42 protein-coding genes (1 of these 42 running past the window's edge) are annotated in these 51,232 nt (G+C 39.5%); 30 read left to right on the forward strand and 12 right to left on the reverse strand.

What is annotated here, in order from left to right; translation table 11 throughout:
• The 4 genes in view from AC1Z3K_RS14215 to AC1Z3K_RS14230 are tightly spaced (each overlapping or abutting the next) and all read left to right on the forward strand, a layout consistent with a single transcriptional unit that may run on beyond the window.
• A protein-coding gene (locus AC1Z3K_RS14215) for an HpcH/HpaI aldolase/citrate lyase family protein (RefSeq protein WP_426081913.1) crosses the window boundary here: on the forward strand, positions 1 to 461 show its 3' portion. Its footprint begins 775 nt before the window's first position; 461 of the gene's 1,236 nt are visible here — the last part of the coding sequence; the start codon falls outside the window, past its left edge; it ends in the stop codon at positions 459 to 461.
• The gene (locus AC1Z3K_RS14220; protein WP_426081912.1) at positions 458 to 1,840 is read left to right on the forward strand and encodes a phosphoribosyltransferase family protein; all 1,383 of its coding nucleotides are present in this window, start codon (positions 458 to 460) and stop codon (positions 1,838 to 1,840) included. Before AC1Z3K_RS14215 ends, AC1Z3K_RS14220 begins: the two co-directional genes overlap by 4 nt.
• Positions 1,837 to 2,994: a cysteine protease StiP family protein gene (locus AC1Z3K_RS14225; RefSeq protein ID WP_461733052.1), complete on the forward strand. Its 1,158-nt coding sequence runs from the start codon at positions 1,837 to 1,839 to the stop codon at positions 2,992 to 2,994. Before AC1Z3K_RS14220 ends, AC1Z3K_RS14225 begins: the two co-directional genes overlap by 4 nt.
• Positions 2,991 to 3,758, forward strand: a complete 768-nt coding sequence (locus AC1Z3K_RS14230; protein WP_461733053.1) for an HAD family hydrolase — start codon at positions 2,991 to 2,993, stop codon at positions 3,756 to 3,758. The genes AC1Z3K_RS14225 and AC1Z3K_RS14230 overlap by 4 nt, the downstream gene beginning before the upstream one ends.
• A 44-nt stretch (positions 3,759 to 3,802) precedes the next feature.
• On the opposite strand, the gene AC1Z3K_RS14235 is transcribed toward AC1Z3K_RS14230, so the two are convergent.
• From AC1Z3K_RS14235 to AC1Z3K_RS14280, 10 genes are all read right to left on the reverse strand, one after another.
• On the reverse strand, positions 3,803 to 4,480 hold the full coding sequence (locus AC1Z3K_RS14235; protein ID WP_461733054.1) for a hypothetical protein: 678 nt from the start codon (positions 4,478 to 4,480) through the stop codon (positions 3,803 to 3,805).
• A gap of 14 nt (positions 4,481 to 4,494) precedes the next feature.
• On the reverse strand, positions 4,495 to 5,157 hold the full coding sequence (locus AC1Z3K_RS14240; RefSeq protein WP_426081904.1) for a hypothetical protein: 663 nt from the start codon (positions 5,155 to 5,157) through the stop codon (positions 4,495 to 4,497).
• A 14-nt stretch (positions 5,158 to 5,171) separates the two neighbouring features.
• Positions 5,172 to 5,834: a hypothetical protein gene (locus tag AC1Z3K_RS14245; RefSeq protein WP_461733055.1), complete on the reverse strand. Its 663-nt coding sequence runs from the start codon at positions 5,832 to 5,834 to the stop codon at positions 5,172 to 5,174.
• A gap of 14 nt (positions 5,835 to 5,848) precedes the next feature.
• The gene (locus AC1Z3K_RS14250; protein ID WP_461733056.1) at positions 5,849 to 6,496 is read right to left on the reverse strand and encodes a hypothetical protein; all 648 of its coding nucleotides are present in this window, start codon (positions 6,494 to 6,496) and stop codon (positions 5,849 to 5,851) included.
• A 14-nt stretch (positions 6,497 to 6,510) separates the two neighbouring features.
• Complete coding sequence (locus tag AC1Z3K_RS14255) at positions 6,511 to 7,212, reverse strand: hypothetical protein (RefSeq protein WP_461733057.1); 702 nt, start codon at positions 7,210 to 7,212, stop codon at positions 6,511 to 6,513.
• Complete coding sequence (locus AC1Z3K_RS14260) at positions 7,202 to 7,849, reverse strand: hypothetical protein (protein ID WP_461733058.1); 648 nt, start codon at positions 7,847 to 7,849, stop codon at positions 7,202 to 7,204. Before AC1Z3K_RS14260 ends, AC1Z3K_RS14255 begins: the two co-directional genes overlap by 11 nt.
• Positions 7,850 to 7,859: 10 nt before the next feature.
• Entirely contained in the window at positions 7,860 to 9,401 is a 1,542-nt protein-coding gene (locus tag AC1Z3K_RS14265; RefSeq protein ID WP_461733059.1) for a hypothetical protein, read from the reverse strand.
• Complete coding sequence (locus tag AC1Z3K_RS14270; protein WP_426081900.1) at positions 9,398 to 9,754, reverse strand: DUF3958 family protein; 357 nt, start codon at positions 9,752 to 9,754, stop codon at positions 9,398 to 9,400. The genes AC1Z3K_RS14265 and AC1Z3K_RS14270 overlap by 4 nt, the downstream gene beginning before the upstream one ends.
• Entirely contained in the window at positions 9,744 to 10,070 is a 327-nt protein-coding gene (locus tag AC1Z3K_RS14275; RefSeq protein ID WP_426081898.1) for a TIGR04197 family type VII secretion effector, read from the reverse strand. The genes AC1Z3K_RS14270 and AC1Z3K_RS14275 overlap by 11 nt, the downstream gene beginning before the upstream one ends.
• 1,166 nt (positions 10,071 to 11,236) lie before the next feature.
• On the reverse strand, positions 11,237 to 12,388 hold the full coding sequence (locus tag AC1Z3K_RS14280; protein WP_461733060.1) for an ROK family protein: 1,152 nt from the start codon (positions 12,386 to 12,388) through the stop codon (positions 11,237 to 11,239).
• A 140-nt stretch (positions 12,389 to 12,528) separates the two neighbouring features.
• Between AC1Z3K_RS14280 and xylA the strand changes: the two genes are divergently transcribed.
• From xylA to AC1Z3K_RS14350, 14 genes are all read left to right on the forward strand, one after another.
• Complete coding sequence (xylA, locus tag AC1Z3K_RS14285) at positions 12,529 to 13,836, forward strand: xylose isomerase (protein WP_426081896.1); 1,308 nt, start codon at positions 12,529 to 12,531, stop codon at positions 13,834 to 13,836.
• 19 nt (positions 13,837 to 13,855) lie between these two features.
• The gene (locus AC1Z3K_RS14290) at positions 13,856 to 15,136 is read left to right on the forward strand and encodes an ABC transporter substrate-binding protein (RefSeq protein ID WP_426081895.1); all 1,281 of its coding nucleotides are present in this window, start codon (positions 13,856 to 13,858) and stop codon (positions 15,134 to 15,136) included.
• Between the two features lie 163 nt (positions 15,137 to 15,299).
• Positions 15,300 to 16,163 (forward strand): carbohydrate ABC transporter permease, encoded by an 864-nt coding sequence (locus AC1Z3K_RS14295; protein WP_426081894.1) that lies wholly within the window; start codon positions 15,300 to 15,302, stop codon positions 16,161 to 16,163.
• Positions 16,160 to 16,984 carry a carbohydrate ABC transporter permease gene (locus AC1Z3K_RS14300; protein WP_426081892.1) on the forward strand — a complete coding sequence of 275 codons (825 nt, stop codon included), beginning with the start codon at positions 16,160 to 16,162 and terminating at the stop codon, positions 16,982 to 16,984. Before AC1Z3K_RS14295 ends, AC1Z3K_RS14300 begins: the two co-directional genes overlap by 4 nt.
• Positions 16,985 to 16,994: 10 nt before the next feature.
• Complete coding sequence (gene yicI / locus AC1Z3K_RS14305; RefSeq protein WP_426081891.1) at positions 16,995 to 19,280, forward strand: alpha-xylosidase; 2,286 nt, start codon at positions 16,995 to 16,997, stop codon at positions 19,278 to 19,280.
• A 23-nt stretch (positions 19,281 to 19,303) separates the two neighbouring features.
• On the forward strand, positions 19,304 to 20,740 hold the full coding sequence (locus AC1Z3K_RS14310; protein ID WP_461733061.1) for a glycoside hydrolase family 1 protein: 1,437 nt from the start codon (positions 19,304 to 19,306) through the stop codon (positions 20,738 to 20,740).
• Between the two features lie 776 nt (positions 20,741 to 21,516).
• Entirely contained in the window at positions 21,517 to 22,107 is a 591-nt protein-coding gene (locus AC1Z3K_RS14315; RefSeq protein WP_461733062.1) for a CDP-archaeol synthase, read from the forward strand.
• A gap of 11 nt (positions 22,108 to 22,118) precedes the next feature.
• On the forward strand, positions 22,119 to 24,629 hold the full coding sequence (locus AC1Z3K_RS14320) for a PEP/pyruvate-binding domain-containing protein (protein ID WP_461733063.1): 2,511 nt from the start codon (positions 22,119 to 22,121) through the stop codon (positions 24,627 to 24,629).
• A 16-nt stretch (positions 24,630 to 24,645) separates the two neighbouring features.
• Positions 24,646 to 25,272 carry a CDP-alcohol phosphatidyltransferase family protein gene (locus AC1Z3K_RS14325; RefSeq protein WP_461733064.1) on the forward strand — a complete coding sequence of 209 codons (627 nt, stop codon included), beginning with the start codon at positions 24,646 to 24,648 and terminating at the stop codon, positions 25,270 to 25,272.
• Positions 25,269 to 26,162 carry a phosphatidylserine decarboxylase gene (locus AC1Z3K_RS14330; RefSeq protein WP_461733065.1) on the forward strand — a complete coding sequence of 298 codons (894 nt, stop codon included), beginning with the start codon at positions 25,269 to 25,271 and terminating at the stop codon, positions 26,160 to 26,162. Before AC1Z3K_RS14325 ends, AC1Z3K_RS14330 begins: the two co-directional genes overlap by 4 nt.
• A complete protein-coding gene (locus AC1Z3K_RS14335) occupies positions 26,152 to 27,057 on the forward strand; it encodes a UbiA prenyltransferase family protein (RefSeq protein WP_461733066.1) in 906 nt (301 codons plus the stop codon). The genes AC1Z3K_RS14330 and AC1Z3K_RS14335 overlap by 11 nt, the downstream gene beginning before the upstream one ends.
• Positions 27,054 to 29,636 carry a phosphoenolpyruvate synthase gene (locus AC1Z3K_RS14340; RefSeq protein WP_461733067.1) on the forward strand — a complete coding sequence of 861 codons (2,583 nt, stop codon included), beginning with the start codon at positions 27,054 to 27,056 and terminating at the stop codon, positions 29,634 to 29,636. The genes AC1Z3K_RS14335 and AC1Z3K_RS14340 overlap by 4 nt, the downstream gene beginning before the upstream one ends.
• On the forward strand, positions 29,620 to 30,693 hold the full coding sequence (locus AC1Z3K_RS14345; protein ID WP_461733068.1) for a hypothetical protein: 1,074 nt from the start codon (positions 29,620 to 29,622) through the stop codon (positions 30,691 to 30,693). Before AC1Z3K_RS14340 ends, AC1Z3K_RS14345 begins: the two co-directional genes overlap by 17 nt.
• Before the next feature lie 142 nt (positions 30,694 to 30,835).
• On the forward strand, positions 30,836 to 31,462 hold the full coding sequence (locus tag AC1Z3K_RS14350; RefSeq protein ID WP_461733069.1) for a hypothetical protein: 627 nt from the start codon (positions 30,836 to 30,838) through the stop codon (positions 31,460 to 31,462).
• A gap of 186 nt (positions 31,463 to 31,648) precedes the next feature.
• Here the strand turns inward: AC1Z3K_RS14350 and AC1Z3K_RS14355 are convergent, their stop codons facing one another.
• Both AC1Z3K_RS14355 and AC1Z3K_RS14360 read right to left on the reverse strand, forming a co-directional pair.
• On the reverse strand, positions 31,649 to 32,758 hold the full coding sequence (locus AC1Z3K_RS14355; protein WP_426081880.1) for an ABC transporter ATP-binding protein: 1,110 nt from the start codon (positions 32,756 to 32,758) through the stop codon (positions 31,649 to 31,651).
• A gap of 292 nt (positions 32,759 to 33,050) precedes the next feature.
• Positions 33,051 to 33,905 carry a helix-turn-helix domain-containing protein gene (locus AC1Z3K_RS14360; protein WP_461733070.1) on the reverse strand — a complete coding sequence of 285 codons (855 nt, stop codon included), beginning with the start codon at positions 33,903 to 33,905 and terminating at the stop codon, positions 33,051 to 33,053.
• 279 nt (positions 33,906 to 34,184) lie between these two features.
• On the opposite strand from AC1Z3K_RS14360, the gene AC1Z3K_RS14365 reads away from it, so the two are divergent.
• The 12 genes from AC1Z3K_RS14365 to AC1Z3K_RS14420 form a co-directional block, all read left to right on the forward strand.
• Positions 34,185 to 34,859: a response regulator transcription factor gene (locus AC1Z3K_RS14365; protein WP_461733071.1), complete on the forward strand. Its 675-nt coding sequence runs from the start codon at positions 34,185 to 34,187 to the stop codon at positions 34,857 to 34,859.
• Positions 34,847 to 36,007: a sensor histidine kinase gene (locus AC1Z3K_RS14370; protein WP_461733072.1), complete on the forward strand. Its 1,161-nt coding sequence runs from the start codon at positions 34,847 to 34,849 to the stop codon at positions 36,005 to 36,007. Before AC1Z3K_RS14365 ends, AC1Z3K_RS14370 begins: the two co-directional genes overlap by 13 nt.
• A 62-nt stretch (positions 36,008 to 36,069) precedes the next feature.
• Positions 36,070 to 36,957 carry an ABC transporter ATP-binding protein gene (locus AC1Z3K_RS14375; RefSeq protein WP_461733073.1) on the forward strand — a complete coding sequence of 296 codons (888 nt, stop codon included), beginning with the start codon at positions 36,070 to 36,072 and terminating at the stop codon, positions 36,955 to 36,957.
• A complete protein-coding gene (locus AC1Z3K_RS14380; RefSeq protein ID WP_461733074.1) occupies positions 36,954 to 38,186 on the forward strand; it encodes an ABC transporter permease in 1,233 nt (410 codons plus the stop codon). Before AC1Z3K_RS14375 ends, AC1Z3K_RS14380 begins: the two co-directional genes overlap by 4 nt.
• On the forward strand, positions 38,170 to 38,793 hold the full coding sequence (locus AC1Z3K_RS14385) for a hypothetical protein (RefSeq protein ID WP_461733075.1): 624 nt from the start codon (positions 38,170 to 38,172) through the stop codon (positions 38,791 to 38,793). Before AC1Z3K_RS14380 ends, AC1Z3K_RS14385 begins: the two co-directional genes overlap by 17 nt.
• A 396-nt stretch (positions 38,794 to 39,189) precedes the next feature.
• Positions 39,190 to 40,314: a tyrosine-type recombinase/integrase gene (locus tag AC1Z3K_RS14390; protein WP_461733076.1), complete on the forward strand. Its 1,125-nt coding sequence runs from the start codon at positions 39,190 to 39,192 to the stop codon at positions 40,312 to 40,314.
• A gap of 339 nt (positions 40,315 to 40,653) precedes the next feature.
• A complete protein-coding gene (locus AC1Z3K_RS14395; RefSeq protein WP_426081872.1) occupies positions 40,654 to 41,100 on the forward strand; it encodes a hypothetical protein in 447 nt (148 codons plus the stop codon).
• Between the two features lie 286 nt (positions 41,101 to 41,386).
• The gene (ahpC, locus tag AC1Z3K_RS14400) at positions 41,387 to 41,950 is read left to right on the forward strand and encodes an alkyl hydroperoxide reductase subunit C (protein ID WP_426081871.1); all 564 of its coding nucleotides are present in this window, start codon (positions 41,387 to 41,389) and stop codon (positions 41,948 to 41,950) included.
• A gap of 11 nt (positions 41,951 to 41,961) precedes the next feature.
• Positions 41,962 to 43,491, forward strand: coding sequence for an alkyl hydroperoxide reductase subunit F (ahpF, locus tag AC1Z3K_RS14405; RefSeq protein ID WP_461733077.1), 1,530 nt, complete (start codon positions 41,962 to 41,964; stop codon positions 43,489 to 43,491).
• A 1,454-nt stretch (positions 43,492 to 44,945) separates the two neighbouring features.
• Entirely contained in the window at positions 44,946 to 46,385 is a 1,440-nt protein-coding gene (locus tag AC1Z3K_RS14410) for a helix-turn-helix domain-containing protein (protein WP_461733078.1), read from the forward strand.
• Complete coding sequence (locus tag AC1Z3K_RS14415) at positions 46,378 to 46,869, forward strand: hypothetical protein (protein WP_426081866.1); 492 nt, start codon at positions 46,378 to 46,380, stop codon at positions 46,867 to 46,869. Before AC1Z3K_RS14410 ends, AC1Z3K_RS14415 begins: the two co-directional genes overlap by 8 nt.
• 13 nt (positions 46,870 to 46,882) lie before the next feature.
• On the forward strand, positions 46,883 to 51,232 hold a 4,350-nt coding region (locus AC1Z3K_RS14420; RefSeq protein WP_461733079.1), incomplete at its 3' end, for a Spy0128 family protein.

A 51,232-nucleotide genomic window follows, 5' to 3' on the forward strand; every position in this document is an offset into this window, starting at 1 on the left:
TCAGCGGCTGTGTTTGGGAGTTTTTTACTAAGCGACCACGGATGATGAAGCCGTTGCTTAGAGAAACACCCTTTAAGGTTAAGCTGGGGGAAGATGGGCAGCAAATCAGAAAAGAGCTAATTACAGATGCCAATGATGGGCTAATCAGAGAAGTGATGCTGGACAAGGTTAACGGTATTAACGGTAAGACCTGTATTCATCCAACCCATATTGTGCCAATTAATAGCCAGCTGGTTGTACCGAAGGAAGAGTATTTTGATGCCAAGCATATTTGTGAAAGCAAGAACGGTCAGGTTGGTGTATTTAAAAGTGATCAGGGAAACAAGATGAATGAGGTAAAACCACATTTGCTTTGGGCTAAACAGGTACTACTTCGTGCACAGATTTACGGTGTGTTTAACGATAAAAAAGAATTTGTCGATCTATTGATCGCTGAATATTTAAGCGAGGAATCTACATGATGGAAATAAGGGAGTATCCAGTAACTGAAGGTCTAAAAGTAAAAATTACAGTTGATAAAAACCCTTTTCAGCTAAAGCCGGAAGCATTGTTTCAAATGGCGGCACGGATTAATAAAAAACGAAGTTTTCTTTTTGTCAGTCCAGTTTTAGGGAAGCACCTGCCGGTTAATCCTTCTGTCTCACTACTGATTGGCCGAGCACTGGCTCTAGTTTACAGTAGTCAAATAGACAAGTATCAATCGCTGATTCAAGAAGTGCTGAACGACCGAGCAAGGCAATCTGAATTTTCCTTTGAAGCAGCGGCACTGCCTCAGATAAGTCTTAAGCGGCCAGTCACTATTATTGGTTTTTGTGAAACTGCGACAGCGTTAGGTCATGCGTTTTTCGACAGCTTTGCTTCTTCAGCTCGTTATATTCACACGACGAGAGAAGAAATAGCTGGAAAGCAGGTATTGCTGGCATTTGAAGAAGAGCACAGCCATGCAACGGCTCATCGGGTATATGGGGATGACTCCCAGTTTTTTGCTGATGATTCCGAGGTAATTCTAGTTGATGATGAAGTAACCACCGGGAAGACAAATTTAAATATTATTCGAGATATTCTACGGGCTTTTCCTCACAAAAAGCAATTCACAATTGTTTCAATTTTAGACTGGCGAAATGAAGCGAATCAGCAAGCTTTTAGGGATTTGGAACAGGAGCTGGGAATTGTGATTCGGGAAGTTTCTCTTTTAAAGGGACAAGTGGAAGAGCTTGGTCAACCAATCGGATTAACAGATGAATCCCTGCTTACGGAAAGTAATTCCAGTAGTCTATTGTTGCAGAAGCCATTGCAGAAGAAGCTGCCGAAATTTTCAATGGAGCAGGTGTTTGATTCGTCTAAGACTGAGCAGCCCCCCTATTTAAAAGCAACCGGTCGCTTTGGATTAACTAGTGAACAGAATCAAAACGAAGCATTGGCAGTGATTGGTCAGCAGCTGCAGGCTGTTCGTGCAGGCGCTGGAAAATGTCTGGTTTTAGGCACGGGTGAATTTATGTATTTGCCAATGAAAATTGCCAGTTATATGGGCAGCAATGTGGTATTTCATACCACCACCCGCAGTCCTATTTTAAGCCGGAATGAGCAAGGCTATCCTATTTCGCAGAAACGGCAGTTTCCAAGTCCTGAGCAGCCTGGAGCCACGAACTATGTCTATGGCGTTGCAGAGGAAAAGCAGTATCAGGACATCTTTGTGTTTTTTGAGCGGGTAGTTAGTCGAGAGCATTTGAATGAACTAAATCGTATATTAGGTACTGTGAGAGGCACGAAGCTTTATTTTGTGGACCTTGTTTCCCGCAGTCTCTATCAATCTGTTATAGGGAGCGTTTTAAAAAGATGAAACCATTTATAAAAGGAAGTTATTCAGACGATGATGTGATTTTTCTACTTCAGGATATTAGTCAGTATGTGGATGAGATTGCTACACCAGAAAGAGAAGTATTAATTCAGAGCGGTACTCATTATTCAGAGATGCTGCCGGTAGAATATCAGCCAACCGCAGAATACGTAGCTTTATTTAAAGAAACCTTGAAAGAATCAGCTAGTCGAATTGCTCTGTCAGTAGGAATTGTTGCTGAACAGATTGTCAGCGAAAAAAAGAAAAATCATCAGGGTGATTTACAAAGCACATTAGCTGATTTGGTGTTGGTGAGCTTGGCAAGAGCAGGTACGCCTATAGGGGTTTTAATTAAACGCTATTTAAAGCTAGTCTATCAGGTTGATGTTCCTCATTATTCTATTTCGATTATCCGCGGCCGGGGGATCGATGAAGTTGCGCTGGATTATATTTACCAGCAATCTGAAACAGCAGATATCCAGTTTATTGACGGCTGGACAGGTAAGGGAGCAATCACTAAGGAGCTGACGGAAGCCTGTGAGCAGTATAATGAAACGCATTCTCGGCAATTTCCTCTGTCTCCCAGCTTAGCCGTTTTAGCAGATACGGGCTACTGTACGACACTTTACGGAACACGAGAAGATTTTTTGATTCCAAGTGCTTGCCTGAACTCTACAGTATCCGGTCTAGTCAGCAGAACCGTGCTGAACGAGCGCTATATTAAACCGGGAGAAGTCCATGGGGCGAAATACTATCAAGAGTTTGAAGAACAGGATCTATCGAATGTGTATATTGAAACGATTATGACAGCTTACGTAGAGAACAGAGAGCAGCTTGATCAGGAAATAAAAGCAGCACTAGCTGCTTGGAATCCGGCAGAAGTACCAAGCTGGGCAGGGATGGCAGCGATTGAACAAATCAAAGCGGATTTCAACTATGACAGTATCCATTTCATCAAGCCGGGAGTTGGCGAAACGACTCGAGTTTTGCTGCGGCGTGTCCCTGAAAAGCTGTTGATTAATCCGGAAAAAACCAATGACTTGCGTCATATTCTGATGCTGGCAAAAGAGCTTCATGTACCGATTGAGGAGTATACCAACATGCCTTACTCCTGTTGTGGATTAATTCGCCAAAAGGTTGGAGAAAAGGAAATATGAGTATAGTAGTTTTCAGTGATTTAGACGGTACCCTTCTTTTTTCAAAAAATTCACTGCCGAAATCATTGACAGTAGACCAATGCTTGGAAGCTGAAACCTATGCAAACGGCGGTCATGGCTATATGGAGAGACAGCTAGTTGACTATCTGAAGCAATGGTCAGAAAAGCACTTGTTCATTCCTGTGACTACCCGTTCTACAGAGCAGTATGAGCGTTTGTCACCTCTGCTTAAGGAACTGGCACCCGCCTTTGCTTTAACCAGCAATGGCGGAAATCTTTATCGAAGCGGGCAGTTGGATTTAAATTGGAACCAACAGATTAAAGCTGAGCTTAAACCTGAGCTGGAGAGTAACGGGGAGATTTTAAGGATCATTGAACGGTATCTTCCCCAAGACAGTATTCGGAAGGTCAAGGAAATTGATAATCTCTACTATTGTGTTCTGGTTGTCGCAAGGACTTGGGAGCCAAATCTGATTCAGCAGGTAAATGAAGAGTTGTCCAGTTATGGCTGGACCAGCTACTTTCAGCATAAGAAGCTGTATTTCCTTCCTGCAAAGCTGTCAAAGGAAGGAGCCGCAGCCAAGCTAAAAGCAGAGCTGCCTGAAGGCTTATCCTTTAAAGCCCTAGGGGATACGGATATGGACCAGCCAATGTTGAAGGAGCAGAACCATCATTTGTACTTTGGAACAGACATCCAAAAACAAAGCGGTATACGGACAGCAGAGTATTCCTTTGAAGCAGTAAAGAAATTATTAGCAGAATAAAGAAGCTGTCCGATTCCCCAAATAGGAATCGGACAGCTTTTTGGTTAATCCAATGTTTTTCGCCATTCCTCACGCTTTTCTTCACGAAAGGCGAGGAGTTCTTCATAAAACTCATGAAAATTGTCAGGAACCATGGTTCTGGAACCCGTATGCTTTTCAATGGTATTGTCTTCAAAAACTAGTAAAACAGTCCAAGGAAAGGTTCCACCATCGGCAGTTGTTATGGAGTCGTTATTTGGCGAATTTTTTGCAGTTCCGATGTACTCTGTTTCCCAGTCTTGTATCTGATAGTTTTCAAGCAGCTGTAGAAGAGTTTTAACATCGGAGTCGGTAAGTTTCCAATCAGGTTCTGTTCGGTCAATTGCTCCGGGATATAGATACATCTCTTTATTTTTTAAATCAGCAACAAAATCCTCATTTTGTTCTCTAGTCCAAAGAGATAGCGTCTTTGTACAGATAATTTTTTTAACAGATTCTAAGCTTTGTTTGAATTCGGAAACTGGTAAATTACTCAATACTCTGATGCTATTTCCGTCACTTGCAGAACGAATCTGTTCTTCTGGTAGTTGCTCTTCCGTTGGAAAAGATGATGAAGTTTCGGTAGTAAGAATTTTTGCGCTGTTATTTGTCGTAGATTCTAATGATTTTAGTTCCGTTCCGTTGTTCTCACATCCTATGAGGAAGAATAAGGGAGCAATAATCAAGAAATTTTTCTTTTTCATACATCTCCTTGTATTTAATCGGATTCAGTAGATTTTCGCCATTCCTCACGCTTTTCTTCGCGAAAGGCGAGGAGTTCTTTTATAAAGTTTTCATACTCCATTGGAGAATCGTCGCCATAATATTTTTTATGGATTTGATTGGTGTCATCGTTGAAGACTAAAAGTAACGTCCAAAATGCTTCACTATTGCTAGTACGCTCAGGATCAGGCTCAGTACCATAACTTTTTTTCCAGTCTAATACATTATTATCTTCAATAATATTGTGTATTTTTGTCACATCTTTTTCTGTTAGATTCCAATCGGGTTCTATATCGCCAGTGTTTCTAAAGGGATATAAGTTCATATTTTTATTTTTTAAATCTGCAAAAAATTCTTGAGTTGTGTATATATCATACAAACCACTTTCCTTGTAAATAATTTTTCTTATATCAGTGACAGTTTTCTTTGTTTGGGACTCTGGAAGGGACAATAATTTATCATATGTTTCACCATTTCTTAAGCTGTGTTCTTCTGGCAATGTCTCATCTAGTTGAGAGCTGCTAGAAGAACGGGTAGTAAATGTCTGGAAGCTAGAGGTAGTTGCAATCTCAACTGATGAGGCTGTTTTTGTATTTCCTTGTTCACATCCGACAAGTTGCAATAAGAGAACAACGATTAAAAAATACTTTTTATTCATATATCTCCTTATGTTTAATCGGATTCAATCGATTTTCGCCATTCCTCACGCTTTTCTTCACGGAAGGCGAGGAGTTCTTTTATAAAGTTTTCATACTCCATTGGAGAATCGTCGCCATAATACTTTTTATGAATTTGATTGGTGTCATCGTTGAAGACTAAAAGTAACGTCCAAAAGGCTTCACTATTGCTAGTACGCTCAGGATCAGGCTCAGTACCATAAATTTTTTTCCAGTCCAATATATTATTGTCTTCAATAATATTGTGTATTTTTGTCACATCTTTTTCTGTTAGATTCCAATCGGGTTCTATGTCGCCTACATTCCTATAAGGATATAAGTTCATATTTTTATTCTCTAAATCTGCAAAAAATTCCTGATTTTCGTACATATCTATAAAGCCACTTTCGCTATAAACAATCTTTCTTATATCAGTAACAGTTTTTTTTGTTTGTGTTTCCGGAAGATAAAAGAGCTTGTCATAAGTTTCTCCACCACTCATTCTTTTTCTTTCGGGTATTTTTTCACGATTTGATAGATATGAAGATGATTCTGTAATAAAGGTTTGAGAACTAGATTCATTTGTAATCTCAACCAACGAGGCTGGTTTTATGTTCTCCTGTTTACACCCGACAAGTTGTAATAAGAGAACAACGATTAAAAAATACTTTTTATTCATACATCTCCTTAGGTTTAATCAGATTCAGTAGATTTTCGCCATTCCTCACGCTTTTCTTCACGAAAGGCGAGGAGTTCCTTCTTAAAATTTTCATATTCCTTTGGGGAATCTTCACCATAATATTTTTCATGAATTTCGACAGTATCATCATTAAAGACCAGAATTAATGTCCAAGCAGCTTCACTATTACTAGTCCGTTCAGGATCGGGCTTCACGCCATAGATTCTATTCCAATTTTGGACATTGTTATCTTCAATAATATTTTGTATTTTTGACACATCTTTTTCTGTTAACTCCCAGTCAGGTTCAGTCGTACCAATCAGCCATGGGTATAAGTACATCGTTTGTTGGGTTAAATTTGCTGCAAAATCTTGATTATCGTAGAGAGATTTATAACCACTATGAATCATAATTAATTTTCTGATTTCAGAAATTTCTTTTTTTACTTGTGCTTCTGGAAGCGTAAGTAATTCAGAATACCTCTCTTCATTTTCAGCTATTTTTCTTTCGGGAAAAATTTCCTGTATTGATTCTCTTGTTGAGGTATCAAGAGAAGCATTCGTAATATTTATAGAGTCTGTAGGTATTGTTTTCATTGTATTTTGTTCACATCCGACAAGTTGTAATAAGAGAACAATGATAAAAAAATACTTCTTATTCATACATCTCCTTAGGTTTAATCAGATTCAGTAGATTTTCGCCATTCCTCACGCTTTTCTTCACGAAAGGTGAGGAGTTCTTCATAAAACTTATGGAAATTGTCAGGAACCATGGTTCTGGAACCTGTATGCTTTTCAATGGTGTTGTCTTCAAAAACTAGTAGTACAGTCCATGGGAAGGTGCCACCATCGGCAGTTGTTATGGAGTCGTTGCTTGGCGAATTTTCTGTAGTCCCGATATATTCTGATTCCCACTCTTGTATCTGATAATCTTTAAGGAGCTGTTGAAGAGTTTTAACGTCAGAGTTAGTGAGCTTCCAATCAGGTTTATACATAGCCATTGAAAAAATATCAGGATAAAGAAACATTTCTTTATTTTCTAAATCAGCAATAAAATCCTCATTTTCCCGCAAAGTCCACAAAGAATTGCTTTTTTTACATATAATCATTCGGATATTTTCAATAGTTTGTTTTTTTTCAGACATTGGAAGCTTTTCTAAATCTTCTATGTTGTCTCCAGAATTATCATTTCTGTATATCGGTTTAGGAAAAAGTTGACTTGTTGAACTCACTGGCTGTTTTTTAACAACTATAGAGCTTGTAGTCGTAGTTAATCGGGAGTTCGCATTTTCCTTTTCACAACCTACACAAAAGCATAGAAAAAATAGGATAAGAAAACTGTTTCTAATCTTAATTAGATGTGGTGTCTTAATTTGCATTTTCTTTTTGCCATTCTTGTCTTTTTTGATCTCTAAAATCCATTAGTTTCTCATGGAGAGTGTCTAATTCTGCTGGCTCGTCAGTATCGGGAGAGTAGCCACTGTGACTTTCAATAGTACTATTTTCGAATACAAGTAATAGATTCCAGATACCTCTATCAGCAGTAGCAGTAGGATTTTTTTCTTCTCCATATTTTTCTTTCCATTCTTGAACATTACAGTCTTCTAAAATAGTTTTTATTTCTTCAATATCATCAGTTGATAAATCCCAGTCCGGTTTAGTTTTCTCTATCTCCCAAGGATATAAATAAAAATTCTTATTTTTTATATCAGCAACAAAATCGTCATTTGATTCTCTTGTTTTAAATCCGTTTGATTGAAATAAAATGACCATAGAAAGGTTTGATAAATCTTGCTTTTCGGTTGAATATGGTAATTTTTTTAAATCTTCATAGCTTTTAGTTTTTTTCTCTTTTAGAGTGACACTTGGAATAACAGTGTTAGTACTAGCTTCTGTATATTGTATTGTTTTTTCTGAAAAAGTTGTTTGAGAAGTTTTCACTTGTTTTTTTTCACATCCTATAAATAATAATATTAAAGAAAATGTAGCAAATAATTTTAAAGTGGTTTTCGCCATGTGAGTACCTCTATTCTTTTTTCTTGACGATAGAATCCATGTATGAAGTAGAATCAGGCAAAAAAGTTACCATGTTTTCCATTTCAGAACCATTAGGATTAATCACGTTGTAACTGAAATAAGTTCCGAAGCACTCGGAACCGGTGCTGTATAAGGGTGTTCCATTTTCATCAAAGAAGTAGTCGGAACCATGTCCTGGGAATTGTCCGCTAATATCAAAATTTGTTATCCCAGAATAAACATCTGTGGAGCCGAAAGAGTGTATATTACTGAAATGTTGATATAAATATTCATTTTTTAGTTTGTTATAGACTTCTTTAGTTAATCCAGTTAGTTCATCTCCTTTTTTTATTGGATCGTATAACGTATCTAAAAGATGTTGTTTAATTTTGTTACTATCAGAGTAATTTTCACTATTCAAAAATTTGTCTATACTCTCTTCTAATTTTTTATATACATCAGATTGATTATACCCATTTAGATTTAGTCCATTTTTTTCATAGTAATAAGAATAAAAGCCTTCATAGCCGTTGTCTAGACCTAAGTAGTAATCAACTGCATGTCCCAATTCATGAAATAGAATGAAGTATTTACCACGACCTTTTGCCCCAGAGCGATCTCCAGCTAAATCAAAGGAGAGACTCCCTTCTAATCCATCAAAAAAACCTGCTTGGGATTTGTATTTAGTATTTTCTATGTTAAATCGATCTAAATACCGCAAACACAATGTCCGATAAGGTTCTTCGGCGGTATACATCATATGCTTGATTTCTACCTGTGCTAGAAAATCGACAGGAGATAAAAATTTATCGGTTTTTTGAGCGTGTTCAGGATGCTCCATATCGTATAAAAGAACCTCATTAATTTTATCGATTAAATCAGAACGTTCCTTTTTCAACTGTCGAACCTGCTGCATTTTATGGACTTTCTTGACCCAATCCATACTTGATCCGGAGGGTTTTTGGAAGGTTCCTGTTGCAGCATTCCAAGAGCTGTTTGAAGCAGCCGCTCCTTGATTGACAGCGCTGGTTAGCTCGCTGATTTCAGCGAAGAGGGCTGGAGAGCTGGCGTGGAATTCCAACAGCTTTTCCAATTTATTCTCCAATTCAGTTTTGGCATCTTCCAGACCATTAATGACTTTCTGATTAGCATTTAATTGCCTCAGCTTCATATTATCCCCAATGTCCTTGGATTCAATAGAAATTCGAATGGCATTATACGCATTTATTTCATTATTCAGGCGCTGGATTTTTTCTTCCAGCTCTGAGGATTTCAAGTCACCGCTGTCCACACTAAGATATTTGTTTGGGAAGGATTTGCAGGCTTCTGCGACAGCCTCGGACAATAGACGTCCTCCTTGAAGCAGTGGTAGAATTACCGCTTGAAACATGTCTTTTGCTGAGGTATAGGCAGCTGCTTCTAAAATCTGGTCTGCCGCAAAGCTGGCAGCCGCTTTTTGCACTGCTTCATAGCCCTGCTGGTGGGCAGTACCCATGGCTTGAACATCTGCTGACTGTGTACGGGCAGGTCCTAGATACATATCAATACTCATTCGTTTTCGTCCTCCGTGTCCATTTCTACTTTTCTTTTTTCATAGTAGAGTTTATCTAATCGTTCTTGGGCTTGGGTCTGTTCCTGCTTCAAGGCTTCCTGACCATCCTCCAAATCCTCAAGAATATGGTGCTGCTCTTGTCTAAAATCAGTATGAAGGTCTTCAAAGAGTAAAGCAAAATCATTTTGATGAAAGCTTTCCCTCAGCTCTTCGAAAAGCCGGCTGGAGGAATGGAATTGCTCCAGATAATCTTCTTGCAGCTCTTCCAGCTGCCGTCCAGCAGCATCTAGCTCATCCTGTTTTTCATATAAGATTCGTTCTTCACGTTCTAACTGTTCCTGCTTAGAAATCAAGCTTAATTCCTCCTGATGCTGGTCTAGATTCTGGTTTGGGAAGGGAGCCGAAAACGGTATTTTTTATTGCCCGATCTTTGGCATCAAATTCTGCGGCTACGCTTTGCAGATTGGCAGCCGCATTGCCAATGGCTGAGCTGACCTGAGTAACTGCCTGCTGTGCAGCGTGAATAGCCTCTTTTGCACTGTCATTCCCAGCGACCGTCGTTTGCCCATCCTGATTGATTGAAGTTGATGTGTTTAATACATCTAGAGCACTCAATAATTCAGAAGCCAACTGTTGGGCGACCTGTGTGTTGCTGTTTATCTTTGCCATAATTATTTTCTCCTTTTTGCGATTTTGTTTGAAAAGCTCTATGCGATTTAAGGAAGCTCAGAAATGAAATGTAGTTTATGGATGTAATAACAAGTTAGCTTTATTTCCTACTTCCCGAGCAAACGATGTCTTAAAAGCTGCAGCCTCGGTGATAAGTCAAATCACACTAAAAACTTTAGGTAGGTAGTAGTTAACAGCTACTCGATTCCTCCAAGCGTTTCTTGTCAATTTTCGGATATCCCGTCATATTGCCGAAGAAGTTGCTCCTGCGATTACTCGTCGCAGTCAAGTGCTTTGCGAGTGCTCCTGCGATACTCGTCGCAGTTAAGTGCCCGTGTGTGTTACTGTCTCACCCTTTATGCGGAGTTAAGCATGCTAAAAGTATGGGGATCTAGTTCTGTCCATCCTCTGATGCTGCACAGCACCCAGTTGGTTTTCAAGACAAAACATTTCCGATAGAACCTTGATTAGCCCCATAAAAAAATCTTGCGAAAGCGCTCAAACATATTTAGCTAATAAAAAAAAGTATAACATTAAAAAAATATATATTCTACACTTGAAAGGTTGAATTTCCTACGTTTGGTCGCTTTTACGGATTTTTGAAATAGAAAAAAAGAGCCATGACGGATGGGTGTCATCGCTGCTAAAAAAACAAGTAATGTTATTTTGTAAATGCTCTTTTAGGTGAATGGGACATTACTCAATGAGACCTATCTCAACCCACATGAAATCCGAAAAAACGTTGGAGCAGGGACACATCCAGTATTGAGTAGCTATGAGAGCATGGGGACTGTTCCTAAATAGCTGTGTAATCTACGTACAACTTTTAGGGCACACTTCATGCTTTGAGATAGCAGAGAATCACGAACTGTTGAAAGTAATGACAACAACTTTTGTAATGTTCTAACTTGACTCTCCAAGGAGGAAGTATGGCGTAATCAATTTTTTTAGAGCCTGTCTGAAAACGCTAGCGGTAAATATTTCTGAGATTGTTACGGAACCTGTCGGCAGAAAAACGCACTTATGTCTCACATAGGCGGTGTCTTCTTTCTTAATTCCATAAGCATGTCTGAAACATTCGGAAACCACTCTATTTTTCAGACATGTGCTAGTAAAAAAATAGGCGTAGTTGATCAAACTAATTGTCTTTTTGAGGCTAAATCGATTTAAACATGCTTGAGCTTCAATCGCTGGATGTTTAAAAAATTTTGACAGCAGAGTGCGATACCGCCGTACAAAGGAGCTTGACTACCCAAGGTACTATTTTCAACGCGAATATCCTTCGTAAAGCGACTAGTTAAGTGATCTCGAACCTTTGTCAACAAAGATGGAATTTTCCGATAGATTGAGCTGTTAATGATAACAACCTCAGGGTCATAGAGTGCTACAGTATTGTTAATACCGACTGCCAGCCAAAACGCATTTTGTTCCAGCCTGGTTTGGATTTCTGAGTCGTCTATTAAAGACTGAACCACTGCACTGTCTACATAATCCAGCTGTTTTTTTTCAGCAATTTGTTCATAAAGTACCGTATTGGAAGCATACTGCTCCAGACAGCCGTTGTTACCGCACGGGCAGGCTTTTCCATCTGGAAAGAGTATAGAGTGTCCGATTTCTCCAGCTGTACCATGATGTCCTTTTTGAACGAGCCCGGAGTTCACGACACCACCGCCGACTCCGCTGTGAATGCTTAAGCTTACCAGACTCTCAGAACTATCAGAAAATGCATATTCTCCAAGCGCTGCTAAGTTTGCTTCGTTTTCGATGAAAATTGGAAAATCAAAGCTTTTGGAAAGCTGTTTGTGTAAATCAATTGTATCCAAATCGTAGTAAGGAGTGAAAATGACTTGATGATTATGAACCACCCCATGAATCCCTATGGTCATCCCAATAATTGCTGAGCAGACCTTAGGATTTTCTTTTTGAATAGCAGTAATGGTCTCTTTTAAAAGAGCAATGACTGTTTTTGCTGAAACGTTCAATCGTTTTTTTTCAATAAACGTAATTTCTTCACCGTTTAAATAAGCAAGTGTTCCTTTTAAATAATCAATTCCGATATCAAAAGAAAGAGCTGTCGCTACTTTGGGGTTAAACTGCAGCATAATCGGTTTTCGTCCTCCTTGAGTACCAGCAGAGCCGATACCTGTCTCGAAAATTAAACCATCATCCAAAAGTCCTTTGGTGATAGATGAGACAGAAGCTTTATTTAATCCGGTTAAAGAAGACAGCTCAGCACGGGAAATATTTTTATGATCGATTATTCCTTTTAAAATCAAAGATTCATTTTGTTCGCGTATCTTATATTTGTTAGATATCATATGGGTTCACCTCGTTTAGTTAATATTAAAATTTTTGAAAGCGCTTGACAACTTATTTTCAATGATTTAATATTTTTTATGTAAGTTAGTTTAACTTGCTAACTAACTAAAATCAAGCTATTTTTAGGAGGAATCTGTTAATGAGTTACTTTCCACAGGTAGACAAAGTAGGTTACGAAGGACCAACAACAGAAAATATGTTTGCTTTCCGTCACTATAATCCAGAGGAAAAGGTATTAGGCAAAACGATGAAAGAACAGCTGCGCTTTGCGATTGCCTACTGGCATACGATGACTCAAGATGGCTCTGACCCATTCGGAAAACCAGTCAATCAACGGGATTGGACGGCTGAAACAGCAATGGAGACGGCTAAAAACAGAGTAGCAGCATTTTTTGAACTTTTGACTAAATTGGATGTGGAGTATTTCTGTTTTCACGATGTGGATATTGCGCCGGAGGGCGACTCATTAGAAGAGTTCTTCCGCAATATAGATGAAATTACTGATTTGATTAAGGAAAAGATGGATCAGACAGGGATTAAGTTGTTGTGGAATACCGCAAATATGTTTTCTCATCCTCGCTTTGTCAACGGGGCGGCTTCATCTAATAATGCTGAAGTCTTTGCCTATTCAGCAGCTCAGGTGAAAAAAGGATTGGATATTAGCAAAAAGCTAGGTGGCGAGAATTATGTCTTTTGGGGTGGTCGTGAGGGATATGAATCTTTGTTAAATACAAATATGAAGTTTGAACAGGATAATATTGCCCGCTTATTTAAAATGGCTGTTTCTTATGCAGAAAAAATTGGTCATAAGGTTCAATTTCTGATTGAGCCAAAGCCAAAAGAACCAACAAAACATCAATATGATTTTGATGCTGCAACAACGATGGCATTCATTCAAAAGTATGATTTAGAAAATGATTTTAAACTAAATTTAGAAGCCAATCATGCGACTTTGGCAGGTCACACCTTTGAGCATGAGCTGACTGTTGCCCGTTGTTATGATGCTCTAGGATCTATTGATGCCAATCAGGGAGATATGCTTTTAGGCTGGGATACAGATGAGTTTCCAACAAATATTTATGATACTACGCTTGCGATGTATGAAATTTTGGAAAATGGAGGAATAGCGCCAGGGGGAATTAACTTTGATTCAAAAGTTCGCCGCTCGTCTTTTGCGATGGAGGATTTGCTTCTAGCTCATATTGCTGGTATGGATACATTTGCTCGCGGGTTGAAAGCCGCTGCAAAATTAAAAGAAGACCGTTTCTTCGATAAATTGAAAGAGGAACGTTATGCGTCTTATACAGAAGGAGTAGGCGCAAGGATTGTTGCTGACAACGAAGATTTGGAAACCCTTACTTCCTATGCTCTGGAACATGATGAGATTGAAATGCTGTCCAGTCATTTGGAGTATGTTAAGTCCCGTTTCAATGATTATCTAGTATAACAAAGAGGAGAGAGACGAAATGAAACGAAGAAAGATTTTTTCTACTATTGTGTTAGCTGCTGCGGGTTTGCTATTAGGTGCTTGTGGGAATGGCGGATCTAGTTCCAGCGGAGATACAACGACCATTGATGTCTTCAATATTAAAGTGGAGACAAAGGATCAGTTAGACGAGCTGGCAAAGAAATATGAAGAAAGTCATGAAGGAGTAAAAATCAATGTTACGACTGTAGGCGGCGGACAAGATGCGAATGCAGCCTTACAATCTAAATTTTCTTCCGGTGATGAGCCAAGTGTTTTCCTTCTAGGCGGTTTAGCAGATGTTGATAAATGGGGAGATAGTCTAGCCGATTTAACAGATACGAAGCTGGCGGATACAGCTATTGAAGGAACTTTGGATGGTGCGACAAGAGATGGGAAAGTATATGGTCTGCCGATGAATATCGAGGGCTATGGCTTTCTAATCAACAAGGAGCTATTTAAAAAAGCCGGCGTTGATGTGGATGCAATCAAATCATACAGTGATTTTGAAGCGGCAGTGAAAAAGCTTGACAGCAAAAAAGACGATTTAGATATGAAAGCTGTTTTTGGATTTAGTGCAAAAGAATTCTGGGTGGTCAGTCAATACAGTTCTCATTTTACAGCACCTGAGTTTGACGATGATGTACAAAAGGTGTATGAAGCGAAAGCAATTGATTTTTCATACAGTGATCAGTTCAAACAATATACAGATTTAATTAACAAATATAATGTTCAGCCCATTTTATCTTTAGATTACAGCACATCGGTAGAAGAAGATTTTGCCAACGACCAAGTCGCTATCGTTCATCAGGGAAATTGGATTATTCCTACCTTAAACAGTTTAGACCCAGAAATTGTAGAAAATAAATTGGGAATTTTACCGCTTTATGTGAAGGATGAGTCAGATGGAAAGATAGCTGCAGGAGCGCCTTGGTATTGGGGCGTAAATAAAAATAAAGATGAAAAGGTTGTAGAAGCAAGTAAAGAATTTTTGGAGTGGATGTATACAGATGAAGCGGCGATGAAAGTCATTACCGATGAAATGGAATTTATTCCTGCTTATACTAACTTCTCTTCAGACAGTTTGAAGGATGCAACATCTCGGGATATTTTCAACTATGTATCTGAGGGTAAAACGGTTCCGTGGGTTCACAATCAATACCCAGATGGTTACTCTCAAACTCAGTTTTATCCAGAATTTCAGAAATATCTAAATGGCGATCTCTCATGGGATGATTTGATGACCAAAGGCAAGGAAGCCTGGGCAGAGGATCGTAAATAATAAAAGCGATTGCTTAGCTAGAGAATAAGAGAAAAGAACTGATTTTTCGGTAAAATTGTTTGCCTAGTATTTTAAGTAAGCTGGGCTGTTGTGAAAGAACATTGTTTTTTACAGCTCAGCTTACTAAAAATAATTGATAGGCATCGGGAGGAGGATTTGCATAATGAGTAATCGATCAAAAAGCTTCTGGCTATTTCTAGCGCCTAGTCTGTTGGGGATAGCTGTAGTGTTGTTTATACCGCTATTAACAGGTGTTTACTATTCAATGACTGATTGGAATGGCATCAAAATTGACCAATTTTTAGGCATCGAGAACTATATAAGGGCATTTCAGGACGAACGTTTTCTAAATAGCATTTGGTTTACAACCAAATTTTCTGTAGTCGCGATTGTCCTTGTAAATATTATTGGACTGGGACTGGCACTACTGGTGACTCAAAAAGCAGATAAGCTGAATAATGTTTTCCGTACAGTGTTTTTTATGCCGAATCTAATCGGTGGGATTATACTAGGTTTTATTTGGCAATTCATTTTTATTAAAGCGTTTGCGGCAATTGGAGATGCAACAGGGATAGAGTTTTTTAAAGGCTGGCTCTCCACGACTAATACAGGCTTTTGGGGTTTAGTTATCCTCTTTGTCTGGCAAATGAGCGGCTACATTATGATTATCTACATTTCATTTATTAATAACATTCCAGATGAAATGATTGAAGCGGCAGAAATTGACGGCGCTACATCGTGGCAAACTTTCTGGAAGATTAAGTTTCCGATGCTTGCCCCGGCATTTACCGTTAGCTTATTTCTGACACTATCCAATGCATTTAAAATTTACGATCAGAATCTAGCATTGACCGCGGGAGGACCGTTTGATTCTACACAGATGGTAGCAATGAATATTGTCAACGAAGCATTTGCAGTTCGAAATATGGGGTATGCACAAGCAAAGGCTGTGATATTCCTGATTATTATTACTATAATCTCTATTGTTCAAATCAGTATCACTAGAAAACGGGAGGTAGACCTATGATCAAACAGAAAAAGAGAAAAGCATTGTTGATTAAGATTCTAGGGATCTGTTTGATGCTTGCCTGGCTGTACCCTTTTTATCTGATTGTAGTGAACTCATTTAAGACAAAATCTGAGATATTCAAAAACACTTTGAATGTTCCGGAACAGTTTACAACAGAAAACTATCCAATTGCTTTTGAGAAGCTGGATTTCTTTCAAAGTGCGCTTAATTCAGTAATAATTACAGCAGTGTCGCTTTTTGTAATTGTCATTTGTACGTCAATGGCAGCCTATGCCCTTTCAAGAAATAAAAGTAAGCTTAGCAACGGCTTATATTTTGTGATTGCGATTGGCTTGTTAATCCCATTCCAGGCGATTATGATTCCATTGGTTTCATTTTTTGGAAAAGCCAATATGTTAAATCGGCCAGGACTGGTTATTATGTATCTAGGCTTGGCGAGCAGTATGGCAATCTTTCTTTACTTTGGCGCCCTAAGAGGAATTCCTCAATCATTGGATGAAGCAGCGACTATTGATGGTGCTTCGCGTTTTCAGATTTACTGGCATATTATTCTGCCATTACTGAAACCGACAACTGTAACTGTTATTGTACTGAACTCAATCTGGTTCTGGAATGACTATCTATTGCCGTCTCTAGTTATTAATAAAGAAGGTATGTACACGATTCCACTGAAAATGTTCTATTTCTTTGGTCAATATTCTAAGCAGTGGCATTTGGCGCTGGCAGCCCTATTTATTGCGATTATTCCAATCATTATTCTCTATGTGTTTCTACAAAAATATATTATTAAAGGCATTTCGGACGGTGCCGTAAAATAGGAGGGCAACCATGAAATTTACAAATGGCTATTGGATGACAAAAGAGGGGTATACAATTCAATCACCAAAGGAAATTTTTACCTATCAGGAAAAAGAAAAGCAATTGATTTTGTACGCTCCATATAAAAAAATCGAGCAGCGTGGCGATACTTTGAATATGGGAATGAGCACGATTACGCTCACGAGTCCGCGCGAAGATATGATTTCTGTAAAAATTGTCCATCATGAGCAGAACAATCCAGGTCCGGAATTTACATTAGAGACAGCTGATGTTCAGCCGGTAATTGAAAAAACAGATGGAAAGATTAGCTTTAAATCGGGTTCTATCAAAGCAGAAGCTGTCTTATCAGATAAGTTTCAGTTACGCTTTTTGGGAGAAGAGAGGCTGTTGACTGAGTCGAAATTCGGTGCACAAGGAGAAATCACTTATAAAGACGGCACTCATTATATGAGAGAACAGCTCTCTTTGGGAATTGATGAGCTGATTTATGGTTTAGGTGAGCGCTTTACGCCATTTATTAAAAATGGACAGACCATTGATATTTGGAATGAAGACGGCGGAACAGGCAGCGAACAGGCGTATAAGAATATTCCTTTTTATATGAGCAGCAACGGCTACGGAATTTTTGTCAATCATCCTGAGCAGGTTTCTTTTGAAATAGCTTCAGAAAATGTTTCACGGGCGCAGTTCAGTGTAGAAGGGCAAAGCTTGGAATATATAATTATTTACGGACCTACACCAAAAGACATTCTTGAAAAATATACCAGTCTAACTGGGAAGCCATCATTGCCGCCGGCTTGGTCCTTTGGCTTGTGGCTGTCTACATCCTTCACAACAGACTACAGTGAAAAAACTGTCATGTCATTTATTGACGGGATGCTGGAACGCGGGATTCCGCTGGAAGTCTTTCACTTTGACTGTTTTTGGATGAAGGCCTTTGAGTGGTGCAATTTCAAATGGGATGATGAGCTGTTTCCAGATCCAAAGGGGATGATTCAGCGTATTCATGAAAAAGGAATCAAGGTTTGTGTCTGGATTAATCCGTATATCGGACAAAAATCGCCACTTTTTGAAGAAGGCAGGAAAAATGGCTACTTTTTGAAGCAAGCAGATGGAAATGTTTGGCAATGGGATATGTGGCAGGCCGGTCAAGGCATCGTAGACTTTACGAATCCAGAAGCGGTGAAGTGGTATCAAGGCTATTTGTCAGAGCTGTTGGAGCTGGGAGTGGACTCCTTTAAGACAGACTTTGGTGAACGAATTCCGACAGATGCCGTCTATTTTGACGGATCGGATCCTAAAAAAGCACATAATTACTATAGCTATCTATATAATGAAGCCGTCTTTTCTTTATTAGAGGAGCAGCGCGGGAAAAATGAAGCCGTCCTTTTTGCTCGTTCTGGAACTGTCGGCTCCCAAAAATTCCCTGTACATTGGGGTGGTGATAACCTTTCAGAATATGTCTCAATGACAGAAACACTGAGAGGCGGGTTGTCGTTCCTGTTGTCTGGCTTTGGTTTTTGGAGTCATGATATTGGCGGATTTGAAGAAAATGCTTCAGCGGATATTTACAAACGATGGACACAGTTTGGACTTTTATCTACTCATAGCCGCTATCATGGCAATATTCAATACAGAGTTCCTTGGCTGTACGATGAAGAAGCAGTTGAGGTCACTAGAACGTTTACTAAACTAAAATTAAGCTTAATGCCTTATCTCTATCAGCAGGCGGTTTATACTGCTCAAAGCGGCGTGCCGATGATGCGTCCGTTATTCATGGAGTATACACAGGATAGAAATGCTTATTTTGTAGACAAACAATATTTTCTTGGGGATTCACTGCTTGTGGCGCCAGTGTTTACTGAAACAGGTGAAGTGGATTATTATCTGCCGGAAGGACGTTGGACGCAGCTGTTAACGAATGAGCTGTGTGTTGTATCAGAAAATGGTCAGTGGCGAAATGAAACTTATGACTATTTACATTTGCCAGTCTGGGTGAAAGAAGATACAATTTTGGTAACAGGTCGCAAGGATCAGAAGAGTGTTGTTTATGACTATACAGATTCAGTAGCTATCCATTGTTATCAATTATCTGAGGGAACACACAGTCAAGAGCTTGTGGACAGTAGCGGAGCAGCTGCCGGCAGCATTGAAGTAAACAGAGCAGGAGCAGCTGTTGTTGTTCGGACCACAGGCTTATCTGGTAATAATACAGTGTATATCCATGAAGGAGAACGAATCTTACAAGGGGAACTGACGAATACTGAACTGACCTTCGATTTGAATAAAGAGTAAACAACTGACTGGAGGACAAGTAAGTGGAACACAAACAACTCGATCAATTTCCAACAGATTTTTTATGGGGCTCAGCTTCAGCTGCCTATCAGGTAGAAGGCGCATGGGAAGCCGATGGTAAAGGGGTTTCTGTCTGGGATGAATTTGTCCGAATTCCCGGGAAAACATTTAAAGGCACAAATGGAGATGTGGCTGTTGATCATTACAACCGTTATAAAGAAGATGTTGCCTTAATGAAGGAGCAGGGGCTAAAGGCCTACCGCTTTTCAGTAGCATGGACACGGATTTTTCCTGAAGGTCGGGGAGAAGTCAATCAGGCAGGTCTGCAGTTTTATATTGATTTAGTAGATGAGCTGCTGGAAAATGAGATTGAACCTGTATTGACGTTGTATCATTGGGACTTGCCGAAAGCACTGCAGGATGAATATATGGGTTGGGAATCCCGCAAAATTGTAGAGGATTTTACTGCTTACGCTGCTGTTCTATTTGAAGCCTTCAGAGGCAAGGTGAAGTATTGGGTTAGTTTGAATGAACAGAATATTTTTATCACACATGGTTATCTAATGGCAAGTCATCCGCCGGCAGTTCAAGATCCTAAACGGATGTATCAGGCGAACCACTATGCAAATTTGGCAAATGCAGCAGTTATCAGTAAATTCCATGAGCTGAAAATGCCGGGTATGATTGGACCGAGCTTTGCTTATGGTCCAAGCTATTCGATAAACAGCGATCCTAAAAATGTGCTGGCTTCAGAGGACGCCGAGGATTTAAATGCTCATCTTTGGCTGGATGTCTATGTGTTTGGTGAATATCCAATTGCTGCTTTGAAATATTTGGCAGAACAGGGCGTAGCTCCTGAGATTGAAGCTGGGGATATTGAGCTGCTGAAAGCAGGAAAACCAGATTTTATCGGCATCAATTATTATCAAACGAGTACAGTAGCCTTTAATCCGCTGGATGGTGTAGGTATGGGTAAAATGAACACTACCGGCAAGAAAGGCTCTACAGAAGAATCTGGCACACCTGGCGTGTTTAAGCGGGTAGAAAATCCATTCGTTGAACGAACAAACTGGGATTGGGAAATTGATCCTCAAGGATTGCGTATTGGTTTGAGACGATTAACCAGCCGTTACCGGATGCCAATTCTGATTACTGAGAATGGTTTAGGTGAATATGACCAGCTGACTGAAGATAAGGCTATTCATGATGAATACCGTATTGACTATCTGAAACAGCACGTAAGTGCCATTCAGGAAGCCATCACAGATGGAGCGACCGTTCTTGGTTATTGCACATGGTCTTATACTGATTTGTTGAGCTGGCTGAATGGCTATCAAAAACGCTACGGGTTTGTTTATGTGGATCAGGATGAAACGCAGGACGGCTCATTGACACGTTATAAAAAAGACAGCTACTATTGGTATAAAAAAGTAATTGAAACAAATGGAGAGGAATTATAGTCAGAGAAACAAGGCTATAGTAGACTGTAGCTAAAGACTGCCTGTTCCAGGATTAATGAAAAATGGCGGCAAAGAGAAGGCGTGACAGAAGTGTTCTAACTTGAGAAACAGCTAGAAATGGTTCGATTTATTTCCGAGGGCTTCAATGCTGAGTGCTTTAGTAAAGTGTTAAGTTCCTACCCGCTTATCTAAGGTTATCACTACGTTGATAACATTGAAGCATAGACGACTGGAACACCGTTTATTCGATTTTAGGGTTTGGAGACAGTTCGTTGTCCCAAACCCTTTTTTTTTGTTCCAACTAAAAATGATGAAGACATTTCTCTAGGTTATGGTATAGGGATAGAGTTAGGAATGCGTTCAAGATTTTTATATCTATGGAAAAAGCTGGTTACTGCAAATCATGTAGCGCTCATCACTCTTTTTCTTCTCTTGCTGATGATAAGAAAAAACAAGCAGCTCATCTTTTCAACCGAAAAGATGAGCTGCCTGCCGTCATTTACTTAAAAACAGACCCTCCGCCGAAGCGAAAGGGTCTAGGGGACCCAAAGTTATTAAAGCCAAGATAACACGTAATTACTAACTGAATTTAGTATATATGAAAGCGTTGTCTAGGGGCAATGGTAGAGTGCACAAGAAGAAGCGCTGATTTTCGTCAGTTTGACCAATTTAAAAAATAATAGCTGTTTTCAGCAGTAATCACAGATTTCCGGACATTTGGTGGAGTACTCTAAGATATGATAAAATTGAGCCATCACAAAAAAAAGGAGAAAAACATGGTTGTTGTTTTACAAATGTATATAACCCTGATGCCGGTTATTCTTGCCGGCATTTTAAATATGGTCTGGTGCAAAAGCAGCATTCTTAAAAACGCTGCTGTACCAATCGATCAGGGCAAAGTACTAAAGGATGGGCAGCGGTTGTTCGGAGAGAATAAAACCTGGAAAGGCTTTGGCGGTTATCTGCTTTGGGGAAGTGTCAGTGGTCTTGTCTGGGGTTGGTTTAATCAGCTGCTTCCCTATTTAGAAGCCCATAATTTTTTATATACGTATCATGCAAATCAAGTACCGTATAATCTGTTAATGGGTCTGGCTTTTGGCGCAGCCTATGCAATCTGTGAGCTGCCCAACAGCTTTTTAAAGAGAAGAGCAGGAATTCGTCCTGGTAAACCGGCAAAAGGGCAAGTTCAGCTGTTGTTCTTTCTATTAGACCAAATAGATTCCCTTTTAGGCTGTGTTTGGGTGTTAACCCTTGTGTATCCGATGAGCGCGGCTTTTTATAGCTTGTTTGTCATTTTGGGCGGGTTGACACACATAGGAATCAATGTGATTCTTTACAAATTACATCTAAGAAAGAATATTTTTTGAGGACGACCGATATGATAAAAAAGATAGAGCAAAACGTAGACAAGAAAAAGGCTGGCGCCAAAGGGGCGATGCTGAGCCAGCTGACCCGACAGGGATTTTCTGTTCCTAAAGGTATCATTGTGGAGCAGTCAGTATACGAGAAAACAATAAAAGAAAACGGGATTGATCAACAGCTTCGACAGCAGCTTGAGCAGTTGTCTGCTGCCAACATCGAAGAGATTAGTAGGACTATTCAGCAGCAGCTTCAATTGATTCATTTTTCCACGTCATTCATCGATGAGTTAGAGCAATTTCTTGATGAGCAAACAGCTTATGCTGTAAGAAGCAGCGGGATTAAAGAGGACTTGGAAGCAGCCAGCTTTGCAGGACAATATGAAAGCTTTCTTGAAATCCAAGGTGTTGAGGCTGTCTTAGCAAGCATCAAGGCGTGTTACCAGTCGATGTTCAGTGTGGAAAATCTCAGCTACCTGCTGAATCGGGAAATGGCAGCTTCTGAGCTGTCGATGGCTGTGATTATTCAGGAATATATCGCTGCTGACTACAGTGGCGTTGCTTTCACCCTTGATCCGGTAACTGGAAATGATCAAACATTGGTGTTGGAGATTGCTGCTGGCAGAGGAGACCAGCTGGTGGGGGGCTTTGTCACCGCAACTGCTTATCGGTATGACTGGAAGATGAAGGAGTGGCTGACTGGTCCGGAAGAACCAACGGAACGTATGCAGCTGGAGGCGTGTATCACCCGTTTTCTAGCTGTTCAGCGCTGGCTTGGCTACCCTTGCGACATTGAATTCGCACTTAAAGAAGGACAGCTGCATTTTTTACAGGTTCGACCGATTACTTCGTATTCCTTTGAAGGAATTCATGGACAGTGGACAACCGCCAATTTTCAGGACGGCGGTGTTTCTTCTGAGGTTTGCACTCCTTTTATGTGGAGTCTATATCATTCTGTCTGGGATTTGGCGCTGGGAGATTTTTTAGTTACAGGTAAAATATTCAAGCAGGAAGATTTTTCGAATCTACTGCGGTTTAGCTATGGACGCCCTTATTGGAATGTAGGTGTAGTCAAACAGGCGATGGCAAAATTTCCCGGGTATGTTGAAAAGGATTTCGACAATGAGTTGGGGATAAAAATAAGTTATTCAGGAGCGGGTCAGAAGACTGGTTTACAGCTGGGGTTGCTGTGGCCGATTATCCGTATGGCTATTGCTCAAAAAGGAAAAGTTAGCCGTTGTCTAAAAGAGGCCCCAAAGAAACGGAAGCAGCTGTTGAAGGCTTACAATGACTTTCGGGAAAAGCTGGAAATACAAGACGAGGCTGAGCTGTTCAATACGTGGAAAAAATTAGTAGAAGAAACCTATATATTTAGCGAAGTCACTTATTTTCAGCAGGTGTACTTAAACACTGTACAGCAGACGCTATTCAAGGATCAGATGTTGAAATATTTAAACTATCAGGAATACTTGCTGCTGCTTGGGGGGCTTTCAGAAATTTCCCACACACTTCCTTATCAGAGCATGTGGACAATCAGCAGAGAAATACTGGCAGATGCTGCGATTCTGGAATACTGGCAGCAGGAATCGGCTGAAGAAATCGCTGCCGATTTGCAGAAGGATGGCGATTTTCCGGGAAAAAATCGAGTAACAGAATATTTGTTGACCTTTGGCTATCATTCAGAGCGGGAATTGAATATTGCCTATCCCTCCTATGAGGAGCAGCCGCTGCCTGTCGTTCAGCAGATTCAAAACCTGTTGCAGCTGGATGAAGCTTTTTCGCCAAAGACAACGAATCAGCAGCAATATCAAGCGTATCTGTCAATAAAAGAAAAACTGACTCAAAAAGTATCTGCAGGAAAAATGAAAAGGCTGACCAAAAAAATAACACAAATTCGGACACTGTTGTGGTGGCGGGAAGAGTTCAAGGATTTTTCTACTCGTTATTATGCATTGATTCGCCAATACACACTGAAGCTGGCAGAAAGCTTGACGGTTAAAGGAATACTTCAACAGCCGGAGGATATTTGGTATTTAAGGACAGAAGAAATCATTCGCTTTCTTGATGGAAAGATTAGCGAAGAAGAGCTGCAGGACTATCTGGAAATAGGTCGCTCGTACTATCTTTCTTTTCGACAGTTTCAGCCAGCAGGAGACATCGGTTCCGTTTATCAGAAAGAAGCTCATGAAGAGAAACAGCTGGATAGAGATGGACTTGCAGGAGTGGGCTGTAATCAGGGAATCGTCACTGGCAGGGCTCGTGTCATCAAAGATACTGCATCTATGAATCAGCTGCAGATTGGCGAGATTTTGGTTACCCGGTTTACAGATACAGGCTGGACCAGTAAATTTGCTATTCTGAAAGGAATTGTGACAGAAACAGGCGGTGTCCTGTGCCATGCAGCAATTTGTGCTCGTGAATATGGCGTACCCTGTATCGTATGTGCCAAAGAAGCAACGCAAAAAATAGAAACAGGTATGCTTCTGGAAATCAATGGAGGAACAGGAGAAATTCGCATACTTGATAATTAAAAAGGAGTATCACACAATGTTGATTGGAAGTTATAATAAGACGGTGTTAATTACTTATATTGGAATTATTTTATCTATCGTTGGTATGGTTCAGGCAATCAAGGGAGCGATTCAGTATAGTTTGATTTGCCTGATTGCTGCGGGAATCTGTGATTTGTTTGACGGGCGCTTTGCAGCAATCTTTAAAAGAAATGAGTATGAAAAAAGCTTTGGTGTTGAAATTGATTCGTTGGGGGATATGATTAATTTTGCGGCCTTTCCTATCGTTTTATTTTATATGGCAGGGCTGAATGCTTGGTGGCATATTCCTCTTTTTGGTTTCTATTCATTAGCAGCAATTACCCGGCTGGCGCATTTTAACGTAATGGCAAAGAGTGCCTCTGAGACTGAAAGACCTAGCTTCTTTCAAGGACTGCCTGTTACGTACAGTGCACTGATTTTTCCACTTGTTTGGTTAATCAGCAGTTGGCTTATGCCTGATTTGCGAGATATGCTGTGTTCTCTGGCGTTCTTGTGTGTTGGTGTTCTATTTGTCTTGGACGTGAAAATTCCAAAGCCGCGAGGAGCAGCGTATATATTTTTTGCTGTGTTGGCGGTGCTTGTTTCGTATTTTATTCTAACCTTTAGAGGCGCTGTATCATGAATGCTGGCGATAAAATCCAAATTTATGACCGACAGCATAAACAGCTTCGTGAGGAAAGACAATATCAGGCGGGGCTGCTAAAGTTTTTATACGGGACACTTGCCGGTCGAATTCTGCTAAAGCTGTTTATCTCGACACCATTGTTCTCAAGATTCTATGCGTTTTCGGTAAAAAGCCGTCGTTCAAAAAAGAAAATTCTGCCATTTATTGAACGCTACCAAATTGATATGAGTGAGTTTCAGGAAGAAGACTATCCAAATTTCGATGCTTTTTTTACACGGCGGATCAAACCGGAAGCTAGAGGCTTCAGCCCACAGCCAGCAGAGCTTTGTGCGCCGGCAGATGCCCGATTAATGGCGTATCCTATTACTGATGATTTGACATTTACAGTAAAAAATAGTCAGTATTCGGTACAGTCGTTGCTGAAAAATGACCAGCTGGCTGAAAAATACCGCAAGGGCTGTTGTCTGGTTTTTCGTCTGACAGTAACTGATTATCACCGCTACTGCTATATCGATGAAGGACGGACGAAGGAAAGTCAAAAGGTCAAAGGGCGGCTGCACACAGTTAGTCCCATCTCCTTAGCTGCTCATGAAGTATACGCTGAGAACAGTCGGGTATGGACAGTACTGGCGACAGAGAATTTTGGCGAGGTTGTTCAAGTAGAGGTTGGTGCCCTTTTGGTTGGGCGCATAACGAATCATTCGCAAAAAAACTTTTCCCGCGGGGAAGAAAAAGGTTATTTCAGCTATGGCGGCTCAACAATTATTCTTTTGTTCAAAGAAGGACAGATAACGGTTGATTCGGAGCTATGGCAATGGACACAAAGAGGAGTAGAATGTACCGTAAAATTAGGTGAAAAGATTGGAGTTGGGAAAGATGTTATCTAGATTAAATACGTATTATAAAGAAATGTTCCCGCTGATTCCCAGATTATTTGTCGGGGTTATCATGTTTTTCGAGATTTATTTTTTATTGCTGCTGAACTATGGTGTAAAGGTCGAACAGTTGTCCATTGGCATGGGCGAAATTGTCGGCAGTCTAACAATTTTTATTTTTCTAATGATTTTAAGAATTGCTGATGACTTCAAGGATTATGAAACTGATCAGCGGCTGTTCCCTCATCGGGCGCTGCCGTCGGGAAGGGTATATAAACAGGATTTAATCAAGGTTGCTGTAGTAGTGATTGTTATTGCGGTTGTCAGCAACATCATCTGGATGAACAATCTGCCGTTTTTTGCGTTCTTGTTTATTTACGGCACCCTGATGTCGCTCTGGTTCTTTCAAAAGAGCAAGATTCAGCCAAATTTACTGCTGGCTCTTGTCACTCACAATCCTGTCCAGCTGGTGATGAATGCATACATTATTTCTTTTACCTGCTACAAATATGACTTGCCTTTGGTTTCCTGGACGAGTTTTCTAGTTTTGCTTACTTTATATTTTCCAGCACTTATTTGGGAAATCTCCAGAAAGATTCGTGCGCCAAAGGATGAGACGGAGTATGTCACGTATTCAAGAATCTTTGGCTATAAAAAGGCGACACGTTTTGTACTGATTTTGACAGCAGTAGATGTGGTAACGAATATTCTGCTGACCTATCGCTTAAACCGTTTTGCTGTTTTGTTGATTCTGGGCAACTTATTATGGTTTACTCTTCAATGCCGGAAATTCTCTGCTGATCCGACGCAATTTAAAATTGTGGATAAGGTAGAGCGTTATACGTATATTCTGGAAACGATGATGATACTTGTAGTAATCGGATATCTTCTACTGGGCCGCTTATGAGTATGTTAATTGATTATCAAAACTATCAGGAGCATCAGGTTGGCGGAAAAGCTGCACGTCTTTTTCAGCTCCAGAAGATGGGCTACAGAGTACCCGATTTATGTTGTCTTTCAGCTGAACTGTTTCAAAAGAGCATCACGGAAAAAACATTTGAAAAAATTCGCAGACTGACTAGCTCTATTGATTATGAATCGGCAGCTTCACTACATGAGACGAGTAGAAAGCTTCAGGATATTGTTCGAGAAGCGCTGTCAGAAACTGCTATTCTAGATGACCTACCGAAATTGATTTCTAAACGCTTTCCAGGCGAGTCTCTATTTGCAGTTCGTTCATCGGGCATGATAGAAGATGGAACAGAGGATTCCTTTGCCGGTCAGTTTGCTTCCTTCCTTTCACTTGCTGAACAGGAGATTCCGGAGTCAGTCGTTCAATGTATTGTTTCTCAGTTTCAGCCAAATGTACTCAGCTATATGAGGGAGAGAGCCTATCAGCTGGAAGCAATGATTTTTTCAGTAAATGTCATCATTCAGGTGATGGTGCCGGGAGAATATTCTGGTATTTTATTTACGGCAAATCCGCAGGGGTTGCTGAATGAATCAGTACTCGTTGTAGGAAAAGGGACCGGAAATCTAGTGGTCGAAGATCGTGTGGATACAACTAGCTATTACTATCAAACGACAGATCAGCTGTATTATTATGAACAGCAGGCAGAAGGTCCCCTTCTGGAGGAAGCAGCTGTTCAAGAATTAATTATGCTTGGGCAGGAACTCAAAAAAACAATGGGGCAGGAGCTGGATATAGAATTTACTTGCTCTAATCAACAATTTTATCTGCTGCAGCTTCGTCCGATTACAACACTGGGAAAAGACTTCCCAATAGTATTAGACAACAGCAATATTGTCGAGAGTTATCCGGGAATCACATTGCCGTTAACCTTTTCTTTTATTAAACAGGCTTATTTCGGTGTGTTTCGCGGATTGGCTTTGCGCTGTGTTCCAGACCGGCGTTTTGTGGCTGCCTATGAAAATATCTTTGAAGAAATGTTGGCAAATGTAAATGGCCGTGTCTATTACAGGCTCAATAATTGGTATACGCTGCTTAGCTTCTTACCTATGTCCCGTAGAATTATTCCGGTATGGGAGGAAATGCTGGGAATTACGGAGGAGGCGCCGTCACAAGGATTGGTGGCTATGCCGCTGCACAAACGGCTGAGAACCTATTTCCAGGTTGTACGTGAAGCAGTAAAAATCCCCAAAGGGATGGCTGCATTGAATCGCTCCTTTATTGAAATTGAAGAATTATTTCAGAACAGATTTCATACAAAGCTAACGAATCAGGAAATTTTTGTACTGTATCAGGAAATCAAGGATCAGGTGCTTGCAGATTGGGATATTACATTGTTGAATGATTTATATGCGTTTGTTTATACAGGTCTGCTTAAGCGTCAGTTGAAAAAGCTGAACAGTGAGAATTATGAACAGCAGACGAACGAGTTTATTTCCGGTATTACAGATTTGGAAAGTATGAAGCCGGTGCTGGCGCTTCTGCATCTTGCTCAAAAGCTTGTGGACAGTGGACAAACCGAAGAGCTATTTTCAATACAAACAGCTGAGCAGGCTGAAACTGGTTTGAAAAATCCTCAAACATCAATGTTTCTGGCAGTTAAAGAATACATTCAGCTATATGGCGACCGCTCGCCGGAGGAGCTGAAGCTGGAAACAGGCACATTTAGAGCCAAGCCGCTCAAGCTGTTTCAGGAGCTGCAGAGCTATGCAGCCAATCCTGAAATACTAGAAAAGCTACTGGGAAAACTGACAGAATCGGAAGCAACAGCAGTGCGGCTGTTAGCAGAAAAGAAGACTAGTCAGCGACAGCAAAAAAAGCTGGAACGGCTGAGCAGCAAAGCAATGCTGGGAATAAAAAATCGGGAAATATCCCGTCTAAATCGAAGCCGTTTATACGGCATGGTGCGCAGCTTATTTACAGTTATGGGCCATAACTTGAGTGATACAGGTCTCTTAAAACAGCCGGAAGATATTTTCTATCTGACAATTGAAGAACTTGAAGAAGTAAACAGAGAAGAAGCACCGAAAATTAATTTTCTTGAGCGGATTGAGAAGCGGAAACGGGAGTATCAGCAGTTTAAGCAGCTGCCTGCATATACACGATTAATATACGCTAAACAGGAATTTAATAAGTATCCACAGACGATTAATTCTGTAAGGATTGATGATGGAACAGATGATTTGAGGGGAATCCCCTGTTCGGAGGGGATTATAACTGCTGAGGTTCTTGTTATAGAAAACCCTCATGAGGTTTCAAACAGCGAAGGAAAAATTCTAGTGACGAAGATGACAGATCCTGGCTGGGTTTTCTTATTAGCTAAAGCAGCTGGAGTTATTGCAGAAAAAGGCTCGCTTCTTTCTCATACAGCCATTATTTCAAGAGAATTAAAGATTCCGTCAGTTGTTGGTGTAAAGAACGCAGTCAGTCAGCTGAAAACTGGCGATTTAGTCACCTTGAATGGAAATACTGGGGAGATTCTAGTGGGAGGAAAAGAAAATGTATCAGCTAATTGAGTTTGATTCTGAAGCAGAAAAAATTACTGACTTTCTATCTTTGCCTAAGAAAATCTACACATCAGCTCAGCTGACGCAGGACATGGAGGAAGAACAGGCTTTACTAAGCGGCACACATCTTTTAAGCAGCTATTTCCGGTTGCGGAAGCTTCTAGTTTATGACAAACAAGGAAATGTCTGCGGTCGTTGTGTCTTGACTATCTACCCCAATGACCACACTGGATACTTAGGTTTTTTTGAAACAACAGAGGATAAGAGCTGCAGCCGGCTGCTATTCGATTGGGCAGCTGAAACAGCTGCAGCAGAAGGCTTAAAAAAGCTTGTCGGACCTGTCGACTGCTCCTTTTGGGTTCGCTACCGGTTAAAAACAAGCCACTTTGAACGGGCCCCCTACATCACAGAACCTTACCATCATGCGTATTATCTGGATTACTTTTTGGAGAATCAATTTGAAATTACGGAGACGTATGTTTCAAATAGCTATCCTGCTATGATGAAAGATCAGCAGCCCAGCTCTTACCTGCGTGTCCATCAACGGCTGATAAAGCAGGGGTATCAGATTGTTTCGCCGAGAAAACAGGAGTGGGAGCAGGTAATTGGCGAGGTCTATCAGCTGCTGATTGAGCTGTATGCTGATTTTCCAGTGTTCAAGGAGATTTCTCAAGAAGATTTTCAGACCTATTTTGCGAGGTACAAAATCATTTTAGATTTATCGATGGTAAAAATGGCTTATTATAAAGGACAGCCGGTGGCATTCTTTATCGGTATCCCTGATTATGGTAATTCCTTGTATGGCAGAATGACGCCAGTCAAGCTCTTTCGCTTTCTGCGGACAAAGAAAAAAGCGAAGCGTTATATTCTCTCATATTTGGGCGTGTTAAATAGTCATTTAGGTGTTGGCCTGGGGATTGCTCATGAAATCATGGAAGAGCTCTATCGTCGAGGAGCCGCAAGTGTAGGTGCTTTTATTCAAAGCGGCAAAGTGACTGAACGCTACTGGGGTGAATTTATTGAGGATAAGTCACAGTACGTCCTTTTGGAACGCAAAGTGCAATAGAAGAGCTGAGCACCCTGATGTGATTAGAGCATCTGCATTGAACGTATGAGATAGAAAAATCATTAATTTAATGTTATTTATCTTATCTATTTCCAATAATTTACTGACTTAGAATACATTAAATAGTAGAAAGGCGGTTACTATGTATATAGAAAAATTAGCATCGAATTTGAATCAACAGACCGAAACTCAAAATGTAGAGATAGCAAAGCTATTAGTGCAGAATCAGGATGATAAGGGAATTTTTGAAATCGTTCAGGGATTGAAGCAGAAAAAGGCCATTGCAAATGATTGTATCAAGGTTTTGTATGAAGTCGGTGAGCAAAATCCATCGTTAATTACAGCCTACGTATCTGAGTTATTAGATTGCTTGGCTAGCAAAAATAATCGTTTGGTTTGGGGAGCTATGACCGCACTTGCTACTATAGCCGAGGAGAAGGCAGAGGCTATCCACCAACAAATTGATAAAGTCCTGTATGCCTATGAAAATGGCAGTGTAATTACTGTTGATAACAGCATATCCGTTTTTGCTAAGCTGTGTAAGGTGAACAAAGAATATGAGAAAGAGCTGTTTCCTTTGCTGCTCACTCATTTATCGACCTGTCGTCCGAAAGAAGTGGCACAGCATAGTGAGAGAGTAGCTCTCTGTATATCTAGCCATAATAAGCATCTATTTATTGACGTTTTAGAAAAAAGGAAGCCGGAGCTTACCACTGCACAAAAAAAGCGAATAGAAAAGCTGCTGAAGAAAATTACTGTTATAAATTAGCACCAGTCTAGAAATGCAGCTGAGAATAGTTTTATACTTCCATGGGTATTGTCATGCTGAAATTTCAATGGTGGATGACATAAAGGCTTTTCTATTAGATGGACGCCAAATTCTTGTAGAATCTATCAATCATAAAAGGGTGTGACACTGTCAAATTGACAAATATCACACCCTTTTTTAATTTTACTATGGTAATTTAATCACTTCTTCTGTTGATTTATCAAAGAAATGGCTCTTATTAAGGTTGAATGCCAGATTAATCATTTCACCTGGGGTGTGCAGTTCACGCGCATCAACTTTGGATACAAATTCATGATTACCAACTTTTGTATACAGCATTGTTTCTGCACCTAGAAGCTCGGATACAACGATTTCTGAGCGGACAACAGTTTCAGGAGCAGCCTCCAAAGCAATTGGTTCGCTGTGGATATCTTCCGGACGAATCCCAAAGACAACTTCTTTTCCTTCGTAGCCTTTTTGAACCAGCATTTTATTTTGACCTTCTGGAAGTGTCAAATTAAAGTCTTTACCATCACTGATAACACCATTATTTAGTGTTACGTTGAAGAAGTTCATAGCTGGAGAACCGATAAATCCAGCGACAAAGACATTATTCGGTGTGTCATAAACCTCTTTAGGAGAACCAATTTGCTGTACAAAGCCATCTTTCATAATGACAATTCTATCTGCCATCGTCATCGCTTCGGTTTGGTCATGGGTCACATAGATAGTTGTAGTTTCTAAACGGCGGTGAAGCTTAGCGATTTCTGCACGCATGGCAACACGTAATTTTGCATCTAAGTTTGATAGTGGTTCATCCATCAGGAAGACTTTTGCATCACGAACGATGGCACGTCCCAATGCCACACGCTGACGCTGACCACCAGATAAGGCAGCTGGTTTACGTTTCAAATATTCTGTCAAACCTAAAATGTCTGCAGCATTTTCCACACGCTTTCTGATTTCTTCCTTATCATATTTACGCAGCTTCAAACCAAAAGCCATATTATCAAAAACAGTCATATGGGGATATAAGGCATAGTTCTGGAAAACCATGGCAATGTCACGGTCTTTTGGTGCAACATCATTCATTACCTTATCGCCAATAACCAAGTCGCCTTCAGTAATATCTTCCAGTCCGGCAATCATACGAAGAGTTGTTGATTTTCCACAGCCGGAAGGACCAACAAATACAATAAATTCGCGGTCAGCGATATCTAAATTAAAGTCCGTTACTGAATATTTTTCAGCATTGTCATATTTTTTATGAACGTGTTTTAAAGCGATTTCTACCATTACAGTTCCTCTTTTCTCTTATTTTGATGAGTTCAGTATATATGAAAGCGGTGTCTTGCAACAATGGTATTTTGCCCAAGAAACAATCTGAAATTTCGGCATATTGCCGAAAGCGTTTTTCAGGACAATAGTTTGGCGCAAAAAACGAAGGGAATAAAGGGATATAAACTGCTGGAATATTCCTCATGGACGAAAAATAAAAGAGAGACGGGAACCTACTAAAGTCCAGTCTCTCTCTATTCTAAAACCGAATTAACGGCATTCAGGTCTGCTCTTAACCCTCTGATCTGCGCTAGTCGTTTAGCAGCAGGAAGCAGAGAATTAACTCATCCGTATTTTTTAAATTCATCCCAGTTTGTTCCTGGAATTTCTCCAGACGATATTGAAGGGTGTTACGGTGCATAAACAATTCTTTGGCTGTTGAACTGAGATTCCCCTGATTTGTCCAGAGAGCCTGAATAATCTCCTTCATCTCTTCGTCAATATGCCATTCTTCCTTCATCGATTGAGTCAGAGCACTTTTGGCCAATGCCTCTTTTGTAAAATAGTGAAGGGCAACATCTGAAATTCCAAAAACCTTTTTCCGTTTAACTAGCCGAACCTCTTCTCTAAATATCTCCTGCTCTTCTTCAAAAAGCTTTGGAAATTCTTTTGAGCTCTCGTGAAATTGTCCAATAAATAAACGGCTGAGCGTGCTGAAGTCATCATCTAAGGTAAGAAAAATTCCTTCAAGTTCTTCTTTTGAAAGCGCGTATTTTGTTTGTTTTTCTACTAATATGGCCTGATTAGGCGTTAAAAAGAAAAAGTCTTCAGTGTTAGAAAAAATTCCTTCAATATGTTCCTTCCAGATATCAGCCTGAAATTCCTCAGGAGACTGGATTTGAATTTGAATAATCCGAAAACGTCCGGTTTTGCTGTAATCTTTTTTTTGAAAGAGAAACTGATACCAGAGACTTTCTGTATTTAAATCAATAGATGCTTCAGCTGTTAAAAGCTTCAATAGGGCTTGTTCATTTTCAGTTAGTTTTTCTTTTTCAATCCAAAGAAAACCGTCTTTATCTGGAAAAGAAAGATATTTTTGATTGTCAGCGGGATGTGTGTGCCAGCTGGCGTTTGGATAAATAGCTTGTAACTCTTGTCGTTTCAAGGATTGTACACCTCATTTATCATAAATTTATTCTTATATGAAATGGATACTGTGAACTGCCAGTCATAGCGTATCCACCGTTTCGCTCTTCTTTGTTGAATAATTTCAGTCTATCATATCCATTAAGGGATTGTAAGCATTTGCTAAAGCGGCTGACAAAGAAATACCTAAAGTTAGCTATCAGTAATTTTACTTTTCTTTCATGTTTATAGTGAAAGTATAGGGAAAAGACCAGTATAATAGGTGATATGTGCAGCAATAAGAAAAAGAGGTGGGCGTATGAAGCAAAAGCTTCTAATCATCGATGATGAAATAGATTTAGTAGAAACCTTGAAGCGTTATTTTGAGTTGTCTGGTTATCTGATTTACACAGCTGGCAATGGTGCAGAAGGACTGCAGCTTCTTAATAAGAAACCAGATTTAATTCTCCTTGATGTCAATATGCCGGAAATGGATGGGTTGGATTTTTGCAGAGCTGTCCGGGAGGTTATCCATGTTCCGATTATCTTCCTTTCAGCCAGAGTAGACCAAACCAGTCGGATGGAAGGATTGGTTGCCGGAGGGGATGATTATCTGCTGAAGCCGTTTAGTATGGAGGAGCTAGGACTAAGAATACAAGCTCATTTGCGGCGGGAAGCACGAGGAGGCAGAGAGGAATCGGTTGCTTATTTTGGACAATTAGCTGTTCTGTATCAGCGAAAAGAGATTCGCTGCCGGAATCAAATAATTCCTTTAACTAGAACAGAATTTGAAATCGCTGCGTACCTGTCTCTTCGAAAAGGCAAGGTATTCAGCAAAGAACAAATTTATGAACATTTATGGGGCTTTGATAAAGAAGGCGACAGCGGCATTATAACAGAGCATATTCGGCGGATTCGGGCAAAAATAGGAAAGGTGTATCCGGAAGAAATAATAGAAACGGTTTGGGGGCTGGGCTATAAATGGATTGGTTAGATGAGCAGCTTCAGAGAATCCGTCTGACAAATAAAAAACTGACAGCCAGCTTGAGCCTTTATATTTTCACAGGAATTATTCTGGCTGTTTTTGCCTATATGGTTACAGTTAGTATTTGTGTGGGGTGGGAAAAACTGCTGCTGGATGAAGCAGATTCTATGGACAGCTATATTGACATGATTTTTTATTCTCATAATGCCGGGATTCCTCAGCAGCTGGTAGTGCCAGTCACTATTTTGCAGCTGATTCGTCATTTTTCAGTTATTCTGTATGCTGTATTGGCGATTGTCTGGATTAGCAGAAAGTTTTACAAGGACAAAATTCTACAGCCGTTAATTATTATGAATGAAACGATTGAGGGAATCAGCCGTAAAGATTTGTCGATCGCCTGCTACTATAAAAGCGGCGATGAGTTTGAAAGGATTTGTTCAGGCCTGGATCAGATGAGAGTACAGCTGATTCAGGACCAGCAGCAGATTATACGAACACACGAGGAGCAGCGCCAGCTTAATTCAATATTCGCTCATGATGTTCGAACACCTTTGGCAGTTATTCAGAGCAATGTGGAGCTGATTCGTAAATTCCATCCGCTTGGAACATTGACGGAGCAAGCATTGAATGACTCTTTGGATAAGATTGGGCGTAATGTCCAGCGTCTTAATGACTTTACCTTTACCATGCAGGAGATTCAAAAGCTGGATGAAATAGATTTGAATAAGCGGCAGCAGCATACACAAACAATGATTCAAACGATTCAGGAAACTGGTAATGCTATAGTAACAAAAGAATTTCGCTTAATAGTTTCCAGCCAATTCCCTAAAAAAATTAATTGTGATCTTCCCTTGATTATGCAGGTTGTTGAGAATCTGCTGACAAACGCCGACCGGTTTGCAAAAAATATAGTAAGTCTAACAATACAGTTTGATGCAGACTTTTTATACCTGTTTGTACAGGATGATGGAGCAGGGTTTTCAAAAGAAGATATCCAGCACGCTGCAACCCCCTACTATTCAAAAGATAAGCAGGAACATTTTGGGATGGGGCTGACTATCTGTAAGACGCTGACTAAAAAACACGGAGGCATTCTTCGCTTGTCAAATGGCGTTAACGGCGGTGCAGTCATATCTGCTGCATTTAATACCATGTAGTGAATTTATAGATATTTATTTTCTATTATTAACAATAGAAAATAAAGGAGCTTAGATAAATTATGAGTATTAAAATTGAAGGACTTAATCAATATTATGGAAAGAAGCAAATTCTTCATTCGGTGAATCTAACGATTGAAAATGGCATGTTTGGCTTGCTGGGAAGAAATGGAGCTGGTAAGTCAACGCTGATGAAAACACTGGTAACACTGCTTCCCTGCAAATCCGGCAGCATAACGATGAATGAAATACCGATTGAAAGGCAAAAAGAAATTCGATCGATAATTGGTTATTTGCCGCAGGATTTTTCCATGTATCAAAATCTGACTGCGTATGAGGCCCTGGATTATTTAGGCGTTTTATCAGATATGGCTACTCCTGTCCGAAAAAAAAGAATAGAGGCTGTACTTGAACAGGTAAACCTGACTGTTCATCGCAGGCTAAAGGTCAAAGCCATGTCCGGCGGGATGAAACGCAGACTGGGGATTGCTCAGGCGCTGCTGAATGATCCGCAAATACTGGTAGTAGATGAACCAACAGCTGGCTTAGATCCGGAAGAAAGGATTCGTTTTAGAAATTTATTAGCTGAAATTGCAGCGGAACGAATTGTTATCCTCTCCACACATATCGCCAGTGATATTGAAGCTGTAGCAGAAAATTTGGCTATTATTGATCAAGGGAAGGTAACTTATACCGGTACTGTATCAGAATTGTTGGAAACGGCCGAAAATCATATTTTTACTGTTCGGATTCCAAGAACAGAGCTTAATGCAATTAAGCAGCAGGTTCAGGTTATCAATCTTTATCAGGAAGGGGCCAATATTGAAGTTCGTTTTATTGGAAATGAGCGGGAGAAGATTATGGCGCATCCCTTGCTGCTAGCAGTTCCGCCTACGCTGGAAGATGCCTATCTTTATATTTTGCAGCAGAGGGCAGGTGTTCAGCCATGAGTATTAAGTTATTAGGAAAAGAGCTTAAGCTGACAGCCAAAAGCCTGACCTATTGGCTGGTTATAGGTGTGATTTTTGGTTTCATTATGACCCAAATAGGGATGAGCTTGCGGGTAATTCAAGAACCAAAGCCGGGAGAAGACGGTTCTTATGGGATGATTCGTACAGAAAACAAAGAGCTTATTCAGCAGCAGGCATACAGAGCTCTATTTCTGGAATATCAGGCAGAGAGCTATCAAGCCTATCCTTTCGGCTTCTATAAAGAAGTAAAGCTTGATAGTAAAGAAGAACAGACTATCAGAACGATACTTGAAAAAGCAGCTGGAAAAACAATCGAAGAGCTAGCCGCAGACTATACAGCCCAAATAGAGGCCGCAGCACAAAGTAATCCGGGGGAGGCAGTCATGGAAAACAGCTCTTACACCTTTCCGTTAGTCAAAGGTCATGCTTTTTCCCAGTTTGAGGAGGATATGCAAGAAGTTAGTGGGTTTATCGGAAAGGGTTCTGCTTATGAAAAGAATAGCTATATGAATGATGCAGAAGAACCGATGACTTATGAACAAGCGCGTAAGCAGTACCGGAAAATTGTAGAAAAGGACAAGGTAACCGGTGCCTATGCACGGATGGTCTGTGATTATCTGGGCATTATTTTAGCAATTGTTCCGGTATTTTTGGCAGCAACTGTAGCATTGAGAGATAGACGGGCAAAGGCTGCTCCAATTATTTACTCTAGATTAGTTTCTTCAATCCGGCTTGTCGGCTGTCGGTATAGTAGTACGGTATTGCTTTTGCTGATTCCTGTACTGCTAATTAGTCTGATGCCGGCAGTACAATCCTTAGTGATTGCAGATAAATTGAATGCTACCGGCAGTTTGCTGCTGTTTTACCAATATATTATTGGCTGGACCTTGCCGACGATTCTTTTTGTGACAGGACTTGGCTTTTTAATGACTGAGCTATTTGGCGGTATTACGGCAATCGCTGTTCAAATCATTTTTTGGTTTTTCGCTCTATTTTCCAGCACAGATACACTGAACGGTAGTGTAGGCTGGAAGCTAATCCCTCGTTTTAATACGGTAGGACTGCCGGAAGTTTTTGAACAGATTGTTCAAGAGCTTATCTGGAATCGTTTATTCTATGCCGGATTAGGAATCATTTTTCTCGGAGTAACCATTCTTGTTTTTGATTATAAACGCAAGGGAGGACGAATCCTTGGAAAAAGCATTTAAAACAGCTGTAGTATTTGTCCGCTGCCATTATTTTCCCTATATGATTGGCGGGGCTGTTAGTCTCTTGTTTTTACCTATGGCTGCAGGAATGGAAAATTTGGATGTGTACCGCAGTGCAAAGGTTGTTGAATATTGCTTCTCTCTTATCGGTATGCTAATGATGCTTCCCTTATACATTCCAGATACTGATTATGCGGCTTTAAGCGTCATTCGGTCCAAAAGAACCTCCTACAGCTGGATTGTACTGATTCGACTTTTCGTTGAAATCATGTACGGCTTATTGTTGCTGGTTTCCCTGCTGCTTATTATGAAGGCCGGCAGCAGTACGTTTCCTTTTACTTATTTTCTAGTAAGGGGACTAGCAGTAATGCTTTTTCTTGGCGGATTATCCGCATTGGTTTATGGAATAACACGTCAGCCTATCGCTGGTTTAATGGTGGCGTTTTTATATTATCTCTATAATTTGATGGGGAAAGCAGAACTACTGGGAATATTCCGTTTATTCTCATTTGCAGAAGGAACCTGGATTGAAGTGGTGGTTCTATTTTTGACAGGTGTCATCTTCTTAGGAATCAGTCTCTTACTCAGCAAAAATATAATAGAATAGTTATTTGCTTGACGGCAGACCGTGTCATTCTCTTGGAGTGAAGCGGCCTGCTATTTTTTTCAAAAAAATAACTTGACTAGTTCTTGTTTTTTTTATTTTAAAAAATAATTATAATAATGAGATAGGATAAATTATATAAAGGAGTAAAGCGTATACGATGGGAGGATTAAGTGGTATGTTTAAATAAAAATGTCTTGTGTGGAACGACTTAAAACCTGAGTTTTGTCTATAGAGAAACAGTATAAAAAACGTATATTTTTATAATAAATTTGTTTTTTCAAAGACAAGATCAAAAAGTTTCAGTATCGTGGGAAGCAGAAACACTTAATATGGTAAAAAGGAGTAATCAATAGGAAGTTAATTGAATTGGTAAATATTGTATGAGGAGTGTATATTGTGGCGAGAAGAGGAGAAAATATATATAAACGTAAGGATGGACGCTGGGAAGGACGATATATCAAAGCCAGAGATCATCAGGGGAAAATTACTTTTGGTTATGTATATGCAAAAAAATACGGCGAGTTGAGAAAAAAACTGTCGATAAAAAAAGCAGAATACACTTATATAGATGAAGATATAATTCTTTATAAAGGGACTATGAAAGAATGGCTGAACTATTGGCTGGATTATCTAACTGCAAAAAAAATCAAACCCTCTACGTATTCAAACTACCGTAACAAGCTGGATAAGCATATATTCCCCTTTATGGGGGAAATCAAGCTAGTGGAGCTAAATACCTCAACGATAGAAGCATTCATTCATTATTTAATTTCATTAAAACTTTCAGCAAAAACGATTCATTCTATCGTTAATATATTGAAATCAGCCCTCCACAAAGCCTTCGTTGACGGCTACCTAAGGAAAGATCCCTGCTTAGGGATTATTTTACCGAGAACACAAAAGAAAGCTGTTTCTGCTTTGACCAGCAAGCAGCAAAGTCAGCTTGAGGAAGCAGCGTGGAAAGAGGCAGAATGCTCCGCAGTTCTTCTCTCTTTAGCGACAGGGATGCGGATTGGTGAAATCAGTGCACTCCGCTGGGAAGATATTGATTTTGACAATAATATAATTTCAGTGAAGCGAACGCTGCAGAGAATAATGATTTCCGATGGTGAGACAAGCAAAACCAAGGTCATTATTAGTCAGCCGAAAACAGGCAGCTCCATAAGAGCTATTCCTTTGGCAAAAAATTTGAAACGCTATCTATTGAATAAAAAAAAGCAATCGTTATCAATCTATGTTGTTTCTTGTAAAGACAGCTTTGCTGAACCTCGGGTAATTAATTACAGATTTAAGCGGCTGTTGAAAAAAGCTGGTCTGGAGTCAGTTAATTTTCATGTACTAAGACATACCTTCGCGACCCGTTGTGTAGAGGCAGGTGTTGATATTGCCACTCTTAGCAAGCTTTTAGGTCATACATCAATTAAACTGACCTTAGATACCTATACAGACTCGATGTGGGAAAATCGCCAGAAGGCAGTAACTATCCTAGATAACAAACTGAAAAAATACAATGCTGCTTAGCTGTCTAACTGATTGATAGAAAATCACTCCTTTAGAGTTTCCGAATCATCATTTTTCGGAAGCTTTTTTTGGCATGAAGCAGGCTAGAACGCTATAAATTTGACTCGACAGAAAAATATTTGAAGAACTAAAACTAGTCAAACTGCGGACTTTCAAGGTTTAAAAACAGTCAATCGCTGTTTCAGCGATTTTTCATGTTTCATGAATGAAAATGAAAAACAATTTCTTGAAGAAAAGGCAGAGAGGTTTACCACATCCTTTTCAAGATTTTTGAATAAACAATGTACTTTTAGATAGAAAATTTGTTACAGTTAAGAAGTAGAAAAGGAGGGGAACCCAATGCTGACTCCTGCATACCCCAATCGAGGAAAGTACAAAGACCTGCTTATTGAATTAGAGAAGCAGCTATACAAAAATCCCCATTATATTTATGTGAAAGACAGAAAGTTTATCCATAGCCAGCCGCTAATTGAAGACAGCAGGCACTATTATGACCTGCTGCAAAGTTCCTCAAATACTGTTTTATTTTGGAGCTCAAAAACCCGGCTGCATTCCCCAAAGCTGATTTATTCTATTGAGAAACGGACCGTCGTCTTTGAGACTATTATATCAGCTGAACGAGACGATTTTTCCTGGACTTGTTCTTGCTTACTGACTGCGGCAGCTGGGTTGCTGTACGGGTTTAAAGAGGATGTAGAATTTGTTCGAATGCCTAAACAATTTGGAATAAAACTTCTCAAAGAACCTGAAACAGCTGGAGAAGACATCATTTTAACCATCAATTAAGTTCTGACAGCTCCTACATGAGAAATTACTAAAGAGAAAAAAATAGAGTAATTGAGAATTTTAAGTAGTAAATGAAATCGAGAAATATTTCACAAAGCCTCTATACCAATAGATTTGCCTTGTTAGATTAGAATCATTACAATTTTTTAACAATTATAATTATTCCTTGACTTTCTTTAAGATAACCTTGATAATTTTAATTGTACTTTCATTTTGAAAACCTCAAGAAGAAATTGCACGATATTATTTTAAGAAAAATTTTAATTACTTTTAGGAGGAATTTTATATGTCATTAATCGGAAAAGAAGTAGAAGAGTTTCAAGCAAAAGCGTACCACAAAGGTGAGTTTATCGATGTCTCGTCTGAAGATTTAAAAGGTAAATGGAGCGTTGTTTGTTTCTACCCAGCTGACTTTACGTTTGTTTGTCCCACTGAATTAGAAGATTTGCAGGGTCAATATGACACATTGAAAGGGCTGGATGTTGAGGTTTACTCAGTATCAACAGACACTCATTTCACTCATAAAGCTTGGCATGATCATTCGGATGCTATTGGTAAAATCGAATACATCATGATTGGCGATCCAAACCACAACATTTCTCGTATTTTTGATGTTTTAGACGAAGAAGAAGGTTTGGCACAACGTGGAACATTCATCATCGATCCAGACGGCGTTGTTCAAACAATTGAAATCAATGCGGACGGTATCGGCCGTGATGCAAGTATTTTAGTAGATAAAATCAAAGCTGCACAATATGTTCGCAAAAATCCAGGTGAAGTTTGCCCGGCAAAATGGAAAGAAGGCGAAGAAACACTGAAGCCAAGTCTTGACCTTGTAGGAAAAATTTAAGGAGCGTATGTATGGGATTAGATGCAGAAATTAAAGGGCAGCTGGCTCAATACCTTGAGCTGCTGGAGAATGATATTATCTTAAAGGCGAGCGTAGGAACTGACGAGAATTCACAAAAGGTTCTGGAGCTGGTTGAAGAGATTACATCGATGTCTCCAAAGATTACAATGGAGCAGGTACAGCTTGAAAAGACACCGAGCTTTGCTGTAGATTCTGTAGAGGGAACGAGCGGTGTTGTATTCGCTGGACTGCCATTGGGACATGAATTCACTTCTTTAGTCTTAGCACTGCTGCAGGTTAGCGGACGAGCGCCTAAGGTTGATGAGAGTGTTATTAAGCAGATTCAAACAATTGATAAAGAACTTCATTTTGAGACATATGTCAGCTTGACCTGCCACAATTGTCCTGATGTCGTTCAAGCCCTAAATATTATGAGCGTGGTGAATCCAAAGATTTCCCATACTATGATTGAAGGCGGAATGTTTAAAGAAGAAGTTGATGCCAAAGGAATTATGGCTGTACCAACTGTTTTACTGAACGGTGAAGAATTCTCCAGCGGACGTATGACAATCGAACAAATTCTTGAAAAAGCTGCTGGTCCGGCAGATGCTTCTGAATTTGAAGATAAAGAGCCATACGATGTACTGGTAATCGGTGGCGGACCTGCTGGTGCGAGTGCGGCAATCTACGCTGCACGTAAGGGAATTAGAACTGGACTGGTTGCTGAAACATTTGGCGGTCAAGTGCTGGAAACTTTAGGAATTGAAAATGTAATTGGAACGAAATATACAGAGGGACCTAAGCTGATGGCTCAGGTTGAAGAGCATGTGAAGGAATATCCTGTGGATATTATGAAATCACAGCGTACAGCTAAACTAGAGAAAAAAGAGCTTGTTGAAGTTACTCTTGAAAATGGTGCAGTTCTGAAGAGTAAAACAGCGATATTAGCGACTGGTGCCCGCTGGCGGAATGTTGGCGTTCCTGGTGAGCAGGAATTCAAGAACAAAGGGGTGGCTTACTGCCCGCACTGTGATGGTCCATTATTTGAAGGAAAAGATGTCGCGGTTATCGGCGGCGGAAATTCCGGGATTGAGGCAGCGATTGATCTTGCCGGTCTTGTGAAACATGTAACTGTATTAGAGTTTATGACAGAGCTAAAAGCAGATAAGGTGCTTCAAGAGCGTCTGCATTCTCTTCCAAATGTCACTGTACTGACGAATGTTCAAACGAAGGAAATCACAGGCACAGATAAAGTAAACGGTATTAGCTATGCTGACCGTGAAACTGGTGAAGAAGTTCATCTGGATGTTCAAGGAGTCTTCATTTTAATTGGTTTAGTGCCGAATACTGACTGGTTGGGTGACACTCTGGAGCGTACACGAATGGGTGAAATCATTGTAGATAAACATGGTGCAACCAATGTCCCTGGTGTGTTTGCAGCTGGCGACTGTACAGACAGTGCCTATAAGCAAATCATTATTTCAATGGGTTCAGGAGCAACAGCTGCTTTAGGTGCGTTTGATTACATGATTCGAAACTAAAAATTTATAACAAATAGTATTGGGATGAAGCTACTTAATCCCAAAGAAAAAGCTAGGAGAGTTTGGGACATAAGTAAATGCCCGAACTCTTCTTTGTCTAAAATCCGAATAAACGGCGTTCCAAAAGTAGCTCACTACACTTTGTTCCGATAGCATCAACTTCTAAGTGCTAAAAGCACTAAGAGTTGAAGTTCTCGGAAATAAGCCGAACTATCTCAAAAATATGAAAAGCTCCAGGTAGGTATCAATCAACATCTACTCGGTTCCCTTGTAGTGTTTCTTGACAATTTTCGGATAATTCGTCTTATTGCTGTGAAACACAGCGAGGGATGAGCTGATGTTGAACAGTACCTACTTGGTTCTCGAAGCTAAACACTTTTGTCTCGACCTCTTTTAGTATGCTTAAAACCAAATAAAGGGTGCGGCAGTAACACATACAGACACTTAACTGCGACGAGTAATCGCAGGAGAAACTTCTTCGGAAATACGCCGGCATTCAGCAAACATTTGTGAAACACCAGATAGGAATCAGCCAACATCGAATAGTTTACCTTCGTGTTTCCTGTCATTTTCGGAATTTCTGCCGTATTGCTTAGAATCACTGTGATTGCTCTTTGAGCAGAACAGATGCTGAAAAGTACCTACCTGGTGCTTAGAATCACTGTGATTGCTCTTTGAGCAGAACAGATGCTGAAAAGTACCTACCTGGTGCTTGAAGTTAACCGTTTCTGTTCCATCTTTCTGTTTTTTTTAGTATATTTATTCTAATTTTTTGACTAATAAAAAATATTAAATGATAGTTTTAATTTTTTGTGTGCTTTAAAATTTCAGCGTTGGGATGTCTGGCAAGTCAGGGGAAAATGTAGACGTAAAGTATACTGGACTGGAATCAATGGATTAAAAATGGTTTTCTTAAAACATTAAAAAGATAAAGTTAAGGTGCGATTTTTGATTTGAATATTTTAATGGAAAGCGATTTCATTATGCTATTAATGAAACCAGAGTTTGCTAATCGCAAAATTTTTAGATGGAGTTTCATTTTTAATTTGGATGAAAATTGCTTGTGTGCTACGATTATTTTTACACTCAAGGAGAAAAGTGAGGCAGAGAAAATTATTTCTGCTTAAAAAAAGTCGTACTTTGCAAATCAATTTTTTTCAAAATATAATCAAATATTGATAAAATAATTTTATTTGGCACATAAACCTTTTTAAAATAAGGTTTATGTGCCTTTTTTCTCTTATATAGACTGCTTTAATTTTGCATACAGCCCTATCTAATGTTTTCGAATATGTTACCATAATTAAGGGTTTTTTTATAAAAATCTCTTTGTTTTTTTTTATTGAGAAAAAAACAGGACAAAATTACTTATTTAGAGGATTAAAATATCCATCTCAACATTTATAATGAAATAAATTTGATGAGAAGGCTATTTTAGTGGAAGGGAATAAATAATGATACTAAATGATTTATTGATGGAGGATGATCGCTATAAGTGGTACATACTTCAATATTTAGAGTTAAACAAAAGCTTTTATTGCTCTCTTGATCAAATCTGCGATTTGTTGGAAATCTCCCGATATAAGATAGAAAAATACATTCATGAGCTTAAAGAAGAAATGAATAATGCTCAATTTACTGACATAATCGACTTAATGGATACGGGTGAGATAGTAGTCCATGACTTATCTCACAAAACAGTGAAAAAAATGCGTGTATTATTTATTGAACGAAGCTTGTCATTTCAGATATTTCATCGTTATGTAACGAAGGAAGTCAGTCTTGATAAGCAGATTGAGGCATTACATGTTAGCCGCTCCAGTACCTATCGCTTGTATCAAAAGCTAAAAAATCAGCTGTCAGAAGAAAATATTCAGATAAAGAAAAACAGATTGGTCGGATCAGAATTTGGCTTGCGAAGCTTTTTGTTCGGTATTTACTATGAGTTGTTCAACGGGCTAAAGGATCCGTTTCCTGAAGAAATTAAGCAATTGAGTAGAGAGCTGTTTCAGCACTTGGTTCATTACAAAAATCTAGTATTGCCAAAAACTAAAGAACATAAACTGAGATTTATGATTGAACTGTGGCTAATTCGTCTAAACCATGGGCACTTTGTAAGTGATGCGTATATTTCAGTTGGTGACAGCGAACTTGTGAATTATTTGTCAAAATGGCTAAACAAGCATTTTTCCCTTGAAGAGGGGATTATGGAAAAAGAACGTACTTATCTGCTTCTATTCCTTAAAACATTGTATGAAGAATTAGATGAACCGATTACTTATTTAGAAAGCAAACAGGAAATAGAGGCTAGACAGATCACTGAAGAGCTGCTGCTGTTTATCGCAAAAAATTCTTCTTTTGAGATAGATATCTTATTACAGGATAACGACTTAACAAAGGGATTATTGGCAATCAATCGCAAGTGGCTCAACTATCATTTTAGGGAATCTACTTTTGTAACAAAAGTTCAAAGACGTTACTTTCAAGAAATTAATCCCAAACTGGATAAAATGATTCAACAATTTATCCAGCAGATAGAACAACGTCAATTGTTTGAATCAGCTCAAGAGAAAAATAAGCTTTATTATGATTATCTTTTCTTTTTGATAACAAAAATTTCTGTGGAAAAACTGGAGGAGGCTGTTTATATTTGCATAGATTTTTCACATGGTAAACACTACAACGACTATATCAAGATGATGCTAGGATCGTTGCAAAGCGCTCATATCCAGTATGAAGAGCGTTTGAGTACACGCACACAGATGTATTTGTCAGATTTTTTGATTGATAAACTTCCGTGCCATCAAATTATTTGGAAACGTCCCCCAACACCAGAGGATTGGGCAGAGTTTGGCAAAATATTACTAAAGGTTAAAGGTGAAAGCTATGAATAAGAATGTGTTGATGGCTTTTGTGCTGCCAACGATGATTTTCCATCAAACGACTATTACAGCATCTTTCAGTGAAGCTGTAATCAGTGCCTGCCTAGCAGAAAAAGAGAAAGTCATTGTTTTTGATATGGAAGAATCTGGGAATACATTGATTGTTTCAAATGAGCGGATAGAAGAAGAGCCTTCTAAAGAAGCTGATGTTAAACAAGGGATGGACAGTGATCGAGAAGCAGTAGTTGAAAAGAAAAGGGCACAGCAGTCTGATGATGAGCAAGCACTGCCGAATACGGTTCAGGAAAATCAAAGAAGTGGAGAACGCGCCTATTTTGCAGCACTTGAACACAAAATCAATCAACTGCCAGCTTGGCTGCCAGATGTCGAAAAAGAAGAAGGAGAGTTAATTCACATGCTTTCTAGAATGTCTGGTACTGTTCTTTATGGAACACGTTCAGAGGAACAGAATTATCGTGAACATATGATTTTTTAAGGGGATGATAGTAATGGTTAGAATAAGAAAAATATGGTCAGTAACATTGGTGTTGAGCATACTGCTCGGCTTTCTACCGATACAGGCAATAGCAGAAACAGTGGATGGAGTAGGCATACAGATTAATGAGGCTAGCTTGACCGATTATTCTAGGGCTGAAATCAATCAACAGCAGCGAATCAATGCAGGAGATCAGATCAATGTCAAACTGAAGTGGTCTCTGGATAAGTCCGGGCTGATAGAGCAGGGGCAGACAATTGGAATAGCTTTACCGGAGAACCTGTATTTCAGTGAACAAAGCGGGATGTTGGCAAACAATATGGGCAGTTATTATGTGGCCAATCAGCGCTTATCTTTTTTGCTTAATAAAAATTACGTGTCTTCACAGGAAAATGAACAGATTCCTGACTTTTCCAGTGTAGTCTTCTATGAAGGTGAAGTTGAATTGATTGCTTCTACAAGTGATAAAAATCAGCAAGAAGAGTTTGTTGATTTTGGGAATAACGTTGTGAAGCCGTTATATTATAAACAAGTAAATGAAGAGACAATAAAATCTTCTGAGGAAAGTGAAGACCCTAAAGAAAATTCGCTGTTAATAGAAGAATCAATAGATGGACAAGAAGAACTAAAAAGCAATGACCAATTAGAGATGAGAGAAGCTAGAGCTCATGAATCCAATCTAAATAGTAGAGGGGTAAAGTTATTTACTAATGTAAAAATTACAGATTTTAATGGCCAAGAGTTCTCTCCAAGTAATCCCGCTTTGAAAGATGCAAATATAAAAATTCATTTTGACTGGGTTTTGGATGATTTGGAAGAAATCAAAGCTGGCGATTATTATACTTATCAACTTCCGGACTATTTCTCTATCCATAATTTGGTTTCTGGAGAATTGAAGAACGCAACTAACCAAGTTTTGGGTAATTTTTCTGTCGATTTGAATGGCCTGTTGACAGTTACCTTTAACAGTGTAGGTGAGAACCTAAGCGAGCGACAAGGAACAATTGATTTGACCACAGAGCTGAATATCACATCAGAAAAGGAAGTGGTTACAATCGAAACCGGTATTACTGATAATGATGGAAAAGAAATTACCATCGTGTTTCCTGTAGTAAAAGCCGATATCGTTAAAACAGGTGTCATCAATAATGATAACACTGTAGTCTGGACAATAGTTATCAACGAAAAGCGTGAGGCGTTAAAAAATGTGGTCATTACCGACTATTTACCAGAAGGTCTGACCTATCATTACGCTAGTGCTTTTGTTCAAAATGGCAATGGGGAGTGGGTGAGTGCTCCAGCTGGTTTCACTCAGCTGCTGCAGACAGGAGCCAACACAATCACTTTTTCATTCCCAAATAATGAAATTTTAGATGAACCGGTAAAGCTTGAAATCAGAATGAGGGTTACCGATAAAAATAAAACAGAATTTGTTAATAAAGCAACTATAACTGGGGATAATTTCTTGGGAAATTCTAGTGAAGCCAGTGTTTCTTATGCCGACAATAGCAATTACAAACGTCTCCTTGCTTATGATTTAGATAAAGGTACCTTCAATTGGGAGGTTAAAGCCACATATACAGAGGCAGGCGGAAGCTTCAAAGATTGGTTGTATGCGAAAAATAGTGATCCAAGTATTTCTTTGCACTATTTACTGAAAAATACGCTTGAAATTTATGATGAATCAGGAAATCTTCTTGGTAGTGACAAATGGTCTCTTGCTCAAACAAATGGAGACTATGCAGAAAAGAATGGAGAACTTGTTCATTTTACTTTGAATTTTGTTGATAAAGGAACTTACTTGATAAAATATACAACAAAAGCCTTTGATTTGCCTGTAAGACCAAATACGACAATTCCTAATTATGCTACAGTGATTGATGGCAGTAATAGAGAAGAATTATCAGCTGGTGAGACGGTGAAGCTTGATTCTAAGCTGGGGGTTAAAAAGTTAAGTACCGGTTCAACTCAAACCGATCATAGTGCTGGCTGGCTAGTAAAAATCAATGAAAACCGTATCCAAATGAACAATGCTGTAATTACTGACAAGTTTGAGACCTTGGAAGGTGCTTATCCAAGTGCTTTACAGCTTATCCCATCTACTTTGGAAGTAACCGCTGATGATGGAACGACAACAAAGACTTTGGAAATGGGTGCTGCGAAGGATTATGTTTTAGAAGCTTTAGCTGGTGATCCAACCTATAAAAAAGGATTCCGTATTAAATTGTTGAACAGTTACGCATCAACGACAGATACAATTACGATTAAATATAGAACTCACTATCATATGGATGAGCAAATAATAGGGATGGATGGCTTACCTGTAAACCGCTTTTCCAATTCCGTTACTATTTCTTATACAGGGGAAGACGGCAATACCTATACTGATGGAAGTGAAAGCACTATTTGGGTAGATTTGGCTCTTTCTTATAATGGTGTGAAATATGGGACTTATGTAGCTAAGAATGATGATGTAGCCAATGCATTAAAACCTGCACCAAATCCGTTTGAAGCAATCGCACCAACAGACAGTGTTTATTGGACTGTTTTGCTTAATACCTGGCAAACTAAAATTCCGATAGGAACCACGATACGAGAAGAATTGGGCGAGGGACAGACGCTTCGAGATATTAAAATCTATGACGTAACAATGGATGCAACTGGTGTTAAGGTCAAAAGCCTAGACAAAGAATGGCAGCTGGGGACGGACTATGGTATTACAATGGACAATGGGGTACCAGTCATCACACTGCTGAGTGAACGCACGCAGGCTTTTGCAGTCTATGTCTCAGCGGATGCGTCTGCTGATGTCTATAAATACAAAAACATAGCATTCATGGATACTTTGATTGGCAATCAATTAAAGGTGGAAGGATTTGCTGAAAAGAGCGAGAAGAATGACTGGATTGATAAAGACGGCAGTCAAGATGGTGGAAATCATCGTCTGGTCAATTGGTCAGTTGTTATGAACAAGGATAGTCATACTATTCATAATCCAATAGTTACGGATACTGTAAATATCAGTGAACAGTCTTTTGTTTATGATGCTTCTAAAGATGTAATTGTTAGCATTTATAAAGCTAAAAAAGATCCTTCTGGTAACTTTATCAAAGATGGTGCTGCCCTTGTATTTGATGAGGCAGATAAACCAGTGGTGACATTAGATGCCGCTGCAGGAACACAAACATTGAATATCAAATTAGGAGATATGATTGATTCTCCTTACATTATAGAGTATCAAACGATTCTTGACCCAGGAATTCGAAACAATGAGATTATTAGCAATAAGGCAGTGCTTTCTGGAAAAGATATTCAAATAGAGGAAACGACAAAAGTAGTAACTGTTAAATCTACTGATGGAGTAGGAACTTCTAGTGGTAAAAATGGATCATTAATATTTAGAAAAATTGATGAAAACAATAACTTGATAACTTCAGATTCAGCATTTTTTGATTTGTATCGTAGAGACAGTAATGGCGTGTTGACATTATTAATGCAGGATATAGAAGTTAAAGGAGATAAAATCATTATTAACGGGACAGAGATTGACTCTATCTCAAATCTTCGTTATGGAGATTACGCCATCATAGAAAGTCAGGCACCAGATGGCTACGAAAAAGATGCCGCACAACATGATTTTACTATTTCTAAAAACCAAGTTGAATATACGTTTAGTTTGGAAAATAAGAAAAAAGTTGTTGAAACAACTGCAAAACTGGAAGCGAAGAAAGAACTGAGTGGACGTGTGCTGCAAGCAGATGAGTTCGAGTTCCGACTGACTGGTAATGAAGACAGTGTGAACCAGAGGAAAAAGAATGACGGTACAGGCTTAGTAGCGTTTGATGAGATAAAGTATGATACCGCCGGTATCTACACATATACCATCAGTGAAGTGATTCCGGATACGAAGGAAACCGGAATGAGCTATGACCAAGCAATCTATGAAGCGACTGTAACAGTAGCGGATAAAGGCGGACAGCTGGAAGCGAAAGTCACATACAAAAATGTAGCGTCAGGAGAAGTACCAACCTTCAAAAATGAATATAAGGCACTGGCAGGAAGTGCAAAACTGGAAGCGAAGAAAGAGCTGAGCGGTCGCGCGCTGCAAGCAGATGAGTTCGAGTTCCGACTGACTGGTAATGAAGACAGTGTGAACCAGAGGAAAAAGAATGACGGTACAGGCTTAGTAGCGTTTGATGAGATAAAGTATGATACCGCCGGTATCTACACATATACCATCAGTGAAGTGATTCCGGATACGAAGGAAACCGGAATGAGCTATGACCAAGCAATCTATGAAGCGACTGTAACAGTAGCGGATAAAGGCGGACAGCTGGAAGCGAAAGTCACATACAAAAATGTA

It is taken from the genome of Enterococcus sp. LJL128 (assembly GCF_056924295.1).

Excerpts from the sequence above, each read along its gene's own strand:
- AC1Z3K_RS14220 (WP_426081912.1), top strand. The coding sequence starts at position 458 with ATGATGGAAATAAGGGAGTATCCAGTAACTGAAGGTCTAAAAGTAAAA.
- AC1Z3K_RS14225 (WP_461733052.1), top strand. The coding sequence starts at position 1,837 with ATGAAACCATTTATAAAAGGAAGTTATTCAGACGATGATGTGATTTTT.
- AC1Z3K_RS14230 (WP_461733053.1), top strand. The coding sequence starts at position 2,991 with ATGAGTATAGTAGTTTTCAGTGATTTAGACGGTACCCTTCTTTTTTCA.
- AC1Z3K_RS14235 (WP_461733054.1), bottom strand. The coding sequence starts at position 4,480 with ATGAAAAAGAAAAATTTCTTGATTATTGCTCCCTTATTCTTCCTCATA.
- AC1Z3K_RS14240 (WP_426081904.1), bottom strand. The coding sequence starts at position 5,157 with ATGAATAAAAAGTATTTTTTAATCGTTGTTCTCTTATTGCAACTTGTC.
- AC1Z3K_RS14245 (WP_461733055.1), bottom strand. The coding sequence starts at position 5,834 with ATGAATAAAAAGTATTTTTTAATCGTTGTTCTCTTATTACAACTTGTC.
- AC1Z3K_RS14250 (WP_461733056.1), bottom strand. The coding sequence starts at position 6,496 with ATGAATAAGAAGTATTTTTTTATCATTGTTCTCTTATTACAACTTGTC.
- AC1Z3K_RS14255 (WP_461733057.1), bottom strand. The coding sequence starts at position 7,212 with ATGCAAATTAAGACACCACATCTAATTAAGATTAGAAACAGTTTTCTT.
- AC1Z3K_RS14260 (WP_461733058.1), bottom strand. The coding sequence starts at position 7,849 with ATGGCGAAAACCACTTTAAAATTATTTGCTACATTTTCTTTAATATTA.
- AC1Z3K_RS14265 (WP_461733059.1), bottom strand. The coding sequence starts at position 9,401 with ATGAGTATTGATATGTATCTAGGACCTGCCCGTACACAGTCAGCAGAT.
- AC1Z3K_RS14275 (WP_426081898.1), bottom strand. The coding sequence starts at position 10,070 with ATGGCAAAGATAAACAGCAACACACAGGTCGCCCAACAGTTGGCTTCT.
- AC1Z3K_RS14280 (WP_461733060.1), bottom strand. The coding sequence starts at position 12,388 with ATGATATCTAACAAATATAAGATACGCGAACAAAATGAATCTTTGATT.
- xylA (WP_426081896.1), top strand. The coding sequence starts at position 12,529 with ATGAGTTACTTTCCACAGGTAGACAAAGTAGGTTACGAAGGACCAACA.
- AC1Z3K_RS14290 (WP_426081895.1), top strand. The coding sequence starts at position 13,856 with ATGAAACGAAGAAAGATTTTTTCTACTATTGTGTTAGCTGCTGCGGGT.
- AC1Z3K_RS14295 (WP_426081894.1), top strand. The coding sequence starts at position 15,300 with ATGAGTAATCGATCAAAAAGCTTCTGGCTATTTCTAGCGCCTAGTCTG.
- AC1Z3K_RS14300 (WP_426081892.1), top strand. The coding sequence starts at position 16,160 with ATGATCAAACAGAAAAAGAGAAAAGCATTGTTGATTAAGATTCTAGGG.
- yicI (WP_426081891.1), top strand. The coding sequence starts at position 16,995 with ATGAAATTTACAAATGGCTATTGGATGACAAAAGAGGGGTATACAATT.
- AC1Z3K_RS14315 (WP_461733062.1), top strand. The coding sequence starts at position 21,517 with ATGGTTGTTGTTTTACAAATGTATATAACCCTGATGCCGGTTATTCTT.
- AC1Z3K_RS14320 (WP_461733063.1), top strand. The coding sequence starts at position 22,119 with ATGATAAAAAAGATAGAGCAAAACGTAGACAAGAAAAAGGCTGGCGCC.
- AC1Z3K_RS14325 (WP_461733064.1), top strand. The coding sequence starts at position 24,646 with ATGTTGATTGGAAGTTATAATAAGACGGTGTTAATTACTTATATTGGA.
- AC1Z3K_RS14330 (WP_461733065.1), top strand. The coding sequence starts at position 25,269 with ATGAATGCTGGCGATAAAATCCAAATTTATGACCGACAGCATAAACAG.
- AC1Z3K_RS14335 (WP_461733066.1), top strand. The coding sequence starts at position 26,152 with ATGTTATCTAGATTAAATACGTATTATAAAGAAATGTTCCCGCTGATT.
- AC1Z3K_RS14340 (WP_461733067.1), top strand. The coding sequence starts at position 27,054 with ATGAGTATGTTAATTGATTATCAAAACTATCAGGAGCATCAGGTTGGC.
- AC1Z3K_RS14345 (WP_461733068.1), top strand. The coding sequence starts at position 29,620 with ATGTATCAGCTAATTGAGTTTGATTCTGAAGCAGAAAAAATTACTGAC.
- AC1Z3K_RS14350 (WP_461733069.1), top strand. The coding sequence starts at position 30,836 with ATGTATATAGAAAAATTAGCATCGAATTTGAATCAACAGACCGAAACT.
- AC1Z3K_RS14355 (WP_426081880.1), bottom strand. The coding sequence starts at position 32,758 with ATGGTAGAAATCGCTTTAAAACACGTTCATAAAAAATATGACAATGCT.
- AC1Z3K_RS14365 (WP_461733071.1), top strand. The coding sequence starts at position 34,185 with ATGAAGCAAAAGCTTCTAATCATCGATGATGAAATAGATTTAGTAGAA.
- AC1Z3K_RS14370 (WP_461733072.1), top strand. The coding sequence starts at position 34,847 with ATGGATTGGTTAGATGAGCAGCTTCAGAGAATCCGTCTGACAAATAAA.
- AC1Z3K_RS14375 (WP_461733073.1), top strand. The coding sequence starts at position 36,070 with ATGAGTATTAAAATTGAAGGACTTAATCAATATTATGGAAAGAAGCAA.
- AC1Z3K_RS14380 (WP_461733074.1), top strand. The coding sequence starts at position 36,954 with ATGAGTATTAAGTTATTAGGAAAAGAGCTTAAGCTGACAGCCAAAAGC.
- AC1Z3K_RS14395 (WP_426081872.1), top strand. The coding sequence starts at position 40,654 with ATGCTGACTCCTGCATACCCCAATCGAGGAAAGTACAAAGACCTGCTT.
- ahpC (WP_426081871.1), top strand. The coding sequence starts at position 41,387 with ATGTCATTAATCGGAAAAGAAGTAGAAGAGTTTCAAGCAAAAGCGTAC.
- ahpF (WP_461733077.1), top strand. The coding sequence starts at position 41,962 with ATGGGATTAGATGCAGAAATTAAAGGGCAGCTGGCTCAATACCTTGAG.
- AC1Z3K_RS14410 (WP_461733078.1), top strand. The coding sequence starts at position 44,946 with ATGATACTAAATGATTTATTGATGGAGGATGATCGCTATAAGTGGTAC.
- AC1Z3K_RS14415 (WP_426081866.1), top strand. The coding sequence starts at position 46,378 with ATGAATAAGAATGTGTTGATGGCTTTTGTGCTGCCAACGATGATTTTC.